We start from the raw sequence: 57,531 nt of genomic DNA on the forward strand, positions 1-57,531 counted from the left end.
GGTTGAAGCAGTGATCACCCGCCGTACCGCGGCGGCAGATCCCGCGATCTTTATTACCCCTACACCCTCCGAGGAGTTACGGGCAGCGGCGCGCGATCTGATGGCACGAGCACCCGAGGCAAACAGCCTGCCGCTTTGGGGTGTTCCATTCGCCGTAAAGGATAATATAGATGTTGCGGGCTTGCCAACTACGGCCGGATGTCCTGCCTATGCCTATGATCCGGTTGCAGATGCGACTGTTGTCGCCCGTCTCAGGGCAGCGGGCGCCATTGTTATCGGCAAGACAAATCTTGATCAGTTTGCCACTGGCCTTAACGGCACCCGCTCTCCACATGGTGCGCCGCGTTCTGTTTTTGATGCCGGCTATATTTCGGGCGGATCGAGCAGCGGATCTGCAGTCGCCGTTGCATCTGGTCTCGCCTGTTTCGCGCTTGGTACCGATACAGCGGGATCGGGGCGCGTTCCTGCCGCTTTCAACAATCTTGTCGGAATAAAACCGACGCCGGGGCTCTTGCCAAACACCGGCGTGGTTCCCGCCTGCAGAAGTGTCGATTGCGTTACCATTTTCGCGCCGACGGTTGGCGACGGGGTCGCCATTCGAAAAATCGCTGAGGGCTTTGATGCTGCTGACGCATTTTCGCGTCAGGCAAGCCATGCTTCGCTACCGCGCGTGGGGCTTCGTGTCGGAGTACTTCCTAAAGAGGAGCGGGAGTTCTTCGGCGATAAGGCGGTCGAGCGACAATACGAGGTGGCCATTGAGCGGGTGAGGGCACTTGGCGCAACTATAGTATTATTTGACTACGCTCCTTTTCGCGAAGTGGCCGCGTTGTTGTACGAGGGCCCATGGGTGGCCGAACGTCTCGCCGCTGTCGAGGATTTTCTTGCAACGAATGCGGCGGATTTTGAACCCACTGTGAGAACAATAATCGAAGGTGCAAAGGGCAAGACGGCCATCGATGCTTTCAATGGCCGTTACAGGCTTGAGGAGCTGCGCCGGAAAACAGACCTTGAATGGCAAAAAGCAGACGTTCTCCTTCTGCCAACCGCGCCCACAACCTATACAGTTGCCGCAATGAAGGCTGATCCGATTGTCCTCAACGGTCGCCTTGGGCGCTACACCAACTTTGTCAACTTACTCGATTGTGCAGCAATCGCGGTGCCGGCAGGATTTGACGGCGAAAGTCATCTACCGGTCGGTGTCACGCTTGTCGCGCCAGCCTTTACCGACGACGCACTGGCACCTTTAGCGGACGCACTGCACCGTGCTGCCGGATCTGGCATGGGGATCGACCTTGAAGCGTCGATACCCTTGGGGAGCGCTATGTTGCCAGTGGATGATGGTCTCGTACCAATCGTTGTGGTTGGGGCGCATCTTTCAGGAATGCCGCTTAATCATCAACTCACGACGGCGGGCGGGCGTCTGCTGAAGACCTGCCGGACGGCGGCAGATTACCGGCTGTTTGCGCTTTCCGGGACAGTGCCGCCTAAACCCGGTCTCATCCGCGAACGCGGTTTCAAGGGTTTGGGGTTAGAGGCTGAGGTCTGGCTCATGCCTCCCGATGCATTTGGCCATTTCGTACAACAGATTCCGGAACCGCTCGGTATTGGCAAAATTAAACTCGATGATGGATCCAGCGTCCCCGGCTTTCTCTGCGAGGCCTATGCGGTTAATGGGGCTGAAGATATTAGTCATCTCGGTAGCTGGCGCATGTATGTGAGCTCAAGGCAATGAGATATTTGCAGAGTAAAGGAGAAAGTATGTCGCTTGCCCGGATTATCGTCAGACTGCTCCTCGATGGGATAAAAGCTCGAGCTGAAGCAATAAATCTCCCCTCCCGGGATCGGCACGAAAGGCGCTCTCAGGAGAGGTAAAGGTGACCAGTCATAGGTGATCGCGTTCTAGCTGTGACGTCAGATGGAAGGTGGGATCTGGCCCTTCCGCGTTGACACAAACACCAAGCTGCAACCTCATTGGCTCGACCTACTGCCGTCAATGACACCAAGGTGCCGCAGCGAAACGGCAGCGAGAATAGCGAGGATGGTGACGCTTACCGCACTGAATATTGCTGCGCTGTTGAATCCTGCAGTAAACGCGACCTGGGCTTCTTCGATAAGGCCGGGAGGCAATTCTGACGCTATTGAAGATGCCGCCCACAAGCTATCGCCAACGGCCTCACGTGCTGCATGACCGAGACTTTCCGGTATATGGTCAAGCATCGCCTTGCGATACATGGCGGTCGCGAGGCTTCCAAGCACGGCGATKCCGAGCGATACGCCCAGGTCTTGCACCGTTTCTGACATAGCTGATGCCGAACCTGCTTTTTCGGGGGGCGCCGATCCAACCACGAGGTCCGTACCAAGAGCTGCAATCGTACCAAGTCCGAGATAGGCTAACGAGAAGCCGGTGACGACGACCATCACACCGGAAGCGCTGTTGTCCAATTGGGTCAACATAAGATAACCCACCACCGATAACCCCAGAGCACCAGCCACCACGAAGCCGGGGCGAACATGCTGAGCAATCAACGGCGCCGTGACGCCTGCCACGACCATGGCAAGCGCGGGTGGCCCCATCCAGAGACCCGCGACAAGCGGAGAAAAACCGGCCACGAGTTGCAGATATTGTGTGACCAGCAGCATTGTGCCGCCTACAGCGACGAGGCCAAAGAGAAGCAGTATCAACGCCACACTAAAAGCCCTGTTGGCAAATAATGACATATCAAGCAGCGGATCGGCGAGTTGCTGCTGTCGGCGCACAAACAACACCGCGAAGACAAGTCCCACTGCAATTGAACCAACCGGATGGAATCCAAAACTGTTCTTGGCGATCTGCTTGATGCCATAGACCATAGGCAGCATGGCGGCGAGCGAAAGACCAACGCTGGTGAAATCCAACGTGCTGTCTTGTGATGTGCGATGTTCCGGCAGCAAGACAGGTGCCAGAAGAAGCAGAAGCCCCACAACCGGCACGGCTATGAGAAAAGCCGCGCCCCACCAGAAGTGTTCCAGCAGCACGCCGCCCACAACCGGCCCCAGCGCCATACCAAGCGCGAACATGGTTGCCCATATTCCAAAGCCAAGTGCACGCTGCCTTGGATCAGCAAACATGTTCGTGATGAGCGCCAGCGTTGAAGGCATCAGGGTTGCACCGGCAATCCCAAGCAGTGCCCGGGCAGCAATCAGCATGATGGCGCTTGTGGAGAAGGCGGCGAACGCCGATGCGATGGCGAAAGCCGCCGCGCCAATCATCAGTAACTTCCGGCGACCGATACGATCACCGAGCGTACCCATGGTAATCAGGAACCCCGCAATCATGAAGCCGTACGCATCCATGATCCACAACGCTTGCGTGCTGGTCGGTTGCAAATCGGCGGCTAGCGCCGGAAGTGCCAGATGTAGAAGCGTTAGATCAAGGCCGAGCAAAACAGTGGGCAGCGCAAGGAGTGCCAGCCCCAGCCATTCGCGCGCTCCTGCCACCGCAACTGATGAAGGGGGTACATCAGCCGCCTTGCTGGAAAGTAAGTAATCAAATTTGTCCTGAGAGTTCATGGTGCCTCCTTGTTGAGAGAAGACTTTCAAGGCAGCTATATCCTGTTACAATATAAGAAATTATCCCATTACTAGAGGTAACAGTCTTGGCCGACCGCACTCTCGCGCGCACGCGAAAGGATCTCTCCGAGTTTCTAACGCGTCATAGGAGAAAACTTGCACCAGTCGATGCGGGTTTGCCTTCGTCCGGCCATCGCCGCACCCCTGGGCTCCGTCGAGAAGAAGTGGCCGCGCTCGCGAGTGTCGGCCTTACCTGGTACACATGGTTCGAGCAGGGTCGAGACATCCAGGTTTCGGAAAGCTTTCTGCTCAAAGTGGCGAAAGCGTTGAAGCTGGACGATGCCGAGTGCAGTCATCTTTTTCTTCTGGCACACAGACGACCACCGCCACCTGAGGCCTATCATTGGCCATCCGTTAGCCCGCTCATTCAGCAACTGCTGGACGATATCGTGACGCGGCCGGCATATGTTGTGAATTTACGTTGGGACGTTGTTGCATGGAATGTGGCCGCAAACGATTTATTCGGCTTCAAAAATCGGGAGCGACCGGACCGAAATATCATTCGCCTGATTTTCGCCAATCCAGAGTTCCGCCGCCGCATTCCCCAATGGCATGACGAAGCGCCAAAGTTGCTTACGCGATTTCGCTCCGATATGGCAACCGCTCCCAACGATCCGGCAATGCTTGCTCTGGTCGACGAACTGAAGAATCTGTCCCCGGATTTCCGTTTATGGTTCGAGAAACCAGGCGTGGAATGCCCCACTCGCGGCATCGGCAATATCCTTGATCCAGAAGGCAGACAACTCAGCTTCATACACGAAATGCTGACAGTTGATGAATACAAGCACCTCAAGTTGGTTGTGTATTTTCGACAGTAAAGTCGGCGTAACAATCCTATGCCGACCGGGGTCGTTGCCGCACGATCTTTCTGATCCTGTGGCAAGGCGGGCTGCGACCGAGCCTTGATCGAACGGCGGGTTTCGAAACCTTGCGGGGATTTCCCTGCGAGATCGAAACGAACCAGCTTTTTCCGATCCTGCCCAATGTGCTTATCAGTAAGCTTCAAGATAACTTCGATTTCTACATTTGGGAGCCCCATGAGGAGCCCTCGTCCATTATCCGTCTCGTCACATCATGGGCAACACAGGAAATGCAAGTTGATGCATTTGCAGCCACGATCGGGGAATACGCAGTCTGATGTTCATGGTGTACGGCCTAACTCCCATCAACCCGGATTATTTGTGGCCCCCTTACATGCGGACAGACATTCCGCCGTCGACTGTTAAAACATGTCCATTGACGAAAGACGCTGCATCACTGGCAAGGAACAATGCGGCACCTGCGATTTCTTCCGGCCGTCCCCAGCGTTGCAGGGGAACACGCTGGCGGGCGAAGGTAAGCATGTCTGGATTTTCGGCCAGCGCCGCGTTTGTTTCGGTTGCGAACATTCCAGGCGCAATGGCATTGCTCGTCAAACCGGAAGCGCCATATTCGACAGCCATGCTGCGCACAAGAGCGGTTAATCCTTGTTTGGCGATGGGGTAGATGGCATCGTTGGGAAGGACGATACTCCCGATGATCGAGGTCACAGCAATCAGCCTCCCATAGCCGTGATATTTCATGATTTCAGCGGCATCACGTGAGAGCGAGATTGCCGAAACAAGATCGGTTTGGATGAGACGAAGAATATCATCGTCACTGAACGCAGCGAGGGGTCTTCGGTCACGTGCGCCGACATTGTTGACAAGGATATCAAGCCGCCCAAAATCTCTGTTGATTTCGGCAATCGCAGCCCGGCTCGCGCCCGTATCCGCGACGTCAAAGACGGTAGCCTGCGCACTGCCTCCATTCTTGACGATGGCAGCTACTGCTCTTTCCAATGTTTCGCTGGTACGTCCGGTTATGATCACATGAGCGCCCGCGTCAGCAAAGGCGCACGCAATCTCGAAGCCAAGACCGCGGCCGCCTCCCGTGACAAGTGCTACACGATCCCGCAAGGAAAATTTCTCGAGAATATTCATGGTACGCCCCGCGGCTTAGCAGCGTCATCTCATATGCCAGTGGTCCTTCACCAATCTTGCCAAGCGATGTCTTTCAGAGTCCAGACAATTCTCTTGGTTATCTGTCCGGGAGCATTGCGAGCAACACTTCCGGCAAGGCCTGCGCGACGAAATGAACGAGAGAATTCGGGAAGGCCATGGTCTGGAGTTTTCCATCGATTGCCAAATGTGCAAATCCATGAACCGTGGACCATGCTCCCAACAACAGCGGTTGTAGGCGGCTTTCGTCGGCGGATAGGCCTGTAGTGAGATAATCCCGAATACTCGCTTCAAGCTCAGCCAGCGCCGCTTGCCCAGCAGCTTCAAGGCGCTCATCATTTTTAAGCAGCAGGTCGTGGCGGAACATTAGTTGAAACCGTCCCGGAGCGCCGATAGCAAAGCTGACGTAGCTCTCGCCCTGTGAGCGGAGCTGGCTTCCCGGGCTGGAACTGGCTGTGCGAGCTCGGCGCAGGGCTTCGGTAAGTTCGACGAACCCGTCGATTGCAACTTCCGTTAAAAGTCCGGCGACACTGCCAAAATGATGGGCAGGCGCGCCAGGAGAAACCCCAGCGCGGCGCGCAGCTTCGCGCAATGAGAAACCTTCAGGTCCGTTTTCGCGCAAAATATCAGTGGCTGCCTGCAGCAAAGCGTCGCGTAAAGCACCGTGATGGTAAGTATCACGGCCTTCGTCTTTTTCAGCCGGCAGATGTGATTTCGATGACATCGTGGTCATATCTATACAGTGATCAAATTATGTGCCATTCTGGAACTATACACTGTTTACATGCGGAGCAAAGCCCACAGTGCGCAATTATGCGGCAGTGCGGAAATGAGAGGTGCGCCATGGCTCTATGGACAGCCAACGACATACCTGATCAATCAGGACGAACTTTTTTGGTGACGGGAGCCAACAGTGGTCTCGGCTATATCACAAGCCTTGAATTGGCTCGCCGGGGCGCGCGTGTCCTAATGACAGTGCGCGATGAAACGAAGGGGCGGGCAGCCGTTGCGCGGATTCGGTCGATCGTTCCCCGCGCGCAACTGGAATTGCGTATCTTTAACATGGCGGATCTTGAACAGGTCAAACAGTTTGCACTTGGGCTCATCACCAACGAAACGGCCATCGATGTCCTGATCAACAATGCTGGCATCATGATGCCGCCACGAACACTGACACCACAGGGTTTTGAGTTGCAGTTTGGCGTCAACCATCTGGCTCATTTCGCGCTGACAGGATTGTTGATTGAACGATTGAGCAAGGGACAAGATCCGCGAGTGGTTACGGTCACCTCTGATCTTCACAAACGTGGAACTATTCATTTTGACGATCTGACAGGTGCGAAGACATATGGCCGGGTTGCATTCTACGCGCAGTCGAAATTCGCAAATGCTGTTTTTGGACTGGAATTGGATCGCCGCCTCCGGGCACATCAATCACCGGTCCGCAGTTTGCTTGCACATCCCGGATATTCTGCCACCAATCTGCAGTTGAGCGGACCGACGGGGTTTCTCAATCTCTTTATGCGGATAGGCAATCGGTTCATGGCACAAACTGCTGAGATGGGTGCCCTTAACCTGTTGTACGCCGCTTGCGCTGCAGACGTTGAGGGCGGCCAGTTCTTCGGGCCAGATGGGCGCAATGAGATGAAGGGTTATCCAACCTTGGTCGAAGCAGTTTCCTCTGCCAAAGATCCGGTGCTTGCCGACCGCCTTTGGCAATTGTCGGTTGAGTTAACCGGCGTACGTTCGTTCTAGGATATGGGCTCTTGACCAGGAGGAGGCAAAGCTACGCAGACCGCTGCGAGGGAATTCAAGGCGTTTCGATTTTCGTACGCTGATGGACATGGTGAAGTATTGTCAGGAGGCAGGATCCCTATGACACATAGAATTACAATGGCCGAGCCGTTGCCGACCACCGCTGTTGTTCGCGTCTCGCGCGCCAGTTTCGACCCCAGCCGGTTCGCCGAAGTTGACGCCGCAAGCAAGAAGACATCGGAGTTTATAATCCCGGCCATCAGACGGCTGCCGGGGCTCCTTCACTTTTATGCAGGCGTCTCGCCGAAGGGCTCGATCGTGCAAATTAGCATCTGGGATACGGACGAGCATGCGGCAGCATTAGATCGACTGAAGGAGATGGTCGTTGACGGTCGCAGGGAAATGGAGGCGGTCGGCGTGACGTTCACCCCGATTTTCAACTATCCGATCGACTGGACCTGGACGGTATAACCGGGGGTCCAAAGTCATAAATGTGGGAGACAGCGGTCGACAGGAGCCTGATTTTTGCGTCCGGCATGTGCGACAAGAAGGGGTCGGAACAAGAGCTGTTTCCCCCGAGTGTATAAGCAGACCTGGTGATTGCTCACACAGCGTGGTTCTGCGATATGCCATTGCCGGCGGCCTTGGCGGCTGCAGCAGTCCGTGAATCGACTTCGAGATAGCGCATGACCGCCGACACATGGATGCTCACAGTGAATGGAGAAATCTTAAGTGCGCGCGCAATCTCTTTGTTCGACATACCTTTTACCAGCAGGTCCAACACGTCTCGCTGACGCGGGGTCAAACCCCAGCGACCGTTTTCCTCTAAAACCAAAGCAGAGGAACCGACCTTTGTTTCAAGCAATATTTGTGTCAGCTCCGCATTCGAGACAAACTTGCTAACGTGACAATCAATTCCGCTTTCAAGTAGCGCATCTATGATCTTACGATCTTGCAGAGCAGCGAGCAAAATAATGAAGGCCGATGGAAACTCACCCCGCAACCATTTCGCCGTCGTAACGGGATCGTAGTCCGGGCAATAGAAATCGATAATGATCAGATCAGGATTAAACTCGCGGCTGCCTGTTAAAGTCTCAAAGCCAACCGCCTCCCTGATTTCTGCATCTGGAAATATCTGCTCAATAAACCGGTGCAAACCTTCTCTATAGAGATGTTGCCCGTCGGCAAGGAGTATTCTTTCTGGTGCTGAGTTCTCATTCTCCATGCGGATCTCCTTGGCCAAGCTTTTATACGTTCATTTTCCTCACGCTGTTTGCCGTACACGGTCTCAACCACGCAATCAAAACAATCCATTCGTGCTAGTGCATCTGCACTATACAGGACTCGGTGGGGTGCACTATCTGTCCGAAATATATCGTTGGGACGAACGGCGGCCTCTAAAAGATGCAAGGTCGACACCTAGATCGGCAAAAGGATAAAAGCTTGGCAATCAAGTATTCCTATACCATCAACTACGATGTTACTTATGGCTTTCTCAAGCTGATTGATATCAATAAAGTCCGCGCCGAGGTGCCGGAGGGCGGGTGAATCAGGCACTTGCTCGACACACGCGAGCAGACGAAGCTTATGGGTGCAATATTCCGTCGTGGTGATACGGCTCAGAGCTGACATGGCCAGCCAAGGCGGGCAGCCTGGCGTAGGCTTGCCTGCACTACTAGGCGATGAAACGGCGCGATTAGAAAAATATAAATACGCCCCAGGCGGTTGTGACAGTGAACAACGGAGGTGAAAACCAGACTTTGCTCATCTTGCGTTGCCGCTGGACTGGTGCAAAGAACAGATAGACGAAAGTCTAAATGTTTGTCGTCCTCTCCGAATACGATTTCAAGACTGCTTTTGCCATAGATCTTGAATATTCCAAGACGATTCGCCTGGTCGTGTTCGCCAATGGACTCGAGATGACGGGCTGTCTTGAGACCTAGTCCAGCAACGAGAGCATCTCGCATTTTCATAAGGCCGCCAATCCAGCGCGGTTGCTGGGAGAAGAGGAATCTTGCCAGCAACTCCGGGTCAGTAAGGGTGCCACTTGGAAGTTGAACCGAATAGGCGTCAGCCAAATGTACTAATTCGTAGGTGTGGCCCACCACTGCCTCTGCAGGTATGGGCACAGATGTGACAAGTGCGTATTTTGTTGGCATCACGTTTACCCTAAATTTTCTGCGCCCCTCCGCCAGTTGGTGTTGTCTCAGAAAACGGAAAGAATCGCACGCTAAGCTCTGCCCTGCGGCGCATGTCCCCCACATCTTACCCCGCCCAAACGTGGGTGAGCAATTGGTCACAATGACCGTTACTGACGCGGCACCATCCATCCCCTTACGGTATTTTTGGGGTGGCGATCCGCCATATCTGGGTCGGTGTATCGTCATCACCTTTATGGGATTCGAAATAAATCCAGCGACCATCCGGAGTCATAGCGGGAGCGCCGTCTTCCGTGTTGGGATTGTTGTTGACGCGTACGATGGTTGGGGTGTCATCGGTCGACACCAGAAAGATATTTTCTTCGGAAACGGTGCGCTGGACGCCATCATTCAAACCTTCGGCAGGATTGTTATGAACGGGACCGCGGACGATGACACACTGCGTCAGACTGGACAATCGGTCGGTGTCTTGCAGCTAACGCGTTTGAGTAACTGTTCGATGGCTAACGACTTTCGAGTTTTTTGCGAAGATCTTCGACACGGCATGGGTTGGTGTGACCTGCCAAGCTTAGAACTTGAGGGTACCACCCTCATTTTACCGTAATGACAACCTTGCCTTTCGCCCGACCTGTCTCGACATACGCCAGCGCTTCATTGGTCTGCTCGAACGGGAATACCCGATCCACTATCGGCCGTATCACTCCTGTCTCGATCAGTGAGGCAATCTGGCGGAGCTGTTCACCACTTTGTGCCATGAAAAGGAACGAATAGCTAACCTGACGGCGTTTTGCTTTCCTTCGGATGCGAAAGCTGAGCAGACGCATGGCCTGCTGAAGCAGCCAGCCAGAACCGTTCTCCTTGGCGAAAGCCGGATCAGGCGGTCCGGAGATCGATATAAGTTTGCCGCCCGGTTTCAGCACACGGAGCGATTTCTCCAGCGTATCTGTGCCGAGACTGTTCAGCACGACATCATAGCCGTGCAGGACCTTTTCGAAATCCTCTTTCTTGTAGTCGATGACGACATCTGCACCGAGATTTCGCACAAGGTCGACATTGGCTGTGCTCGTTGTCGTCGCCACGGTTGCTCCCAGATGCTTGGCAAGCTGGATTGCAATCATCCCGACGCCGCCGGAACCAGCATGGATGAGGACCTTCTGGCCACTCTTCAAGTTCGCACGCTCGACAAGCACCTGCCACGCCGTCAACGCGACGAGTGGAATTGACGCGGCCTCTTCCATTGTCAGGTTCTTCGGCTTCATAGCCACGTCGGCTTCATTCATCGCAATGAGCTCGGCGAACGTGCCGATGCGATCCTTGCTCGGGCGCGCATAGACCTCATCGCCCGGCTTGAAGCGGCTGACCTTGGACCCGACCCTGATCACTATACCCGCCGCATCATTGCCGAGGATCAGTGGCAGGCGGTATGGCAGGATGAGCTTGAACTCACCATCCCTGATCTTGGCATCAAGGGGGTTCACGCTGGTGGCGTGGATCTGGACCATCACATCGGTTTCCCGCAGCTCCGGATCAGGAACTTCGCCAAGCCGCAAAGCGCCACCTTTTGTATAGCGGTCGATCAGAAAAGCCTTCATGAGAGTTAACTTTCGTATCTGAGTAGGCGAACTGCCGAAAAACCGGCAGTAGACGCTTAGGCGGGAAGCCTGCTGAATTTGCGAAGGTTTTTGTCGACAAACGACTCCGGCAGGAAGCGGCGCATGAAGCGCACTTGCCCTGCTGCTTTTCCGGCTGTGTAGCGCCTCTTGGGTGAAACTGCATTTGCCGCCTTCACGACTATATCGGCGACCACCTCAGGTGCATCTCCTGCCTCGACAAGCTCACGCGTCAGCGTCTCCGCACCGGCACGAGCGGTATCATACAAAGGAATCGGCTGATCTGCTCTCGTAAGGTTCTCCTCGAAGGCAGTGCGGGTGACACCGGGCTCTACGAGCACAACACGGATGCCTTGCGTGCGCACTTCGTGGTCCAAGGATTCAGAATAGCCCTCGATTGCGTGTTTTGTCGACGCGTAGAGCGCGTTATAGGGTGCAGGGATCAGCCCGAGGATCGAGCTCATGTTGATAATCCTGCCCTTTCGCTGACGCCTCATGACCGGCAGGACGGCATTCGTCACCCGCAGAACTCCGAATACATTCACATCGAAGAGAGCCTTGGCCTGTTTAGCCGAGGATTCCTCCGCACCGCCAAGCAACCCAATCCCGGCATTGTTGACGAGAAGGTCAATCCGTCCAGTAAGGCGTATAACCTCGTCAACCGCTTTCTGTACGGATTGTTCATCGGTGACGTCGCAGATCAGCGATGTAATTCCATCCGAGGTATCAGTCATAGCCTTACGGCTGGTTCCGAACACCCGGTAGCCATCGCGTTGCAATGCCCGTGCGGTTGCCAGCCCTATGCCGGAGAACGCCCCCGTAACCAGGGCAATACCCTTGGATTTCTCATTCATTTCATTGTCTTTCTTTTGGTATGGATTATTGCCTGAAGATTAGATACTATCATTTCGATATTAAGTCACTATCAAAAAGATACTAACATGGAAAAACTTTCAGACCAGCCATGCCTCATCGCCCGCAGCCTTGCACTTGTAGGCGACGCATGGAGCATGCTCATCATGCGGGATGCCCATGCAGGGCTCACGCGCTTTGACGATTTCCGCAAGAGCCTTGGCATCGCACCGACGATCCTGACGCGCCGTCTGGCTGCCTTGACAGAAGATGGGTTGCTGGAGAAACGCCGCTACTTGGAGCGGCCCCCACGGGACGAGTACGTCCTGACGGCGGCTGGGCAGGACTTTTTGCCTGTACTGTTCGCAATAGGGGCGTGGGGGCGCAAGCACCGCGGCGGCGGAGCTGAGGTGACGAGGTTCTTCGACGCTGAAACCGGAACAGAGATCGATCCTGTCACTATCGATCGCGCGACCGGCGCTGAGATCGGAACACGCCCCATTCGCATTGCTGAGCCGGAATAAATCCTCTCACGAGCAAGTAAGTATGAGGGGAGTGGCGGATTCACGACCGCACCCGCTAGCCGGAACCGACCACCAGGGTCAAAATTGGATAGGCCTCCAGCATCAGTTCCTGGCATTACGTCGCAAGGCTCTGAAGCCTTCCGGCATGGAAGCAGTCATTGCGCAACAAGCCAAATATCCCAGCTTCGCGGTTACCGGCAGAAAAATTTGCTGCATATTGCTCTCAGTTTGAACCGCAACCTCCTTCTTGAATTCAATGGATTTGATAAGATTTTTCAAGTCATGAAGGGCAGGAATTGCCGTTTGTGACGGTTCAAGACCAGTAACTTACCGGCAAACTACCGCAAGCCTCAAAGGCAATCATCTTGGTTCTGCTTGAATGCGCAGACCAAGCGCTGATGCGTTTTGCCTGAACGCAGGAGATTTTACCATGTCATGGTCAGCAGCAGTGAATACTTCGAATGGCGTGCGGAAAATGGCGGCGCGCTTTTTGCCTGTCACCGGATTTGTGCTGGCAGTTTTGTTGACATCTGGATCGCCTGCGCACGCAGTTACTCCTGTCGATACCCTTGTGGAGGCATGGGCGTTAGATGAGTTGATTACGCTTGATCCGGCTGAGGCATTTGAGCTGACAAGTGGTGAAATCAACGGCAATACCTATGACAAGCTGGTGCGCCTTGATATTAACGACTCCTCCAGGATTACCGCCGATATTGCCGAAAGCTGGACGGTTTCCGATGATGGTCTGACCTATACGTTCAAGCTGAAGCAGGGCCTCAAATTCGCCTCCGGCAATCCGCTGACCGCTGAAGATGTGGCCTATTCCTTCGAGCGTGCCATCAAGATCGACAAGAGCCCGGCCTTCATTCTCACCCAGTTTGGCCTGAAGCCTGACAATGTGACCGAGAAGGCCAAGGCAACCAATCCGAACACGTTCGTGTTCACCGTCGATCAGCCCTATGCGCCAAGCTTCGTCTTGAACTGTTTAACATCAGGTGTCGTATCAGTTGTCGATAAGCAACTCATCTCCGAACACATCGTTGACAATGATTACGGCAATGTTTGGTTGAAGACTAACTATGCCGGGTCCGGTCCGATGAAAATCCGCGACTGGCGTGCCAATGAAATCCTCGTTCTGGAACGCAATGACAATTATTACGGCACCAAGGCGCTGCTCAACCGCGTGATCTATCGCCACGTCAAAGAAAGCGCCACGCAGCGCCTGCTACTGGAGAAGGGCGACATTGACGTTGCCCGCAATCTGGAACCGAACGATCTGGAACAGGTCGTTAAAAACAGCGACATCAAGACGACAAGTGCGCCAAAGGGCACAATCTATTATTTCAGTCTTAACCAGAAGAACCCGAATCTGGCCAAGCCCGAGGTGCGCGAAGCGCTGAAGTATCTCGTTGATTACGATGCCATCGGCGAAAAGCTGATCAAGGGTATCGGCGAGATCCACCAGACCTTCCTGCCCAAGGGCATTCTGGGTGAACTCAACGAGAATCCCTATTCGCTCGATGTTTCCAAAGCCAAGGAGCTTCTGGCCAAGGCGGGGCTTAAAGATGGTTTCACAGTCACCATAGACGTGCGCAACGGCCAGCCAATTACAGGTATCGCCGAATCTTTGCAGCAGACATTTGCGCAGGGTGGTGTGAAGCTGGAGATTATCCCCGGCGACGGCAAACAGACATTGACCAAATACAGGGCACGGGCGCATGACATTTTCATTGGTCCGTGGGGGACGGATTACTGGGATCCGAATTCCAATGCGGAAACCTTCACCAGCAATCCTGATAATGCCGATACGGGCACCAACAAGACGCTTGCATGGCGCAATGCCTGGGATGTGCCCGAGCTGACCAAGGCAACCAAGGCAGCGCTTGTCGAATTTAACACGGAAAAACGCACGCAGGATTACCGGGATTTGCAGAAGAAAGTACTGGCAACCAGCCCCTTCGTCATATTGTTTCAACAAATTGAGGCTGCCGGAGTTCGGACGAATACAAAAGGATATGCGCTTTCGTCCTTTGGCCCCAACAGGGTTTATACGGTTTACAAATGAGGTTTGTAACTTGATCTGCTTTGTTCATGACACAGCTTTATCGCAAACAGAGATTGCAGATATTGCTAAGTGCGCGCTTCAAAGCGCGGGTCGGGCGATACCCAGATGATCGCGTAATGTTGAACCCTCATATTCTGTGCGAAACAGGCCGCGCTGTTGCAGAATCGGAACTACGTGCTCGTTGAATTCTTCAAGCCCTGTCGGGAAAAAGGGCGGCATGATATTGAAGCCATCAGCAGCCCCATTTTCAAACCATTCCTGCATCCGATCGGCGATTTGTTCACCTGTTCCCATGACTATATGATGACCGCGCCCTGCGGCCACCCGCAAGGCAAGCTCACGGATCGTAAGATTTTCCCGTCGCGCAAGCTGGGTCAGAAGTTCGGCACGGCTGCGTAGCTGGTCGGAAATGGGCAGGCTCGGCAAAGGACCATCCAGATCATATGGAGCAAGGCTGTGCCCAATACGTTCCTCAAGGAGCGGCATTGCGCTGGCAATGTCGGTCCAGTGATCCAATTCCTTGAGCTTTTCGCTGGCTTCTTCGAATGTTTTGCCGATGACCGGCATGAAGCCCGGCATAACTGCCACGCTTGCAGGATCGCGCCCAAATGCAGCCACGCGTTCTTTCAGGCTTCTATAAAAAGTCTGGGCTTCAACAATGCTTTGCTGGGCAGTGAAAACAATGTCTGCTGTTCGGGCTGCGAGATCCTGCCCCGGTCCAGATGAACCCGCCTGAATGAGTACGGGATGACCTTGGGGAGGGCGTGGGATGTTTAATGGACCCTTCACCGAGAAATATTTGCCCTTGTGTTCAAGCACATGCACTTTCTCGGGATCGGCGTAAACACCACGTGCCTTATCCTTGGTGAATGCGTCGTCGGCCCAGCTGTCCCAGAGGCCGCACACGACATTCACAAACTCTTCGGCAACCGCATAGCGTTCGTCATGTTCAGGATGGCTTTTGGAAAAATTATTGGCCGTCCGGGCGTAAGATGTCGTTACAATGTTCCAGGCGGCACGCCCATGGCTCAAATGGTCGATTGAGGCGAAGGCGCGCGCCGTATGATAAGGTTCGCCGTAGGTGGTAGAAGAGGTGGCAGCAAGTCCCACCTTGCTTGTCACCATGGCGAGCGCCGAGAGCAGCGTCAGCGGTTCGAATCGGGCGATCATCGAAGGATGAGCATCGACAGCGCTGGTCAAGCCATCGGCAAGAAACACCATATCGAATTTTGCAACTTCCGCCATTTGCGTGACGCGGCGCAGAAGGTCAAAATTCTCGCTGCCTGCCTCCGCTTGCGGGTGCCGCCAACCGGATACATGGTGTCCAGCTCCCTGCAGGAAGAGGCCAAGGTGGATCTGCTTTTTATCGGTCATGTCGGCAAGCCTTTAGCGCGTTAACTCAGTTTGTGTTCTGATTGAGAAGGTGAGCAAGTGTCTGCAGGTCTTCGGAACTTGTCATCGTACGAACCAGCACTGGTATCCCGGCAAATTTCGGATTTCCGCCTGTCGCATCAGCGAATTTTTCCGATGGGTCGGAAATCCCGGGAAGACCTTCGACACGGTGGGAAATCCTTTGCCCATTGTTGAGTGTCACGTCGATAACCACGAACCTCGTGGTAGGGTCGGGTGATAGTCTGCGCGCCGTCGCATCATGACTGCGTGTTACCTTTGTTGCCAGTTCCAGGAGGTCGCTGCGCACCGGGCGCTCATCGAAATGACCGATGCTCAATTCACCATCAATCAGGGCTGCAGCAAAAACATATTCTGCGCTGAATCGTGCATCAATCCCGGTATTGGGTGATGTGCCCGCAACAAGCGCTGCGTCACCGCCCGGAGGGAAAGTTATATTGACAGCCTGAATTGATCCCGGCTCAAACTTTCTTGTTTCACGCAATTGCAGCGCGCCAACAGCGACTGGGTGGCTTGCAGTACAACATGGGAAAGCCTTGAGTGTCAGCCCCGGTGATACAATCTGCCAGGGTTTCCCCCAGTTCTCCAGCACGTGATGAGGTTGCTCATCACCAAAAGAAAAAGCTGAAAAAAAGCCGATCCGGTTATCAAGGAAATTCGGTGCTCCCTGAAAGCCCGCTTGTGCAAGCCGTGCTGCCATCAGGCCCGCACGCGAAGCAAGCCCCGCATGGAGAGGCTTTGCATCATATCCGAATTGCAAACGAAGTCCTGCCGACTGGGTAGCAGCCAAGCCGAGAGCGACAGCAGTTGTCTGTTCTGAGAACTTGAGCAAATAAGCGATTGCAGCTGCAGCACCGATTGTCCCGAGGGTCGCCGTTGCGTGGAAGCCATTTTCATAATGCTTGGTTCCAATTGCAAGCCCGATCCGGGCCATAGTTTCCAGTCCAACCACATAGGCGGCGATGAAGTCAGAAGCGTTTTTTTTATCCTGTACTGCGACTGACAAAAGTGCGGGAATGATCGCAATAGTCGGATGGCCACGTACGCTCGCGTGTACATCATCATAATCGAGAACATGGCCCGAATGACCATTGATGAGCGTTGCAGTGAAGAGGTCGAACCGCTTGGCGTGACCGATGACAATGGCTTCGCCGGAGCTCCCGCCAGCCAGCACTTCCATCAGGATCTTTGTACTCCGATCGTCGGCGCCACCAAATGCGCAGGCGAAAAAATCAATAAGGGCAGTACGTGCTGCTTTGATAGCTTCCGCATCATCAAGCGGCAGGGATGACAGTATGGCTTTTGAAAGAGCGAGGGTTATAGGGATTTGTGTCTCGTGCATGGAACGCCTCTCAAATTCCTTCGCCATCGTGCAGCGGGGTCGCGCGTCCGCCAAGGCCATTTACGAAGCTGTTGATGCGTGGATTGGTGGATTTGCTGAATATCTCATCTGGCGTTCCATGTTCGACAATCAGCCCGTTCTCGGTGAAAACCACAGTATCGCTGATCTCTTCTGCAAAACGCATCTCGTGGGTTACGAGAATGCTGGTCATACCCTCGCGGACAAGATCGCGAATGACAGCCAGCACTTCACCAACGGTTTCCGGGTCAAGCGCCGAAGTCACTTCGTCAAAGAGCACAAGTTCCGGACGCATGGCGAGCGCTCGGGCGATAGCAACCCGCTGTTGCTGACCGCCGGAAAGCTGCCCCGGATAGGCATTGGCCTTCTGCTCCAGACGAACCTTTTCCAGAAGGTCACGCGCATGTCGATTGGCTTCTGCCTCGGAGATGCCCAGGATTTTCCGCGGAGCAATGGTGATGTTTTCCAATACGGTCAGATGCGGGAAGAGATTGAATTGCTGGAATACAATGCCGATACGCTTTCGCAATGCTATTCGCTCGGTTTCGGTCTTCAGTTCGTCGACCCTTGTTCTACCAACTGTGATCTTTCCTGATTGCGGGATCAGCAGGCCGTTGATGCACCGCAGAATGGTTGATTTTCCAGACCCAGACGGTCCGATGATCGAGACGGCATCGCCCTTGTTTACCTTGAGGTCGATCCCTTTCAAAACCTCATTTGATCCGAAAGAGAGGTGAACATCCTGGAGTTCAACAAGAATTGCTGACGTTGGTACGGTTAAAGACATGGGAACTTCCGGGCTAACGCGAGGCAAGGCGCCGCTCAAGATATTGCGTGAAACGGGAAACCGGATAGCAAAACAGAAAGAATGCTATCAGGACGGTGAGATAAACCACAACCGTAAAGTCGGTGCGCTGTACGGCTGTGCTGGCGTCATTTGCCGAATGCAATAATTCATGCACACCCACGAGCGATGCAAGCGCTGTCCCCATGGTGATGGAGGCATAGAGGTTCATCCACGGTGGCAGCGAGCGCTTGATACATTGCGGTAGAATAATCCAGCGAAGCGATTGGCTGCGCGAAAAGCCGAGACCTTGTGCCGCGTCCCATTGAGCTGTCGGGATGGATTGAATAGCGCCCCTGGTGATCTCAGCGATGTGCGCGCTGGCGGGTATGGCAAGCCCAACCACAGCTTTTACCCAATCGGGGAAGGGAACATAATTGCCAAAAATCACCAGTTCGAACGGGAAGATATAGGTGGCAGCGAAAATCAGAACGAGATGTGGTGCGTTGCGGAAAATCTGTACATAAACCAGTGCCGGCGCGCGGACTACGGCGAAAGGCGCAAGCTCCATCACGCCAAGCGCAATACCGATGAGTGTGCCGATGGCGATTGCCAGAATGCTGATAAGTACATTCATGGTGAAACCCTTGGCAAGATAGGGCAACCACTCGAGGAGAACTTGGCCCAACGACTGGTTCAGAAACAACCATGCTATGACTGTCAGTCCCAGAACGGCTGCAAAGATCCCGCCGAAGGGTAATTGTTTGGCGCGCTCTTGCTTTAATACTATACTCATTGGCCAAACCCCGGCACTGCAAGGCGTTTTTCGAGCCAGTAGCCAATTCGGGCTACCACAAGGTTGATGAGACTGAAGAACAGAAGAATAACCAGCATCAGTTCGACCACATTGTCGCGCTGCGTCCAGATCATGATGGACGCGTAGGTAATTTCACCCACCGCAATTGCCGAACCGACGGTGGTCAGTTTTACAAGGTTCACGAGATTATTGATAATCGAGGGCAGGGCAGAGCGGACGGCTAACGGTAATTCCACATAGCGCAGGATTTGAAGAGAGTTAAAACCAATCGCCCGGGCCGCTTCGATCGTCGTTGATGGCACTGCTTCAATGCCGCCGCGCAAGGCTTCCGCGTGGAATGCCGCTACATGCAGGCCGGTGATGGCCACGACCCAGAAAAAAGGCGTGAGAGGATTATTCTGGGCACCGCCCAGTGCGTTTGAAATCAGCATATTCAGCACAAGGAAGCCGCACATCAGCTGCACGAGTGTCGGCGTATTTCTGGTCAGTTCGACGTAGGCCCGCACTGGTACTGCAAGCCATTTCTTGCCAGAAGTCAGGGCCGCTGCAAAAAGTACACCGAAAATCAGGCTGATTGGAATGGTGATGACCACGAGAACCAGCGTGGTCACCATTCCATCCAGCCACATCCGGACTTCGTAACCACTGGTAAGAAACTCGAAATTGAGCCCGACGGTTTTCATCAAATCGATGAAGTGTGTGGTGAAACCGTCCAGCATTCATATATCCATTCGATTCAGAGCTCTCCGGCGCATTTCGGCAAACTGCAGGGTTGTCCTTTGTCTGCAGAAATTTTCCAATTGCCGCGACGACACGATTTTACTGCGAGCCGTCCTTCAGCTTTTTCTGCTGCTCTTCCAGATAGGCAATGCTCGGTAGACGATTTGTTCTTGCGAATTCGATAAGCTTGCCTGAGACATGCAGCGACTTGACGATGTTGTCGAGAGCGGCCTGCGTATCGCCTTCACCCTTGCGCAACCAGATGACCGAGTCAGAAGGAATAAGATCGGATGGAATAATGATGGCGTAGTCTTTCCATTCGTCAGCGCGGTCTTCAAGCATCAGACTAACTGTTCCGCTGACATGCACTGCGACATCACAATTTCCGCCCTTGAGGGCGAGAAGAGATTCCGGCTGGCTTGGAAGCGCCTTTACTTGTGCGCCATATTCTTCAATCAAAGGCTGGGTGTAGTTTGAGCCCTGCGATACGCAGGCGGTCTTGCCCTTCAAATCGGTCCAATCCTTTATGCCGCTGTCCTTGCGCCCCACGGCAGCGCCACCAACGCGGTCATACGGGGTAGGCACGTAACCAAGCGTTTTGGCGCGCTCTTCGGTATATTGCATATTGGCAATGAGAATATCGACCTTGCCCTGCTGCAAGAACTGAACACGGTTGGGCGGCGTCACGGTCTGCGTTTCAAGTTCAACACCCAGACCGGCCGCCAGCGCCTTGGCCACATCGATGTTCAACCCCTTCTGTTCCTGAGTCTTCGGGTCGATGTAGCCGAACGGAGCACCTGACAGGATCACACCGACGGTCAGCTTGCCACGAGCTTTGATCCTGTCGAGCGTGGCATCCGCGTGCGCAGAACTGGCACCGATGAGAAATGCAGCAAGAATGCCAACATCCAGAAGTTTTTTCGCGACTTGTCCAGCATTTGGCAACATAGGCCTACCCTCATTGAATATGCGAGAAATCTACGAAAGGACGCACTCTTTTGCGAGAAATGTGTTTTCGTGAAACGGGCCTCTTGGAAACTTTAATTACACGAATGTGGAAATTACCAAATCATTTGTGCCAATTACCAAAAATATTAGAATGCCCTTCCATCAAGTTTCTGTCCAAACACTATTGTTTTTTGGGCTTTGTGGAGCAAATGAAGCCAGAATTCCCATATAGGGTTTGGCAAGGGGGGTGGCATAGGCACCGCGTTTGCTGGTCCGCAATCCTAGTGCAACAAGGCCCTCCGCAAGTTTGACGGCAGCACTGACCCCATCGACAACCGGCACGCCGTATTCATCCTGTAACTGACGGGCGAGATCAGCCATCCCGGCACAGCCAAGGACAATCGCTTCGGCCTGATCGTCCGTTAAAGCTCTTTCGATTTCGATGCGTAGTTTTGTCAATGCCCCGGATGATGGATCATCAAGGGACAAGACGGGAATATCCGCCGCACGCACCGTCGCGCGATCCAACATTCCATAACGGTGCATCAGACCTTTCACCGGCATAATGGAACGCTCGAGCGTAGTCACAACTGAAAAACGCTGGGCTACGGTTGCAGCAGTCGCAACGGCGGCCTCACAAATACCGAGCACCGGGATTGAGGCCATCGCGCGCGCGGCATCAAGACCGGTATCATCGAAACAGGCGATGATAGCGGCATCAGCTCCCGCCCGTTCACCCTCGGCGATTTCCATCAGCATGCCGGGAACCGCAAATACCTCATCGTAGTAACCTTCAATGGACACCGGGCCCATGCGAGATGTCTGTGCGCTGATAGTCGTTGCAGGACCAGCCACAGACTGCGCAGCACTCTCTATCAAAGTAGTCATGCTGGCGGTTGTATTGGGATTGACGAGAAGAATGCGCATATGCCGTTTATCCAATGCGTGCCCGACGTCGGCCGACGATGATGATCGCGGTCAAGGCAATAATGATGATCAGGAAGGAAAAGGCTGATGTAACGGTACCGAGTGCGTAGAGCACCGGAGTCGTCACATTCGTAGTCATTCCGTAAATCTCGAGTGGCAGGGTGTTGAATGTACCTGCCGCCATCAGGGTACGGGCAAATTCATCATAGGAAAGTGTAAAGCCAAAGAGCCCGACGCCTATCAGGCTCGGCGCAATCATCGGCAGCACCACATAACGAAAGGTTTGCCACGCATTGGCACCGAGATCCCGCGCCGCTTCTTCGTAAACAGGTGAAAAACGATTGAAGACGGCAAACATGATGAGCACACCAAATGGCAGCGTCCAAGTCAGATGTGCACCGAGGCCGGATGACCACCATGCGGGCCTTATGCCAAGAACCTGAAAAAACAGGCCGATGCCGAGGCTGATCAGGATGGAAGGCACGACGAGACTGGAAATTGCGAGATAGAAGAGAAATGTTGATCCCTTGAACCTGCGCCGAAACGCCAGACCGGCCAGCAGGGATACAACAACTGTGGTCGTAGTTGTCATCAACCCCAGGATCATGGATCGCCGGAACGATCCGCCAAAATCCCCGACGGCCTGTTGTTCGAAAAGGTTGCTGAACCAGTGCAGTGATGCTCCGTTCATCGGAAAGGTCAATCCACCGGATGGCCCCTGAAATGAAAGGATAAAGATCGTCGAGAGCGGCCCGTAGAGGAACAGCACGAACAACGTAAAGAAGAAAGCGAGGATGTAGAATTCGCGGGAGCGCTTTTCCGAATGCATCTCAAAGCTCCTTGCGAATATCAACGACGCGCAGGATTGCGGCTACAATCAGAAGAACGACAATCAGAAGAATGACTGCATTGGCGGCGGCGGCAGGATATTGCAGGAGTGAAATCTGGTTCGCCATCATCAGTCCCACCGAGGCGCTCTGCCCGCCTGACATGAAGCGTACAGTAATGAAATCGCCCATAACCAGCGTGACGACAAAAATCGAACCGATAGCAATGCCGGGTTTAGCCAAGGGTATAATCACATTCGTCAGTATCTGAAATCCGGAGGCTCCCGCATCGCGGGCCGCTTCAATCAGCGAACGGTCAATGCGCATCAGCGTATTGAAGATCGGAGTGACCATGAAGAGTGTGTAGAGATGCACCATGGCGAGAACAACGGCGAACTCTGAAAACAATAGAAATTCTAATGGCTTGGGTACTATGCCCAACTTGATCAGAGATGAATTAATCAGGCCGTTGCGCCCCAGAAACGGCACCCACGAAATCATCCGAATAATGTTGGATGTGAGAAACGGTACGGTGCAGACAAGGAACAGCACCATCTGCATGGTGACTGATCGGATATGAAAGGCAAGGAAATAAGCCACCCAGAAGCCGATGAATAAAGTGAGCAACCAGACGATCAGGGTGAACTTGAATGTATTCAGGTAGATCTTCCACGTCACCCATGAGCCAAGTGTCTCGGTATAATTGAATGTGACAAAATCCGGGTAAATGCGCACGGAGTCGTAGTCCCAGAAGCTAACCATACCGATCGTAAGGATCGGCAAGAGCAGGAACAGGCCAAGAATGAGTGCCAGCGGCATCGCCTGAAGATACGAAACCAGCGGGAGGTTTGACCAACGCCATATCTTGCGAGGCGGCCGCATGGGTTTGCTCACTTTGTTCAAGGCGGCACGGCCTGCTGTGGATGCTGTCATGGGATATTCCTCTGGAAAATATGACCGCCCTTTCCCGGGGAAAGGACGGTCAAAGCGGCGTATCAAGCAGCTATGAATTCATTCCATTTGCGGACCATATAGCGATCCTCGTCCATGACGGAATTCCAGCAGGCAACGGCACCCATGCGAGCCTCGAACGCTCCGCCGTCGCGCACTGCACCGGCCTTTTCCATAACTTTTCCATCGGGAGCAACGATGTCGCCTACGGCTGCCTTGCCTTCCATCCAGTAGCCCCATTCGTCTGCTGTCATGAATGTCTTGGCGGTTTCTGGCGCTGCGGAATAATAGCCTTGGCGGTTGAGATACGCGCCCACCCAGCCCGAGAGATACCAGTTGATATATTCATAAGCGGCGTCGAGCTCGATGCCGCTGAGGTGCTTGGCTAGACCAAGACCGCCACCCCACGCACGATAGCCTTCCTTCAGAGGCTGATATTTGCAGGCAATACCTTTGGAGCGGACGGCAGCAACGGCTGGTGACCACATGGACTGAATGACTACCTCGCMGGAAGCCATGAGATTGACGCTTTCATCAAAGGTTTTCCAGAACGAGCGGAACTGGCCGTCTGTTTTTGCCTTGATCAGGAAGGCCACGGTCTGGTCGATTTCGGCTTTCGTCATGTTACCCTTGTCACCATATTTGATGGTGCCCAAGGACTCGCAGATCATCGCTGCGTCCATGATCCCAATCGATGGAATGTTGATGATCGAAGCTTTGCCCTTGAAGGCCGGGTCCATAATGTCAGCCCAACTGGTGATGTCGCGACCCACCAGATCGGGCCGGATACCGAGTGTATCGGCATTGTAGATGGTCGGGATCAGTGTCATCCATTTGGTCGGCTCAGATGCGAATTTGGTTGCATCGGCGCTCTCCACAAAGCCGACCGTATGCGGTGCTGTACCCTGCGCAATCTTGCTCTCTGGCGTCAGCTTGCCTGTTATGAAGAGCGGAGCGATCTTGTCGAAGTATTTCATCTTGGACACATCCATGGGCTGCATCACACCAGCTGGGAAAACCTTCTTGGCGATCCAGTATTCAATGTCGGCAATATCATAACTGTCGGGCTGGGTAACAGCGCGCTGGGTAACTGCGTCGGAGTCCAGCGCCGTCATCTGCAGCGTAAAACCCAGATCTTCCTTCACCTTGTTGGCCACATCATTGAGATTGGATACGCCCGTTCCGAACTGGCGTAGCGTTACATTCTTGATGTTCTGCGCCCAGATGGTCGGAAAGCCGGTGATGGCACCTGAACCGGCGGCAAGGCCCGCTGCGGCAGCGCCCGTTTTCAGAAACGTGCGACGATTCAATCCTGTCTTGTTTTTAATTGCTTCTGTCATGTTCAGTTCCCCTTTTTTGTTGATTGTTTGGTTCAGGAGTCCAGACGGCCAAGAATGATGGCGTCATCGATGTCCCAGGCGAGCGGAATGGCTTCGCCCACGGAAACAGGATTTTCAAAGAAAGCCTGATCGCTAGTGATCACTGTAAAATCATCAATGCCGGCGCCAGTAACCGAGAGTTTTACCGATGCGCCGCGATATTCGATGTTGGAAACAATGCCAGTAAACCCGAAGCCAGCAGCTGGCTTGTCGCTGATGCGGACACGATCGGTGCGAATGCCAATATCAATCGGCGCTCCAATTTCCGCCTTACCTGCGGCACTCAAGGAAATTCCGCCGGGAATATCGAAACTCACCAAACCTTTCGCGCTTTTCACTACACGTCCGGCAATGACATTATGGTCGCCCATGAAGCGCGCGACAAACGCTGTCGCCGGGCGTTCGAAAACAGTTCGCGGATGCGCGGCTTGCTCGATCCTGCCATCGTTCATCACAACGATTAGATCAGCAAGCGCCATCGCTTCTTCCTGACTGTGCGTAACATGGACAAAGGTAATGCCAAGACTGGTCTGCAGCTTCTTCAGTTCCGCGCGCATGCGTATCTTTAAAAAGGGATCCAGCGCCGAAAGCGGTTCATCCAGCAGAAGTGCTTCAGGGTCGGTGATCAAGGCGCGAGCGAGAGCAACGCGTTGTTGTTGCCCACCCGAGAGCTGCGCTGGCCGACGGCTTGCATAACCGTCCATCTGCATCAACTTGAGCATTGCCAGTGCCTTGGCGCGGCGTTCGTCCTTGCCAACGCCCTTCATTTTCAGGCTGAAGCCAACATTGTCGATCAGATCGAGATGTGGAAACAGGGCATAGGACTGGAACATCATCGCCGTGCCGCGTTTGGCTGGCGGGAAATCTGTCACCACAATGTTGCCGAGGCGAATATCACCGCTGGAGATCGTTTCGTGGCCAGCAATCATTCGTAGCGTCGATGTCTTGCCGCAACCGGATGGGCCCAGTAGACAGCAATAGGTCCCCGCCGGGATTTTCAAGCTGATCGTATCGACAGCCGTTGTCGTACCGTAGATTTTGGAAACGGAGATGATATCAATTTCGGCGGCTTTGCTCATGCAGAGTTCCCTTTTGTGCCCTATGAGCTCTGCATGTACCGTGCCAATTCGGTGGCTTTCTTCTAAGTCTTTGGAATCTTTACCCCAATGTAGGGCTGTCAAATCTCGTTTCCTGCGCACTGATATTGCACTGCACAATTTATAGACATGTTTTCAATGGGCGATCAAATTGTATGCAATCTGAATTTCTATCGCATGCAATATTGAAGGCTGGCCTTAATCAGAAATCGCGCTAAAAAGAGTTTGGAAGGCAGGAAACGATGAAGCCAGCAACTGACGCATTCCCGGTACACGATGATGGGCAAGATGACCGTTCGCAACTTATTCGCGAGGCGCTTTACAATGCTATCGTTGAGCGAAGGCTTGCTCCGGGAACCAAGCTTGTCGAGACCGAAGTGGGCAAGTTGTTCGATGTTAGCCGCACGGTGGTGCGTGCTGCACTACAAATGCTCGCTTTTGAGGGGCTGGTAAAGATAGAGCGCAATCGTGGCGCATTTGTTGCATACCCTACACCGGATGAGGCTCGGCAAATCTTTGAATCCCGCCGTGTTATCGAGCCGGAGATTGCTGAACGTGCAGCCGAACGGATAACAAGCGCTGATATCAAATTGTTTCAAGCGCATCTGAAGGAAGAAGAACGTTTGCTCGTCGAACGCGGACCAAATGCACGCCGGGCCGCGATCAAGGCATCCGGTGATTATCATTTGATGTTGGCATCCGTTGCTGGGAATCTGATCCTTGAACGTTTTATGCGCGAATTGATCGCGCGTTCGTCCCTCGTGATCGCACTCTATGGACAGTCCGGCGCTTCAAGTTGCGCCCGATCTGAACATGCGGATATCCTCGATGCCCTCATGAGCCGTGATAGCAAGAAGGCAGCCGATGCCATCCGCCATCATATCGACCATATCGAGGAAGATCTCGACTACAAGGTTGTAAGTAACTCACCGTTGCGAGATGCCCTGCGTGTCTAAGTTGGTCCTGCAGAACCGGCTAGAATAAATCGTTAAGACTGCAAACTTACGCATTTGATAAGTCAATGCCGATGCCGAGTGTAGGATGCTGCCGTATTTGGCACCCATCAAAACGGCACATGAGCTATATTTACAAGAAAAGTAATCAGCCAGTCAGCCCGACCAGGTGCCAATCAACATGTTCAAAAATCGCTCAGCAGCGGGTGACAATGTTCCTGCGCGCCTTCTCACAATACCGATGGTTCGCGAAATCTCTGGGTTACGGATTGGCCGGGTTATGAGGAAAGGATGATCCTCCTGTGGCGTTGCCAATTTGGGCAATACGGAAATACCCAAACCTGCTTCGACCAGGCCAAGCGACGTCGATAGATGTGTCACCTCATAAAACCAGCGAAGTTTGAGGTTTGATTTTGCCAACGCTGCGTCCAAAAGGGTTCGATTACCACTGGATCGGTGAACGGTAATGAGCGGGTAAGGTGTTAGATCTTCCCAACCTAGTTCGATTTTTGCTGCGAGCGGATGATCCTTACGCACCGCAAGCACAAAGGGATCCTCAATCAGCCTGTCAAATGTGAGATCTGGGTCTGCTGCTCCCATAATGTTGATGCCGAATTCCACTTCGCCGCGCGCAACCGCTAAAAGCCCGTCGGTCGCAGGAAGATCAAGAATTCGGAAGCGGATATTGGGATACTCGGCATTGAACTGCTTGATAACTGTGGGCAAAAAATAGAAGGCAGCAGTAGGCAGGCAGGCAATTGTCACGAGACCGCTGCGCTGGGCTCCAATGTCCCGCACGGCAAAAAGCGAGCCGTCAAATTCCTCCAGCATGCGTTGAACGAGCGGAATGAGCTCACTTCCCACCGCCGTTGCCGATACGTGGCGCGTCGTCCTTTCCAGAAGTGGCGCACCGATTGTTGCCTCGAGCTTCTGTATGCGTCGGCTTAAGGCCGGTTGTGACAGATTCAATGCCTCTGCGGCCCGGTGAAAGCTTTCGAGCTCCACCACCGAGAGAAATGCACGCAGGTCCAAGATCTCACAATTAATGCTCATTACACATCAATCCTCGCAAAATTTGCATTTCACATATCAATCATTTTTCTGCAAAGTGCAAGAAACCAATAGATTGTTCTATTACACGCATGAATTGAAGAGCAATGCGCCATGAATGACCTCATTCGCATACCCTGTGTCCTCATGAGGGGCGGTACGTCCAAAGGGCCGTTTTTTCTTGCATCGGACATTCCTTCCGATCCGCATCAACGCGATCAGATTCTGCTGTCCGTGATGGGTTCGGGCCATCCCCTGCAAATCGATGGCATTGGCGGCGGCAACCCTGTCACGAGCAAGGTTGCCATAGTCGGCCCGGCAACGGTACCCGGTGCAGACGTAGATTATCTTTTCGCCCAAGTCCGCATCGACCAGCAAATGGTCGACACGTCCCCCAATTGCGGCAACATGCTTGCGGCTGTCGGCCCCTTTGCCATCGAAGCCGGTCTCGTCAGGGCGACCGGACCGGTAACACGTGTGCGGATACACAATGTCAATACCGGTAAGCTCATTGAGGCGGAGGTACCGACTCCAGACGGATGTGTGGCCTATCTGGGTGACGCATCCATTGACGGGGTGCCTGGATACGCAGCGCCAATTGCACTGACATTCATGGACGCTGCCGGAGCACGGACAGGCAGATTGTTTCCAACAGGCCATCCTCGCGAGATCATCGATGGTATCGACGTCACCTGTATCGATTGTGCCATGCCCATGATGATACTCGAGGCGGCGGCTATCGGGGCGACCGGGTATGAGACAGCAGCAGAACTCAATGCCAACCGCGCCCTGCTGGAGCGGCTGGAAAATTTGCGGCTCCAGGCGGGCCAGCGCATGGGGATGGGTGATGTGCAAACACAGGTCACGCCCAAACCGGTCCTGATCTCGAAGCCCAAAGCGGGCGGTGATCTGCATGTGCGCTATTTCATGCCGCACCAGTGTCATCCCTCACTGGCAACAACGGGGGCCGTCGGCATTGCTACAGCCTGCATCAGCGACGGCACTGTGGCATCACGTCTGATCGGTGGGCGCAAACTTCCGATCAATCTGGTTCTTGAACATCCAAGCGGCACTCTGGAAGTAAAGCTGGAATCCCGGAATGGGAAAACGGCTGCCGGTATTCTGCGGACCGCGCGCCGCCTGTTCGAGGGCCAGGTCTTTGCCAAACCTGTAGCGCAAATGGTTTGCGCAGCATAATTGAACGCGGTTGCCGGGAGGGCATCGCACATCTGGGAGGAAATACCATGCGTAAACTTATACTCGCTCTGGCGGCGACTGTTGCATTTACAGGGTCAGTGTTTGCCGAGCCTGTCCGCATCAGCGTCGGCTCTTATAATCTCAACAATCTGCCATTTCCGGTAGCATCCGGCTTGGGCCTTTACGAAAAGGAGGGGCTTGAAGTCACCGTCGAGAATTTTGCCTCAGGCGGCTCCAAAACGCTGCAGGCGCTTGTGGCCGGCTCCACAGATATAGCCGTCGGCTTCTACGATCATACGATCCAGATGCAGGCACAAAAGAAAGACGTCGTTGGTATTGTGCTGCTGGCGCGCAATTCGGGTCTGGTGCTTGCAGGCGGCAAGAATTCAACATTCGACCCGGCAAAACCTGAAACCATCAAGGGTGCAAAGATCGGCATCACTGCGCCTGGCTCCTCGTCGGATTTCTTCGTTCGGTATTATCTGCAGCGCCACAAGCTTTCGGCCAACGACGTCTCGCTCATTGGCGTCGGTTCCGGCTCGGCTGCCGTTGCCGCCCTTGAACAGGGAAAGGTTGACCTGCTGGTGAATTATGATCCCGCAGCCACCTTCATTGAAGCCAAAGGTGTTGGCAAAATCCTGATCGACGCGCGTAGCGACGACGGTGCCAAGGAGATTTACGGTGGCATCTATCCAACCTCCGTTCTCTATGCCACGCAGTCCTATATCGACAAGCATCCCGAAACGATCCAGAAGGTTGTCAATGCGACCGTCAAGGCACTGGAATGGATGAACAAAAGCGCACCCGAAGAAATCGTTCAAAAGCTGCCTGAAGCGTTCATTTCCGGTGATAAGGAAACCTACATAAAAGCCGTGGCGAACGCCAAGCCGATCTTCTCAATTGATGGGCGCTTCAACGATGCCGAAGTCGAAACTCCGTTGGCGGTTCTCAAGAGCTTCAATGACAAGGTCGCGGCAACGGAGATCGACCTGAAGAAGACTTACACCAACAATTTTGTCGACAAAGCGCCCCGCGATGGCACGAACTAAGGGAGAGAACGATGGCCTTGGCAATGTTAAAGCCGGATGTGCGTGTAACTATTCCGCAACCACGAAAAGCGATGGTATCCATTGATTCCCTGACGATGTCATTTGGTACATTCGTTGCGGTAGAGAACGTCAATCTAACAATAGCCGATGGGGAGTTCCTCGCCATCGTTGGGCCTACGGGGTGTGGCAAAAGCACGATACTGAATGCGATTGCCGGACTGCTCAAGCCATCCAACGGCCGTGTTTCGATCGATGACAATCAAGTATCGGGCATTCAAAACGATATCGGATACTTGTTTCAACAGGATGCACTGTTGCCGTGGAAAACCGCCATCGAGAATGTTGAACTCGGACTTTTGTTCAAACGGGTTGCGACAGCAGAGCGTCGCGAACGATCTTTGATGTGGCTTGCCAAAGTTGGCTTGAAGGGCTTCGAACATCGATACCCGCATCAACTTTCGGGCGGCCAAAGAAAGCGCGTGCAGATGGCGCAGGCTTTGATCAGCGGCCCAAAGGTCATTCTGATGGACGAGCCATTTTCGGCGCTTGATATCCATACCCGGCATTTGATGCAGAACGAGCTCTTGCGCCTGTGGCAGGAGGAGCGCCGCGCTGTGGTGATGATCACGCATGATCTGGAAGAAGCAATAGCACTCGGTGACCGGGTGGCAGTGCTTGCTGCCGGGCCACGCAGCCGCGTCATCAACAGTTTCGACGTCGATCTCGAACGACCTCGCGACGTTGCCGAAATCAAATTGGATCCACGCTTCATGGATCTCTACCGTAACATCTGGGCGTCGCTGCGCGGCGAAGTGGAGAAGAGCTATGAACGTCACGACTGAACGCTTTATTCAACTGGGCTTGCTTGTTGCGATTCTCGGCGGCTGGCAGATCGGAGTATCGACCGGCGTCATCGACGTCTTCTTTTTCCCGGCACCCATAGACATTTTCAACCAAATCATCAGTTGGGTCATTGATCCCAATTTTTATCGTCACGTGACAATCACATTAACCGAAACCGTACTGGGTTATGTTATCGGAACAGGTCTGGGCGTCGCCGCAGGTGTATGGCTTGGCCTAAGCCGTAGTGCCGCACGTATTCTGGATCCCTTCATCAAAGGCCTCAATGCTATCCCTCGCGTTGTGCTTGCACCGATCTTCGTTCTTTGGCTGGGGCTCGGCCTTTGGTCAAAGGTTGCGCTTGCCGTAACGCTTGTCTTCTTCATCACATTCTTCAATGCGATGCAGGGAGTGCGTGAAGTCAACCCCGTGGTATTGGCCAATGCACGTATTCTCGGTGCGAAACGCTCCGAACTTCTGCGCCACGTTTATTTCCCAGCTGCAGCAAGTTGGATTCTGTCCTCTTTGCGCACCTCTGTCGGTTTTGCAGTCGTCGGTGCCATTATTGGTGAATATCTCGGTGCATCTGCAGGCCTCGGTTATCTTATTGCCCAGGCCGAAGGCAATTTCGATGCCGTCGGTGTCTTTGCCGGCATCATAATTCTGGCCATCTTCGTCCTCGTAATCGATCGCGTCCTTGACGTGGTGGAAAACCGGCTGATCAAGTGGCGTCCCAATACCTCTGAAGAACGGGCAACATGATATGAACGAAGATTAAGTAGGCGGATATGCCTGTGTCTGGATCTGGTCGTAGGGCCAATAACGCATGTGCACTATCCGCTACTCATTTGGGCCTTCGGATTACTGAGCTAGTGACACCGAATGTCCGAGATCGGGCCCGAAGCGGTCATTGATTGAAGCACATGAATCCATTTGCCTATCGCTCGGCTCGGAATTCGACGGTCGCGCCTAAAGCTTCAAGTTGGTCGCTCAACCGGCGCAATTGCAGTCTCACACCGCTTCCGGCTTCGAATTGAGGTGCTTCGGTGAGTGCCAGCGCATCTTTCAACGACAGTCCGCGACATTTGCTGACTATCTGGACAACTTTGAGCTTCTGGGAGCCTACGTCGGTCACGATCAAGTCGCCTCTCTCGAAATCGGCCGGGCTATAGTCACCGACATCAGATGGCACATCCTCGGACCTTGCGGCCTGCTGATATTCGTCGAGAACCTTTCGCCAATATCTATTCGGAGGGCCGATCTCGGTCACGACGATGCGCTCGAATTGGAGGATATCCTTCTTCACCTCCGCCAATACCTCCAGCAGGCGGCCAAAAGCCGCGAGGCTCGGCGCTATTCGCATCGCGTCCCACCGTTCGGCACCATGGACCGCGGTATAGACTGGATAACCGTCTTCACCCTCTGCCTTGTCAATAAAAACGGGATCATCCAATCCAGTCATTGCGATAACATACCATCCAGGCCTCCACTCACCGTCAATTTCAGAAACAAGGTTTTCGCCAGTATGGCCATGCCTGCGGAAGCCAACCTGAAAATCATGGAGGCGTTCAAATTCGGCATAGTGCGTGGGTAAAGCCAGATTGCCAACGACAATGCCGTTGGCAAGGAAGTCTCGAATGCTCTCGTCGAACGGGTCCATACGTTGGTAGATTCTCATACAGGGTCTCGTGGGTCATATTAACGGCCGCACCATTGATCTTGCAATGTCCGCTCAATTTGGCGCAAAGCAGTCGTCGAACAAAACGTCGACCTTCTGTTATCCTCTTGTGCCAGTTCTTCCTCAGTCGCGCACGAGCGATATCTCACCGAAGAGAGTCGGCTGCATGGTCAGGCTGTAATATCGCGCCATGTTGCGATTAGGATCACAACGCGTGAGATGAGATGATTTTAAGCCCATTAGACACGATCCGAAGAATTTGGAAGCCGATCGTCCAATGAATTGGCCGGAATATCATCCCCAAGCTATGCAGAAAACCTGAGCGGAGAGGTTTGTATTTGTCAAAATGGGGCAAGGGTGCCATCAAAATACATATGTCGAATTACATTAATAAAATCTTTGTAACGCTAATTCAATAGACGTTTTCTTTTGTATTAATTATTCTATTTTGAATTTTTCATTAGAAATTACTAAGCAAAAAGATATTAGTAATTTTATAGATATATATAGTATGTGTAATATTATTTATTCCTTACAGTCAGAGGAAAGCCATCGCTTTTTCAGAAAATTGTGCGATCTCTTATCCATATTGTAGCGCTTTTGTCACAAAATATTATTATCTATCATTATTAATGCGAACATTAATTATTAGATCACATGCATGTTGACTTATTTTTATAGCGCGTCATTCAATATTTTTGCGTTGAGATATCAGTTTTATTTGATATTTCTCCGTTAATAATTAGGCCTGATCTCAGCTTACTTTAAGCCTGATCAAATTCTCTGCTGGGGGGCGAGATGGGGAATGTGGGGGAAATGTCAGCTTTTGGTGGCCGGATCAGTCGTGTTCCGGACAACCTCCTTGCGATCTGTATGGGCTTTTTCCTGTTTATCGGCGCGAGCTTGTTGTTTTCAAATCCGGCCTCGGCGCAAAATTGCGGTCCCTATAACATTTCGGTCGTTCACGGAGGCTCTACACAGCTCACAGTGACCTGTGATCCGTTCGGCCTGAATAGCCCCTCGGTCACGACACAACCGCAACACGGAACAATCACAGTTCTGAATATAAACTCGGGTCTTATTGAGTATTCGCACAATGGCGGATCTGATGTCGCTACGACTGACAGTTTTGTGCTTGCTGGCGCTTCTGCGCAATCGATTCTCGTCAACGTCACGATCGGCCCGGCCTCGACGATGACCATTTCGCCCGGCGCACTTGGTTCCATGCGGGTTGGGGTGCCGTTCAGCCAGAGTCTGTCTGCCAGTGGCGGGGTTGCGCCCTATACGTTCTCGCTTGTGTCAGGCGGCGTGCCGGGAATAAACCTCAGTGGCAGCACTCTGTCGGGTACACCAACGGAGCGAGGGGCGCATACACTGGTCGTTCAGGCCACCGATAATGTGGGCGCAACGGCTCAGAAATCCTACGGCGCTACGGTCGCCAATCCGATTTTGACAACGTCACCTCTGACACACACGCTGGCTGTCGGTCAGCCTAGTACGGCTTCGCTTACAACCAATGGCGGCATTGCGCCTTATATTTACACCGTCAATAGCGGTACTTTGCCTCCCGGCATAAGCCTTGCTTCGAATGGCAGCCTCACCGGGACACCAAGTGCAACTGGAACCTATACGTTCGATATCGTGGCGACGGAGAGCAGCACCAGTTCAGATTGTAACTGCCCGTTCTGGAAAATAGACACTGTCACGGTCACCGTGACCAATGTGGCGCCGCCGGTTGCCAATGCGGTCTCGGCTGTTGTCGCTTATAATTCGAGCGCCAATCCGATCACCCTCAATCTTACAGGTGGCGCCGCCACTTCGGTTGCCGTTGGGAGTCAGGCGACGCATGGTACAGCCACCGCTTCGGGAACGTCGATAAGCTACACCCCGACAGCCGGATATGCCGGACCTGATAGCTTTACCTATACGGCGACAAATGCAGGCGGCACCTCGACGCCTGCCACGGTGTCGATCACGATCAGTCCGCCTGCACTGGCGATGTCCCCGGCGTCTGGCGCCTTGCCCGCTGCAACTGTTGGCACTGCCTATACACAGACGTTCACACCATCTGGCGGCAAGATTCCCTATAGCTATGCCGTCACGGCTGGCGCCTTGCCTGCGGGTCTCAATCTGAATCTGTCAAACGGTACGCTCAGCGGCACGCCATCGACAGCTGGTCCGTTTAGTTTCTCAATCACGGCAACCGACAGCTCAACGGGAACTGGGCCATTCACAGTCACTCGAAACTATTCCCTGGCTGTCAATCCGCCAGCGCCGATTGCAAACCCAGTCTCGGCAACGGTCGCTTATAATTCGTCTGCCAATCCGATCACGCTGAACATCACAGGCGGCGTTGCAACCTCGGTCGCCGTTGGCACCCAAGGCACAAATGGTACCGCTACCGCATCGGGGACATCCATAACCTATACGCCGATAGCTGGACGCGCCGGACCTGACAGTTTCACCTACACAGCGACGAATGCTACCGGCACGTCGGCGCCGGCTACGGTTACGATTACCATCAGCCCGCCCACATTGGCTTTGGCTCCGGCGTCAGGTGCGTTGCCTGATGCAACGGTCGGTGCAGCTTATAGCCAGACATTCACCGCATCTGGGGGCACAGCCGCCTATAGCTATGCCGTCACTGCCGGCGCCTTGCCAGCCGGTCTTATCCTGTCAGGCGGTGTCCTCAGTGGTACGCCGACGACAGCTGGTCCGTTCAGTTTCTCTGTCACGGTCACCGACAGCTCGACCGGAAGTGGTCCGTTCAGCGTTACGCAAAACTATTCACTGACCGTTCATCCAGATGCGCTTATCTTGCCTGCCACCACTCTCGCAAACGGTCAAGTCGGTGTGGTCTATTCCGCCTCTATCAACCCTGCGACCGGCGGCACTGCGCCTTATACATATGCACTGACAGCCGGGGCACCGCCGGCTGGTGTCTCTGTCTCATCAAGCGGCGGCATCTCGGGAACACCGACGGCAGCCGGTACGTTCAACTTCACGCTCACGGCCACCGACAGCGCTTCTATGACGGCCGGCCGAAGCTATTCGTTGACTATCGCTGCGCCTACGCTCTCAATGACACCGCCAGCGGGAACGCTTGTACTGTCTTATGGCCAGGCTTACTCGCAAGCATTTGTCACATCCGGAGGAACGGCAACCTACAGCTATAGCCTTTCGTCGGGTGCTCTACCGGTGGGGATAAGCTTAAACTCAGCTGGCACGTTGTCGGGTACGCCGACGCAACCCGGATTATATGCTGTCAGCATTCGCGCAACCGATAGTTCGACAGGCACAGGTGCGCCCTTCGCTCGAACCCAGAACTACGTATTGTCGGTATCTGCATCCACGATTACAGTGGCGCCCGCAACGCTGCCCAATGGCACTGCTGGCACGTCCTATGCTGCCACTCTCTCTGCCTCCGGAGGCGTTGGCCCCTATAGCTTCGCATTGGCCAGCGGCAGTTTACCAGTCGGAGTTTCGTTCAACTCGGCCGGTGAATTCTCTGGAACGCCAACCGTATCGGGAACGTTTTCAACGACAATCATTGTGACCGACGCCAACGGACAGACCGGCACACGGGCCTATACCTGGGACATTGCAGCACCAACAATTGCCATAACACCCGCGACACTGCCCAATGGCACAGCCGGTACGCCCTATGCTGCCACTGTGTCAGCCACGGGTGGTGCAGCGCCCTATAGCTTCTCCTTGACATCAGGCAGTTTGCCGATCGGCGTTTCGTTTAACTCAGCCGGTCAGTTCTCTGGAACACCAACAGCATCCGGATCATTTTCGACCACCATCAGGGCGACCGATGCCAACGGCTTTACTGCCGTGCAGGTCTATAACTGGGTTATCAATGCACCGACGATCATCGTGGCGCCTGCTGCACTCCCCAATGGTGCAACTGGTACCCCCTACGCTGCCGCTGTGTCAGCCACAGGTGGAGCGGCGCCTTATAGCTTCTCTTTGACCGCGGGCAGTTTACCGATCGGGATTTCATTTAATTCGGCCGGTCAGTTCTCTGGAACACCAACATCATCGGGGACATTTTCAACCACTATTACTGCGACTGATGCCAACGGCTTTACCGGTAGCCAAGCTTATACCTGGGCCATCAATACAGGGACTGTCATTGTCAGTCCCGAAACATTGGCTGCGGGAACGGTGGCCGTTCCTTATTCGCAAACAGTCAGCGCGAGTGCAGGCATTGCTCCCTATACGTTCGCAATTACCGCTGGCAACCTGCCAGCAGGTATTACGCTGAACCCGGGAACAGGTGTTCTCAGCGGAACGCCAACGGCACAGATCAATGCCAACTTCACCGTTACAGCGACCGATAGCAGTACAGGCAGTGGACCCGCGACGGGTAGCCGGTCGTATACGCTCATCATCAACGCACCAACCATCACCTTGCCGCCGACGACGCTTGCGGGCGGTGTTGTTGGCACAGCCTATTCGGCTACGCTCAATGGGGCGAGTGGCGGTACGGCTCCCTTTAGCTATGCCGTCACAACCGGCACCTTGCCGGCTGGTCTTAGCCTGTCGGCGGCGGGAGTCATAAGTGGAACACCGACGGCGATTGGCAACGTTAATTTCACTGTCACAGCAACGGATAGCAGCGGTGCCCCGGGGCCGTATACTGCAAGCCAGACGTATTCATTGGCAGTTGTCGTGGCACCCCCAGTTGCAAACGCAGTCTCCGCGACGGTTGCCTATAATTCGAGCGCCAATCCGATCACGCTCAACATTACCGGCGGCGCGGCGGCTTCGGTTGCAGTGGCCAGTTCACCGACGTTTGGCACCGCGACCGCTTCGGGGGCGGCGATCACCTACACCCCGACAGCCGGACATGCCGGAACTGACAGTTTCACCTATACGGCGACGAATGCGTCAGGCACCTCGGCACCAGCCACGGTTACGATAATGATTGGTGCGCCAACGCTCACTTTGACACCGGCTGCAGGTGCTTTGCCAGGCGCGACTGTCGGTACGGCCTATAGTCAAACGTTTGCGGCATCGGGTGGTACGGCCGCCTATACCTATGCTGTCTCGACCGGTGCCTTGCCAACGGGTCTGTCTCTGTCGACGGGCGGCGTCGTGAGTGGAACACCTACCGCGACGGGCAATACCAACTTTGCCATTACCGCAACCGACAGTTCGACGGGAACTGGGCCATTCACGCTCACGCAAAACTATTCGGTGACCGTTGTTGACGCCATACCCGTGGCAAATCCTGTTGCTGCGACAGTACCTTTCAACAGCGGTGCCAATCCGATCACGCTCAACATCACAGGTAATGCCACATCAGTGGCCATTGCAACGACACCGTCTTCCGGCACAGCCGTGGCCAGCGGCGCTGCAATAACGTATCAACCGGCCACGGGCTTCTCCGGCACGACTTCATTCAGCTATACCGCAACCAATGCGACCGGCACGTCAGCGCCGGCTCTTGTGACCATAACGGTCAATGTGGCACCGCCGGTGGCTCAGCCACAAACCGTCGCTGTCGCTTTCAATCAGGCAAAAGCCTTTACGGTCACGGCGACGGGTGCAGGTCCGTTGACCTATTCTCTCGTAACAGCACCGTCCAATGGTACGGCTGTGGTGGGCGAGAGCGGAAGCGCCACCTATACACCTAACAGCACGTTCAGCGGGACCGATAGTCTGGTCTTTGCGGCAACCGGTCCGGGCGGTGCAAACAATGCAACAGTGACATTCAACGTGGCTGCGCCCGTGGCGATCGCGGATCTTTCGGCTCTATCGCCAAGTTCGGGGACGCTGCAGCCCGGGTTCTCATCCTCGGTCACCAGCTATACGGTCGAAGTGCCCAATACCACCGAGACCATGTCGCTGACACCAACGGCGACCGCACCCAGTGCGACCATCACCGTTCAGGGCCAAACTGTCGGTTCCGGTTCATCCAGTGCCGCGATACAGCTGCCTGTCGGACAGACTCGCATCGCAGTTATCGTCACGGCACAGGACAACACAACGACGAAGACCTATGAGGTCACGGTGCGCCGTCTGCCGCCAGCGCCAGTGGCAGCATCGCGTACGGTGGAAGTGCTGGCGGGACAGACAGTCCATGTTGACCTGACGCAGGGATCGACGGGCGGGCCCTTCTCAAATGCGCGCATCGTCGGCATTTCCAGCAGTTCAGCTGGTCCGGTGAGCATTGCCGCAAGCCAGCCGGCCTTTGACATGGTTTATGCATCTGATCCCAACTATGCCGGTAATCTGCTGGTGCAGTACACGCTGTCGAACCCCTATGGCACGTCGAGCCCAGCGACGATCACCTTTATTGTCACAGCTCGCCCGGACCCATCGAAGGACCCAGAGGTCATCGGTTTGCTGACGGCACAGGCGGACAGTGCCAAACGCTTTGCTGCCAACCAGATCCAGAACTTCAATTCGCGCCTTGAGCAATTGCATGATGAAGGTGACCGGCGCAATAACAGCATGGCCATAAGGCTCGGCTATGCGCAGGAGAACGAGCCGGACGAAATGGACGAACCGTTCCGCAAGCTGATGGAATCAAATTCCACTCCGGGACTGTCGAATGGTGCGCCTGATTTCTCCATGCATTCGTTCGCCGAAGAGAACCGTAAGAAGCAGCAGAAACAGAACCAGCGGGCCCCGGACTTGAACCTTGGCCGACTGGCAGTGTGGACGGGCGGCTTCGTGAATTTCGGTGATCGCAATGATCGGGATCTGGATTTCGATTATACGACGATCGGTGTGAGTGCCGGTATGGACTACAGGTTCTCCAAAAAGTTCGTCGCCGGTTTTGGTTTCGGTTATGGCCGCGATGCATCCGATATTGGTGACAACGGTACGGAAAGCCGCGCTCATGCCTATAGTGCCGCAATCTATGGCAGCTACTCCCCGGTTAAATCGGTCTTCATCGACGGTTTGATCGGCGGAAGCTGGCTGGATTTCAGCAGTCAGCGCTATATCACGTCCACCGGCGATTTTGCCTCCGGTGAACGTGACGGCCAGCAGATATTTGGATCGCTTACCGCAAGTTACGAGCACCGCAAGGATGGCTGGCTGGTGTCGCCTTACGGCCGGTTTGATTTCTCCCGGTCGTGGCTGAATGGCTTCACCGAAAAAAGCGGTGGTGCATATGCGCTGAAATATGGCGACCAGACTGTCGATACACTGTCGGGTATTCTCGGCCTGCGCATGGAATACACCATTCCGATGGAGTGGGGTGCGTTGAAGCCGGGTGCCCGTGCCGAGTATACGCACGACTTCGAGGGATCAAGCCAGATCAGGCTCGGTTATGCCGATACGGCAGGACTTCCCTACGACCTGAATACCGAGAGCAGCGGCAGTGACTATGTCACGCTCGGTCTTTCGCTCGATGCACAACTTGATACCGACTGGAACGCGAATTTTGACTACCGAACAACCGTCGGCGCAGACAATCAGAACCATGCATTCGGCCTGCGTGTCGGTAAGAAGTTCTAACGGATGATGAGGCGTGGAAGATCTCGGGGGAGGAGCTGTTTGCTTCTCCCCAATTTCTCAATAGCGTTCGGTTCAAACGCAGAGAATGAAATGCTGCAATAAAGGTTCGCGCAAGCAATTGGGGTTGGGATGGAGATTATAACGCTGGATTATTTCGCCCGCTGTGTCGGCGAAGGGTTTGAAATCGATATGGGGAACGGCTCTCTTGTTTTCACGCTGACCGAGGCGCGGCCTTTGCCTGAACGCGGCTTTACCGGAATGAGACGATCACCGTTTTCTCTGTTGTTCCGCAGCGAGTCAAAGGTTCTGCTGCCGCAAAAGATCTACAGGTTGAAGAACGCTGCGCTTGGAATTCTCGATATCTTTCTGGTACCCGTCGCCCGTGACAAGGACGGCATCATCTATCAGGCCATCTTCAATTGACGGCTGACGATACATCCGTTGGTTCTGACGGATGTTGAGGCGAAAGCCATTCCATCCGTATGTGGGTATCGCTGGTATCGGCGGCCTTGAATCCCAAAGCCTCATAAAGGCCGAGCGCGCGTCTGTTGTTTTGATCGACATGCAGGACAATACCACCGGCGTTCCCGGCGATTGCCGCATCCTGGATGCTGGACAACATGGCAGATCCCATCCCCCGATTGCGCCATTCGGGTAAGAACCCGATATCGATGATATGCCAATTGTGCGCAGCCATCTGGATATAGAGGCGGCCGATCGGGGTGCCGTCCTTCTCGATGATCAGGAAATCCGTTTGCGGAAATGCGGCAATGTAATAGCGGTGCTGCAGATCAAATTGCTGGTTCAGAAATGCGTCCTTGTGTTCCTGTGGCCATGGTATGTGAGCCAGCTCATCCTTGCGGAACGAATGATAAAGCCGACGTAGAAATGGCAGGTCATTAAACGCCGCAGGGCGCAGGACACACGCCGGAATAGCGAGCCTGTCATTCCACAGTCGAACCGGAAATTCCGGCAGCTGGCCTGTCCCTGCTTCTGTCATCAGCCGAAGGATGGAAATATGCCAGCCAGTGCGATGCTAAAGTTGATTGCCAGATAAGGCTGACGGTTTTCATGCGGTTGACTGCTGCCCGCTACGCCGATGACATTTTGTGCGAACTGCGTGTTCGGTTGCGCATTAGGCAGAAACGGACTGCTCGAATTCGGCACGCTCAAACCGTTGCCCGAACTGGGCGATGGCGCGCGCTTGCTGGGTTCGCTTTGATTATAGATCGTCAGAGAATGTGCGTGTGCCGGCATCTCCGCTTGCGTCAGCGCTATATTATTACTGCCGAAGGTTTCGCCAATGGTTCGCCGGGTCAGACCTGCGCCTTGGCCCTGGTTGCAGCCCGCGCGATTGGTAAAATTGGGCAGCTGAAATGTGGTTGTGCCATTGCCGCCATACTGGACGCCGAGCAGAGCGAACAATGCGCTGTTCTGCTGGATACTGAGCGTCGCGCCATTGCAGCTTGCCCAGCCCCGGGGAGCAAAGTTGAAACCGAACAGTTGGATCTCACCGATGAAAGGTTCTGTCATAGCAGTGTCCTTGATGTGTGTGGCACGGGTCAGTTCTGTGAGGGAAAGATGCCTGCATAGGCGATGCAATATTGCACCGTCAGGGTCGGCATCGTATTGTCATGCATGACGGTCGATCCGCTCATCTGGGTTGACGCTGGTGATGTTCGGATTCCGGTGGCCCCGCTCAGATCGGTAGCATACATCGTGTCACCGACGATTGCGCCGAGCTCGACTGTTGGTCCAAGTGAGGCAGTGTTGGCGAGGCCGGTGGTGGCAAGGTAGGGATGCGTGTGCGTCGGCATTTGTGTGGGCAAAAGTGTGACATTCTCGCTGCCGGCGGACTGGCCGATCACATATGTCGACAGGCTCGGGCCGGTACCTTGATGGATCGGCACGCGTCCGCAAAGATTGGGCATGGCAAACGTCGTCTGTCCATCGCCGCCATAGGTCGTGCCAATCAGAACGAACAACGTCTCGTATTCCGAGATGGGCTGCAATGAGTTATTGCAGGGCAGCCACCCGTTGGGCACTCGGGAAAAGCCAAAAAGCCGGATTTCTCCGACATAGGGAGTGCTCATCGTTGGTCCTCCGTACGATGGTGAGAGATCGTTAATTGCGGGACGGATAAATTCCCGATAGTGCAATGCAATAGTTGATAACGTCATAGGGCTGTATGTTGGCATGTGGCTGGCCATTACCGGCGGGGGTAACAGTCTGGCTTGACAGCACAACCTGGGCTCCGTTGGACGGGCTGTAGATATTGGCACTGTTGGTGCCATAGAGCGCATTGCTGGGATTGCGCAATGTGCCGCTGCTGGTCGTCCCGGTTGCCAAGTGAGTATGTGCGGGCAATTGCTGCTGAAGCAGGGTCACGTTTTCGGCGCCGCCAGTTTCGCCAATCTGATAGGGCGAGGGCTGCCACGAGGAATCAACTGATGATCCAAATCCGACTGGTGTGCGGCTTTGCATATTTGGCAAAGCAAAGGTCGTCGTCCCATTGCCACCATAGTAGGTGCCCAAAAGAGAGAACAACGCCTGATTCTGACTAATGGCCAACAGTTGCCCGTTGCTCAAAGCAAAACCCTTTGGAGCAAACTGAAACCCTGCAAGCATAATCTGGCCTAGAAAGACTTCGGACATACCACACCCCTCAAATATTCTAATATTTATTGATATCATCGCTCTAACAGCACATAAAATGCAAGAACAATTTCTTTGAGAACATGTATAGAAATTCAAAGATATTTTTATATTTACGACAGAGGACTATTCCTATTTGCGAAACAGGATTTTTCAAAGGTATTAGTTCTCTCGAACTATGGTCGTCTTTGACGAAAGTCACATTTATCGCTGCGATCGCGCCCGCGATCTTGGAAACGCTGCTATCGGAGAAAGGGTTGTCTGTATCAGACGGCGGGCAATGTGGATTGTCGGGTCCCGCGAATTTGCTTGCCAAGAGCTGTCCGAAACACCGCCATTAATTGAAGTTCCGGTGGAGACGAAGTCTTGCCATGCATCGCTCATTGGAACGTTCAAATGCTTTTGTTAAATTCATAAACTTGACAGTTAGGGGTGGCACTCTTCTTTGTTTCTGTGGTTCTTGGCCAGTTGTTGAGCGCAGCCATCATTGATCAATTTGGTGGATTCGGCATCACGATAAGTAATGTTACTTGGCTTCGTGTAGCAGGCATTGTTCTGGTTTTTTTTGGAGAGGCACTCACTCAAATCAGCTCTTGGCGTTAGCTGTGCCTTCGAATGATATATGTCCGGAATCATTCTACCGCTCTCTATTTATTCAACTTAATCACGTTGAAATAAGAACGCCTTGTTAATGATGGCCTCTGAACATTCAAGGGGTGCAGAGGCCATTAATGCGATGCTCGGCGTCAAAGCAATGACACTGACATAGATGCTAAATCCTATTTGAGCATCATTAGAGTTGGTTGCGTTACTTCGTTGTGTATCCGCCGTTGACCAGAATGGTTTGACCAGTCATCCACCATCCCTCCGAAACCATAAACCGTATGTAGGGAACGATATCCTGAATATCGGTCAGACCCGTTTTTGTGAACTTTGACAATGCCGCGGCTGACTTATGGTAGGCGACGGCGTCCGCGCCCTCCGCAGGATAGAAGAATGGTGTGTCCATCGGGCCGGGTCCGATTGCCGTCACTGAAATCCCCCGCTCCCCGAACTCCTTGGACGCAGCGCGGGTAAAGTGTTCTACGGGTGCCTTTGTCCCCGCATAAGCGGCATAAAACGGTGTAAACGCACCCAGGAGTGACGTTACGAGTGTACAGATCTTACCATTGTCATTGACGTGTTTTCCTGCCTCTTTGAGAAAAAAGAAGGCCGCTTTTGCATTCACCGCGCTCGATTGATCATATTCTGCTTCTGATATCTCGATGAGTGGCTTTTTCAGGACCTTGCCAACGGTGTTGATGGCAATATCCGGACGGCCAATAGCAGCCACTATATCGCCAAAGAGCTTTTCCACGGCATCTGCAGTGGTCAGATCTGCCTGAAATGCAACGGCTTCAGCACCGGCTGCCTTCACTGCCGCCAATGTTTCTTCGGCATCAGCTTTCGTCGCTGCACTGTTGTAATGAATGGCTATTGCCTTTGCGCCGTGCTTGGCAAGGTCACGTGCGATAAGCCCACCGAGATTCTTTGCTCCTCCGGCGATGATTACGGTTTTACCTTTAATACTGTGATCGGCCATGGATAAAGCTCCTTGTTTTGCAGCGCCTACATTATGCAGCCGCTTCCCGCAGACAACGATATCGCTTAGATTGATGGGATAAAGTCGACAAATCTGACATCACTTGTCAGTGTAGGCATACAATCAGAGGTGTTTATCAATTGGATCGCATTGATTTGTTCCGTATCTTTTGCAGGGTCGTCGAGTGTTCGAGCTTCACCCGCGCTTCTGATACACTCAATATGCCACGCTCTTCTGTTTCGGCTGCCGTGTTGGAACTCGAAGGGCGCGTCGACGCCAGACTTCTCTATCGAACGACTCGCAAGGTTTCGCCCACTCAAGAAGGGCTGGCCTTCTATGCACGTTGCCAACAGTTGATTGCCGACATGGATGCGACGGAGAATCTCTTTCGACACGCCTCCACCCAACCGACCGGTAGACTTAGGATCGATGTTCCAGGGCGGATTGGCCGATTGATTATCGCTCCTGCGCTCCCACGGTTTCTCGATCAATATCCGCAGATTGACATTGATCTTGGCGTCAGCGATCGCACTGTTGATCTTATAGGAGACAACGTCGATTGTGTTCTACGGGTTGGATTTCTGCCTGACTCAAACTTCATTGCTCGCACCTTCGGAGAATTACCACTCATGAATGTTGCGAGCCCCGAATATCTGGCACGCTATGGTGTCCCAGCTTCACCTGACGAACTCAGCACTCATTGGGCCGTAAACTACGCTTCCCCTTCGACAGGCCGTACATCAGAGTGGGAATGGGAAGATGAAGGAAAGCTGCACACCTTATCCATGCGCAGCCGCGTTACCGTCAATAACGCTGAAGCTTACATTGCGTGTTGCCTGGCCGGTTCCGGATTGATCCAAATACCGGCCTTCGATGTAAAGGCTCATATTGATGCAGGCGAGCTTGTTGAGGTCATGCCAATATATCGCGCCCGGTCCATGCCAATGACCCTACTTTATCCACATCGCCATTTTCTGACGCGTCGCCTCGAAGTGTTTGCTGATTGGCTCGAGACACTTCTTGGGACCAATTAAATAAGCGAATAGGTTATGTCGCCGGGCCTCTGCGCTAAGTCGATCACCTAACCAAGCGATGGAGGGATATGATCGGTTTGATCAGCTATTTTCCAGAGAGCTGTTGTTAGGTTTTCGCCACCAAACCCGAAGGCACATGACGCACCGAGGTGGCTTGCCACAACCAACAATGTGATCAGAACGACCACGGCAATGCAAATTGTGATGATAGTGAGAAGAGGAAAGGGGGGACCTCATTCTACCCTAAAGTTTTCTGACTTTGTCGCCCAGTAATTTGCGCGCCTGCTCGTAGCGGTCGCGCGCTGCCTTGATGTCATTGTCCAGCCGGTCGAGAGCATTCTCCTGGGCCAGCATCTTTTGCGAATACAGGCGCGAGAGATCAGATCCCTGCGGTGCCGACGCCAGATTTTCGCGCAGGCGAGTCTGGTCGTTGATAATGGTGTCGCGCCGCTCTTCAAGCTGGGACATTTCAGTCATTGCCTCATCGCTGGCTTTGGCGGCTTCCGCCAGAGTGGTCAGGCGGGCTTTGGTTTCGGCATCGAGTTCGGGCGCGATCATAAGGGCCTGGATGCGGGCGCCGGTAACTTCTCCAATATCGACGGCTTCGACTTCAGGGCGTTCCAGTACGACCTTGTACTGTTTAGATTTCCCGGCTTCAACATCAAAGCGAATGCGGTAAGCCTGACCGGCAATGGTCGCATCCTCCGGTTTGGGTTCGACCAGCTTCCAATCAGCCATGCGAGGGTGCTCAATCACCATATGGCGCAAATCAGTCGAACCGTTTTTGAGCCGGTAAGTGGTCGTTTGCCGCATGCGGCTTTCGATCTGAAGAGTACCATCGACAGATTTGATTTTGGTAATCGTCGATTCAGACCCAGCCTCGGTATCGACTAGAACTTTCTGGTCTGTACCGAAGCCAATCAACCGGAAATCACCCATTGGAAGGAGGGGAAACTGAGCTTCACCTGAAAACATGGGCCCCGCCTCAGTTGCATCGTAGATCGTGGCAGATCCCGCAGGCAGGGATACGGCGCCGTTATTCTTCAAAGTCAACGCCCGCCATGGATTGCGTGTTCTACCCTGATACCAGGCAACCGATTGCGACGGTATATTAAGATCAACAAATGGGGTCGTGAGGCTTTCGCCAGCGCCAACGCTAACCAGCGAGGAAAGCGTAAAGCTCGCGCCAGCGGGATTTTCTTCCGCAGTACTGCCGGATTCCTGCGGGCCGGTCAGCGTATCGCCGCCGCCATTGTAGTCTTTCCCCGGAATTGGTTCGATCGCAGCCTGTTCAGCTACGGCTTGCGCTGGTGAGGGAGCAGCTCGATACTTCGCGTTACCGTCGGGCGCCTGCTGCTTAGTGTCCGCAAAAATCTGTCCTTGGTCCGCGCGCGGCAGAGCGGAGCGGCTCACCGGCGGAGCAACCAGCTGGCGTGTTACATAGTAGGGATCATAAAGCGCCTGTCTGAAAGTCACCGGTGCAGCAGAGGACAATGTTACTTCCACATCCTTCCAGGCATTGCCGGTCATGTTCTCCAGAACAACCCAGCCTTGCAGTCGGGCTTGATCCTCGCCCGGCTTCGGCAATGTCAGCCGATAGGCTGCTTTCCACACTGGTGTTTCGGCTACATAGCCGATGCGCACCGTACGTTTCGCTCCTGCAGCAAGCTTGATAGCGATATCGCGTCCTGTGCGGTCTTGAGCAGTTCTCAGTGCCACAAGCGCCGTACTGACCTGTTCCCCAAGCCGGGCGTCCTTGAATTCCAGCCCTTCGGCTTCTTCAAGAATGAACTGTTCAATCGATGCGCCCGAGAAAACCGAAACACGCGTGCGCGTTGCCACCCCACCATCCTTGCCACTGACCGTCTCACTCTGCACGCTGGCTATGCGCCCCTCGATTTGCCGAGGGCCTGCCAGTTTGATTTCCGCCCCTTTGAGCGCGGAGAACAGTGCCGGCATTGTATCAAGGTCAGACTTGGCGAAAGGCAGCGAGGCAAAGGCATCGTCGATGCGAGCCTTGCCGGGGAGTGTAGCAGAGCCGGGACCGGCGGGGTCCAGAATTAGTATGCTCTTGAGGATATCATCGACCTGATCAAGGCGCGCACGCAACAGGAGAGGTTCATTGCCATCCACCTCGGCAGTATATTCAAAATAGCCAACACCGCCTGTACCAAGCACGGCGCGTTTCAGTACGAGTTCGGCAGCCTGAGCGGCGCTGGTCATCATTGTTGTGACCATCAAAAGGGCAAGAATGGGGGAGCGCATGTGGAACCTTTGTGAGGAAAATAGGGCAAAGTGTTATGCAGCTTTAGCCAATTCATGCCTGTTGTCTACTGGCACACAGCAGGTGGCGCCTCATGTCGTTTGGCAATTAGCAAGTATTCACTAAAGGGGAGTTGAGATGCGACAGCAGCTCATCGCGACCAACGTCTGAGTTTGCGGCAAAACCCATGTAACGGTTACATTCTCTGGTGTTACGTGGCTCATCATTGCGACTCCAGCTAGATATGGAAATGGCCAGACGATAGCCTCGGGTGCAGGCGATCTGTAACCCAAGGATGAGTGACGTGGGATGGTATTGTAATGCCGTCGCCAATTCTCGATGACGATCTGGTTCTGCGGGCAATTGATCCACCGGATCGATTGCTTTTCTGCCACAACCTTCAATGTAGAAGATTTCTCCGTTGAGCAGTTCGTCCGGGAGCTTAATGTCTTTTATCGGCTCAAAAGCCATACTTCATAAAGGATCACTTACAATGGGCAGACCAATTTCGCTCCCTCCCGCAAACTACCCCGCCATTGGGTAAAGGCGATCTATAGATGGCAGACACTGCGCACCCTTGCGGTTGAGGAAGTCCTGAAATGCCCGCATGGCTGGCGACGACGTCCTGTCCGTGCGCATCACGGAGAACCACTGACGGCGGATAGGCATGCCTATCACATCAAGTATCACCAGCTTACCGACTTCAAGCTCCAGCGCGATCGTGTGTGCCGAGATGAACGCAATGCCAAGTCCGGCCATAACGGCCTGTTTGATCGTCTCATTGGAAGACATTTCCGTGCCGAGGTCATCTATACGTCCGGGCAACTCGCTGAGGAAAATCTCCAGAGATATACGGGTGCCGGAACCTGGCTCACGGATAAGAAAATGTTCCAGTGCAATACGTTCTTTCGTTATATCCCGGCAATCGGCGAGCGGGTGATCCGGCGCGGCAATCATGACCAGTGGATGATCGCCAAAAACTGCAGATCGCAGCGGAATCTCCTTGGGTGGTCGGCCCATCAGAGCAAGATCCACAGCATGACTTTTCAAACTGTTGATGATCTCCGCACGGTTTCCGATCATCAGCTTGATCGCAATATCAGGATGTTCCTTACCAAAAGTCGCCATGAGCTGAGGAGCAAAATATTTGGCCGTCGATACAACTCCAAGAGATAATGTGCCGACCCTCAGACCTTTGATTGCGTCAATCTCGTCATAGAGAAGGCGCAGCCTTTCCTCGATCATCTGGGCTGCATCCAAAAATGCAAGTCCGGCAGCGGTTGGACGTAGACCCACATTGGTGCGATCAAAGAGGACAATATCGGCTTCCTCCTCAACAAGCTTGAGCTGAATTGTTACCGCAGGAGGTGTCAGCCCTAATGTATTGGCTGCAGCGACAATGGTTCCATGCTGCTTGATCGCCTGTATTGCCCGTAACTGTTTGAGATTCAAATTGCGCATCACCCACACTTAATGAATTTTATCTATAAGGTAAATATAATAAATTTTACTTAGTACACCGTTGATGGTCCCATGGTCCTGAAGTCTGGCGCGAAAGACGACCAGGTACGGGAGGACGACCATGACCACGGCGACGCTAGACGCCTTTCTTGGATCCTATGCGGAACATAGTAACCCTTTGCGCACGTCGGTTGCGGCGGTGCTGCGCCAACTGGCTTTGACTGCAGTCAAGATTCGCAGTGTTATTAATCAGGGGGCACTCGGAAAAGCTTTTTCCGGCGGCACTGGTGGCAAGAATGCTGACGGTGATCCGCAGAAGGCGCTCGACGTCTTCGCAGACGACATGTTTCTTGAAGCAATGCGGCAGGCGCCGGTCGCTTTATACGGCTCTGAAGAGTTGATGCATCCGGCGCTGTTGAATCCTCTTGCTCCATTGGCGTTGGCTATCGATCCCCTCGATGGGTCATCCAATATCGACACCAATGTATCAATAGGGACTATTTTCTCCATCCTCCCAGTGGCTGGTGATCCGAGCAGCGAGCCAGTCGCCTCGTTCTTTCAGAAGGGCGATCGCCAGCTCGCAGCAGGGTTCTTCATTTACGGTCCGCAACTGGCTCTTGTTCTAACACTTGGCAACGGGACGCATGCCTTTGTCTTCTCGAGTCGACTTGGCACATTTGTACAAGCCTATGACAGCATTGTCATTGCCAGCCAGGCGCATGAGTTTGCCGTCAACGCGGCTAATTACCGGCATTGGGACGAGGCGGTTCAGCTCTATATGGATGACTGTCTGAAAGGCAGCGAAGGACCACGCGAACGCGATTTCAACATGCGTTGGATCGCATCACTGGTTGCCGAGGCCTATCGCATTCTTATGCGAGGGGGTGTGTTTCTCTATCCGGGCGATAAGCGCAAAGGCTATGGCGATGGTCGTATCCGTCTCATCTATGAGGCGAACCCCATAGCGTTTCTCATCGAACAGGCTGGTGGGGGAGCGACAGATACTTCGGCCCGTATTCTCGATCTCACGCCCAAGGCCATGCATCAGCGGGTTCCCTTCGTCTTCGGCTCGGTGCGGGAAGTAGCCCGGATCAGTCGCTACCATAGCGAACCCAGCAATATTGGTGAGCGTGCACCACTGTTCAGTAATCGTGGCCTGTTCAGGGCTTGAGGGAGGGAGATCGATCATGTCGGCAAAACATCCAATTATCTCCATCACAGGCTCATCTGGCGCTGGAACAACGTCGGTCAAGCGGATCTTCGAACAGATTTTTCGTCGGGAGAATATTGAAGCAGCTTTTATCGAAGGGGATGCATTCCACAAATATGATCGCAACACCATGAAGGCAAAAGTTGCGGAAGAGGAAAAGAAGGGAAATCCCAATTTCACGCATTTTCATGTCGATGCGAATGAACTCTCCAAGCTTGACGAAGTCTTTGAACAGTATGGCCGCAAAGGAACCGGCCAAACCCGGACCTATATTCATGATGATGATGAAGCTCAGCAATATGGTGCGCCCGCTGGTACATTCACCGAATGGCGCGACTTTCCGCCGAGCACACTGCTGTTCTATGAAGGGCTGCATGGCTGTGCTGTAGCAGATGGCATCAATCTTGCCCGTCACGCGGACCTCAAGATTGGCGTCGTGCCAGTCATCAATCTCGAATGGATTCAGAAGATCCATCGCGACCGCTCAACGCGTGGATATTCCACTGAAGCGGTTATGGATGTCATCCTGCGCCGAATGCCGGACTATGTGCGTTATATCACGCCGCAATTCACGTTGACGGATATCAACTTCCAGCGTGTGCCGATCGTCGACACGTCCAACCCGTTCATTGCCCGTTGGATACCAACACCGGATGAATCGATGCTGGTTATCCGGTTTGCGCGACCGCGCGGGATCGACTTCCCGTACCTGCTTTCAATGATTCACGACTCCTTCATGTCGCGAGCCAATTCGATCGTTGTGCCGGGCAACAAACTCGACCTGGCAATGCAACTCATCCTGACACCGCTGATCATGCAGTTGATTGAGCGCAAAAACCGAGCCTCGTGAGGAGAAGACGATGAACACTCAAGTTTTGCTTCAGGAAGCCCCGGATGCCGAAGTTGTCTCAGATCGGGATATGGCGAACGCAATCCGGGCCCTGGTCATGGATAGTGTCCAGAAGGCCAATTCGGGCCACCCTGGCATGCCTATGGGGATGGCCGATGTTGCCACAGTTCTTTTCAAGCGGTTTATCAAGCTTGATCCGTTACATCCGCAATGGCCGGATCGTGACCGATTTGTCCTTTCCGCCGGTCATGGCTCCATACTGCAATACGCGCTGCATTACCTGATCGGTTACCCTGATATGCCCGTTGAAGAGCTGCAGCGTTTCCGTCAGATCGGGGCAAAGACGGCGGGCCATCCGGAATACGGTCACGCGCAGGGCATTGAAATGACGACAGGGCCGCTCGGACAGGGCATAGCCACAGCTGTCGGCATGGCACTGGCCGAACGCATGCTGGCGGCCCGATTTGGGCCGGATATTGTTGATCACTACACCTATGTCATCGCTGGAGACGGCTGTCTGCAAGAAGGCCTCAGCCACGAGGCTATCGACCTTGCAGGGCATTTAAAGCTTTCGAAGCTGATTGTGTTCTGGGACAACAATTCGATCTCTATTGACGGGCCGACATCGCTTTCAACCTCCACAGATCAATTGGCCCGTTTTACGGCAGCCGGCTTCGATGTGCAGGATATTGACGGCCATGATTACGATGAGATTGCAAAGGCAATCGCCCATGCCAGGGAATCGAATTCTCCATCGTTGATTTCATGCCGTACGATTATCGGCAAAGGAGCGCCCAATCTGCAGGGAACTGAAAAGACACACGGCGCTCCACTTGGTGCGTCGGAGATTGCCGCTGCACGGCTCACAATAGATTGGCCATATGAACCCTTCGTCGTTCCGCAAGATATTCTTGAGACGTGGCGCGATGTTGCACGTCGAGGCGCTGACGAGCGGCGTGAATGGTGCGTGCGGATAGCAGCATCATCAAAGGGCGAGGACCTCAAGCAAGCTGTGCAGAAACAGATACCAGCAGCGGTATTTGAGGAACTCGCAGCTTTTCGCCGCGAGCATGTGGAGAAGGCGACAAAGGTTGCGACACGCAAAGCCTCGGAAATGGTGCTTGGCGTCATCAATACCGCCACCAATCTCACAATTGGCGGGTCCGCTGATCTGACACACTCGAACCTGACCGTCACGCCTGGGATGCTCGACGTTACGCCTGGTGATTTCTCCGGCCGTTACATTCACTACGGCATTCGCGAGCATGGCATGGCTGCCGCGATGAACGGTCTGGCGCTGCATGGCGGCTTTATCCCCTACGGAGGAACATTCTTGGCATTTGCAGACTACGCGCGGGGCGCCATGCGTCTTTCAGCGTTGATGGGACAGCAGGTGATCTATGTCATGACTCATGACTCAATTGGCCTCGGAGAAGATGGGCCGACCCACCAGCCGATCGAACATCTGGCCATGCTGCGGGCCACACCCGGTATGAATGTGTTCCGTCCGGCGGACATCATCGAGACAGCTGAATGCTGGGAACTTGCACTCAAAAATACGGACAGGCCGAGCGTCATCGTTCTCTCGCGTCAGAATCTGTCAATGCTGCGTCATGCTCATATCGAGGAGAACCGTTCGGCGCGCGGTGCTTATGTGCTGCGGGAAACAGCTGAACCCCGTGCTGTGACATTGCTGGCCACAGGTTCTGAAGTCGAGATTGCCTGTACTGCCGCTGATATTCTGCGAGGTCAGCACAAGATTGCCGCGGCCGTTGTTTCCATGCCGTCGTGGGAACTGTTCGAGGCGCAAACTCCAGCCTATCGCCGGTCTGTGCTGGCGGCTGCACCGCGTATCGGTATTGAGGCGGCGGCCCGTCTGGGTTGGGATCGCTGGGTCGGTGAGAAGGGTGCTTTCATCGGCATGCAGGGGTTTGGTGCCAGCGCGCCTGCGCCGGATCTATACCGCCATTTCGGCATTACCCCCGAAAACATTGTTGCCACTGCGCGCAAACTCATCAGCGAAAAGGACTATTGATCATGGCCAGAATTACACTGCGGCAATTGCTCGATCATGCAGCCGAGTACGGTTACGGCGTTCCGGCCTTCAACATCAATAATATGGAGCAGGGTCTTGCTGTGATGGAAGCGGCTGCGGCTTGCGAGGCGCCTGTTATCCTCCAGGCATCACGGGGCGCGCGGTCCTATGCCAAGGATATCATGCTGGCGCGAATGATTGATGCGCTGGTGGAGATGTACCCGACCATTCCCGTGTGCATGCATCAGGACCATGGCAATGACGAGGCCACCTGCATGACTGCCGTTCGGCATGGCTTTACTTCGGTGATGATGGATGGGTCGCTCGAAGCGGATGCGGCGACACCGGCTTCCTACGAGTACAATGTCGGGATTACCAAGCGGGTGACCTCGATAGCACACTGGCTTGGTGTCTCGGTTGAGGGCGAGCTTGGTGTCCTTGGCTCGCTGGAAAGCGGCGAGGCGGAAGCCGAAGACGGGCATGGCGCGACCGGTATGCTAAGCCATGACCAGTTGCTGACTGACCCGGATCAGGCGGTTGATTTTGTGCTGCGCACCAAAGTTGATGCACTCGCTATTGCCTGCGGGACGTCTCACGGCGCTTACAAATTTACCCGGGCACCCGACGGCGACATTCTGGCGATGGGCGTGATCGAGGAAATTCATCGCAAACTGCCGAACACGCATCTGGTTATGCATGGTTCGTCATCGGTACCGCAACCCTTGCAGGATATCATTAACCGGTTTGGCGGGGAGATGCCGCAAACCTATGGGGTGCCCGTCGAAGAGATAGAGCGCGGTATCCGCCATGGGGTCCGCAAAGTGAATATCGACACCGATTGCCGCATGGCGATGAGCGGCCAGTTCCGCAAGATCGCCATCGAAAATCCGGCCGAATTCGATCCACGCAAATTCCTGAAACCGGCAATGGATGCCATGCGCGACCTTTGCCGGGATCGCTTCGAGCGTTTCGGTACGGCAGGCCATGCCGTGAAGATCAAGGTCATTGGTCTCGATGACATGGCCAAGCGCTATGCCGCTGGCAAGCTCGATCCACAAATCGCCGCAGCCCAGGCTGCTTAAGCCTAGAACAAAACGGAAAGGACCTATCATGTCGAACAAGTCAGAAACGGTCACAGGGAAGGACCGCTACAGATCCGGTGTCATGGAATACAAGAAGATGGGCTATTGGGAGCCTGACTATGAGCCGAAGGACACCGATATCATCGCGCTTTTCCGTATCACGCCGCAGGACGGTGTTGACCCGATCGAAGCAGCGGCGGCCGTTGCCGGTGAATCATCGACGGCAACCTGGACCGTGGTCTGGACCGACCGGCTGACCGCGACCGAGAAGTACCGTGCAAAGGCCTATCGCGTTGATCCGGTTCCTAATGGTGAAGGGCAGTATTTTGCCTATATTGCCTATGATCTTGATCTGTTTGAGCCGGGCTCGATCTCAAACCTGACCGCGTCGATTATTGGCAACGTCTTCGGCTTCAAGCCGCTAAAGGCATTGCGCCTTGAGGACATGCGTTTGCCGGTTGCATATGTGAAAACCTTTCAAGGTCCACCAACGGGTATTGTCGTTGAACGCGAACGCCTCGACAAGTTCGGGCGACCGCTGCTCGGCGCAACCGTGAAGCCTAAACTCGGGTTATCGGGCCGCAACTATGGACGCGTTGTCTACGAAGCGCTGAAGGGTGGTTTGGACTTCACCAAGGACGACGAAAACATCAATTCGCAGCCCTTCATGCATTGGCGCGAACGATTTCTCTACTGCATGGAGGCCGTCAACAAGGCACAGGCTGCAACAGGCGAGATCAAAGGTAGTTATCTCAACGTGACTGCGGCGACAATGGAGGACATGTACGAACGCGCAGACTTCGCTAAGGAGCTGGGCTCGAACATTGTCATGATCGATCTTGTCATTGGTTATACGGCGATCCAGTCGATGGCCAAGTGGGCGCGTCGCAACGATATGATCCTGCATCTGCATCGTGCTGGCCATTCTACCTATACGCGGCAGAAGTCCCATGGTGTTTCATTTCGCGTTATTGCCAAATGGATGCGGCTTGCAGGTGTGGATCACATTCACGCCGGGACGGTTGTCGGCAAGCTCGAAGGCGATCCGGCAACCACCCGCGGTTACTACGATATCTGCCGTGAGGACTTTAACCCGACGCGACTCGAAAACGGTGTGTTCTTCGATCAGCATTGGGCCTCTCTCAACAAAATGATGCCAGTGGCATCAGGTGGTATCCACGCTGGCCAGATGCACCAGCTTCTCGATCTTCTGGGCGAGGATGTTGTTCTGCAGTTTGGTGGTGGCACGATCGGTCATCCGCTCGGGATCGCTGCCGGTGCCACGGCTAACCGCGTTGCGCTTGAATGCATGGTGCTCGCACGCAATGAAGGTCGCGACATCTTGCGTGAAGGCCCTGAAATTCTGCGAATGGCAGCACGTAACTGTCAGCCGCTGCAGCAGGCACTCGAAATCTGGAAAGACGTTTCCTTCAACTACACCTCAACCGATTCACCGGATTTTGTTCCGACCGCAACAGCAGCCGAATAGGAGAAACGACATGCGTATTACTCAGGGAGCATTCTCGTTCCTGCCCGATCTGACAGACGAACAGATTTCCCGGCAAGTGCAGTATTGCATCGATAAGGGCTGGGCTGTCAGTCTGGAGTTCACCGATGACCCGCACCCGCGCAACACCTATTGGGATATGTGGGGGCATCCGATGTTTGACAATCCGGATGCGGCCGCATTGATGATGGAATTGAAAGAATGCCGCAAGGCTTATGGCGACAGCTATATCCGTTTGGTTGCCTTTGACAATTCCCATGGATGGGAGTCGGTGAAGCTGTCCTTCCTCGTCAATCGCCCGCAGGAGGAACCGGGTTTCCATCTTGCGCGTCAGGAAGGGGAAGGCCGTGTGGTCCGTTACACGACGAGGTCCTATGCGACGGACAAACCGGCGGGTCAACGTTATGGCTGACATCGTAAACATGGAGCTTCCGGATACTGACAGGGAAATTCTTGCGGCGGTTGATCTGCGTGCTGAATATGTGGAATCGGGTGTCAAGGATGTGCTGGATGAGCTTGATCGCGATTTGATTGGCCTAAAGCCGGTTAAGCAACGGATCAAGGAAACAGCCGCCTTGCTGCTGGTGGAGCGGGCGCGGCGACGCATGGGTCTCGCCCACGAGACGCCAACCCTGCATATGAGCTTCAGTGGCAATCCCGGCACTGGTAAAACCACTGTGGCGCTGCGTATGGCAGATCTCCTGCATCGCCTCGGCTATATTCGCAAAGGCCATCTCGTCTCGGTTACGCGCGACGATCTCGTGGGCCAATATATTGGTCATACGGCGCCTAAGACCAAGGAGATATTGAAGAGAGCCATGGGCGGCGTGCTGTTCATTGACGAAGCCTATTATCTGCACCGGCAGGAGAATGAGCGGGATTACGGTCAGGAAGCTATTGAGATACTGCTTCAGGTGATGGAGAACCAGCGCGATGATCTTGTGGTCATTCTTGCAGGCTATGCTGATCGGATGGACAAGTTCTTCGAAAGCAATCCGGGTTTTCGTTCGCGCATCGCGCATCATATAGATTTTCCGGACTATAGCTCCGATGAGCTTCTGAGCATTGCCGAAACCATGCTGGCCAAACAGAACTACAATTTCGACGAGGAAGGCCGCACCATCATGGCCGATTATATAAAACGGCGCCGGCAGCAGCCGCATTTTGCCAATGCCCGCTCCATCCGCAATGCCTTGGACCGGGCTCGGCTGCGTCATGCCAACCGGCTATTCGAAGCATCCCGTGGACCAACCGATGCCATGACACTCTCAACGATCACGGCTGCGGATATCAGGAGTAGCCGCGTATTTGCAAAGGCTGCTGCGGAGGATCAAACACCATGAACCGCAAGACACTCATAGCACCATCCGTTCTCTCCGCCGATTTTTCCCGGCTCGGAGAAGAAGTGGAAGACATCGTGGGGGCCGGAGCGGACTGGGTACATCTCGATGTAATGGATGGGCATTTCGTTCCGAACATCACTTTTGGTCCGCAGGTCATAAAGTCGATCCGCAATCGAACCGAAGCCATATTCGATTGTCATCTCATGATCGCACCCGCAGATGATTATCTTGGTGCTTTTGCTGACGCTGGCTGTGACTTCATCACAGTTCATGCGGAAGCTGGGGCCCATCTGGATCGCTCTCTGCAGACCATTCGCAATCTTGGCAAAAAGGCAGGTGTCTCTCTCAATCCCTCCACAGCCGAAACTGTCATCGAATATGTATTGGATCGGCTTGATCTCGTACTCCTGATGACCGTCAATCCGGGGTTTGGTGGGCAGGCATTCATTCCATCGGTCGTTGAGAAAACACGGCGTTTGAAAGCTCT

52 protein-coding genes and 1 pseudogene (1 of these 53 only partly in view) are annotated in these 57,531 nt (G+C 54.0%); 23 read left to right on the forward strand and 30 right to left on the reverse strand.

The window, feature by feature from the left end; all coding sequences use genetic code 11:
- Positions 1-1,732: allophanate hydrolase (gene atzF, locus AB4Y96_RS21415; protein ID WP_441919738.1), on the forward strand; the 1,732-nt coding region annotated here is incomplete at its 5' end.
- A 236-nt stretch (positions 1,733-1,968) separates the two neighbouring features.
- Here the strand turns inward: atzF and AB4Y96_RS21420 are convergent.
- The gene (locus tag AB4Y96_RS21420) at positions 1,969-3,549 is read right to left on the reverse strand and encodes an MFS transporter (protein WP_441919740.1); all 1,581 of its coding nucleotides are present in this window, start codon (positions 3,547-3,549) and stop codon (positions 1,969-1,971) included.
- 86 nt (positions 3,550-3,635) lie between these two features.
- Here AB4Y96_RS21420 and AB4Y96_RS21425 point away from each other — a divergent pair, with 86 nt between their 5' ends.
- Complete coding sequence (locus tag AB4Y96_RS21425; RefSeq protein ID WP_441919742.1) at positions 3,636-4,427, forward strand: helix-turn-helix transcriptional regulator; 792 nt, start codon at positions 3,636-3,638, stop codon at positions 4,425-4,427.
- A gap of 372 nt (positions 4,428-4,799) precedes the next feature.
- Here the strand turns inward: AB4Y96_RS21425 and AB4Y96_RS21430 are convergent, their stop codons facing one another.
- The gene (locus AB4Y96_RS21430; protein ID WP_441919744.1) at positions 4,800-5,570 is read right to left on the reverse strand and encodes an SDR family oxidoreductase; all 771 of its coding nucleotides are present in this window, start codon (positions 5,568-5,570) and stop codon (positions 4,800-4,802) included.
- Positions 5,571-5,667: 97 nt separating this feature from the next.
- Positions 5,668-6,321, reverse strand: coding sequence for a TetR/AcrR family transcriptional regulator (locus AB4Y96_RS21435; protein WP_441919745.1), 654 nt, complete (start codon positions 6,319-6,321; stop codon positions 5,668-5,670).
- On the opposite strand from AB4Y96_RS21435, the gene AB4Y96_RS21440 reads away from it, so the two are divergent.
- Together AB4Y96_RS21440 and AB4Y96_RS21445 are read left to right on the forward strand one after the other, a co-directional pair.
- Positions 6,306-7,343, forward strand: coding sequence for an oxidoreductase (locus AB4Y96_RS21440; protein WP_441919747.1), 1,038 nt, complete (start codon positions 6,306-6,308; stop codon positions 7,341-7,343). The two genes, AB4Y96_RS21435 and AB4Y96_RS21440, sit on opposite strands and share 16 nt — an antisense overlap.
- 138 nt (positions 7,344-7,481) lie before the next feature.
- Positions 7,482-7,814 carry a hypothetical protein gene (locus AB4Y96_RS21445; RefSeq protein WP_244518380.1) on the forward strand — a complete coding sequence of 111 codons (333 nt, stop codon included), beginning with the start codon at positions 7,482-7,484 and terminating at the stop codon, positions 7,812-7,814.
- A 133-nt stretch (positions 7,815-7,947) separates the two neighbouring features.
- On the opposite strand, the gene AB4Y96_RS21450 is transcribed toward AB4Y96_RS21445, so the two are convergent.
- The 5 genes from AB4Y96_RS21450 to AB4Y96_RS21470 form a co-directional block, all read right to left on the reverse strand.
- Complete coding sequence (locus tag AB4Y96_RS21450) at positions 7,948-8,568, reverse strand: LuxR C-terminal-related transcriptional regulator (RefSeq protein WP_441919748.1); 621 nt, start codon at positions 8,566-8,568, stop codon at positions 7,948-7,950.
- Positions 8,569-8,962: 394 nt separating this feature from the next.
- Positions 8,963-9,502 (reverse strand): DUF2867 domain-containing protein, encoded by a 540-nt coding sequence (locus AB4Y96_RS21455; RefSeq protein ID WP_441919750.1) that lies wholly within the window; start codon positions 9,500-9,502, stop codon positions 8,963-8,965.
- A 175-nt stretch (positions 9,503-9,677) separates the two neighbouring features.
- A complete protein-coding gene (locus tag AB4Y96_RS21460) occupies positions 9,678-9,959 on the reverse strand; it encodes a hypothetical protein (RefSeq protein ID WP_441919752.1) in 282 nt (93 codons plus the stop codon).
- Positions 9,960-10,092: 133 nt separating this feature from the next.
- Positions 10,093-11,094 (reverse strand): NADP-dependent oxidoreductase, encoded by a 1,002-nt coding sequence (locus tag AB4Y96_RS21465; protein ID WP_441919754.1) that lies wholly within the window; start codon positions 11,092-11,094, stop codon positions 10,093-10,095.
- A gap of 56 nt (positions 11,095-11,150) precedes the next feature.
- Positions 11,151-11,966: an oxidoreductase gene (locus tag AB4Y96_RS21470; protein ID WP_441919755.1), complete on the reverse strand. Its 816-nt coding sequence runs from the start codon at positions 11,964-11,966 to the stop codon at positions 11,151-11,153.
- Positions 11,967-12,053: 87 nt separating this feature from the next.
- Here AB4Y96_RS21470 and AB4Y96_RS21475 point away from each other — a divergent pair, with 87 nt between their 5' ends.
- Together AB4Y96_RS21475 and AB4Y96_RS21480 are read left to right on the forward strand one after the other, a co-directional pair.
- Complete coding sequence (locus AB4Y96_RS21475) at positions 12,054-12,488, forward strand: winged helix-turn-helix transcriptional regulator (protein WP_091881857.1); 435 nt, start codon at positions 12,054-12,056, stop codon at positions 12,486-12,488.
- 430 nt (positions 12,489-12,918) lie between these two features.
- The gene (locus AB4Y96_RS21480; RefSeq protein ID WP_441919756.1) at positions 12,919-14,553 is read left to right on the forward strand and encodes an ABC transporter substrate-binding protein; all 1,635 of its coding nucleotides are present in this window, start codon (positions 12,919-12,921) and stop codon (positions 14,551-14,553) included.
- Positions 14,554-14,631: 78 nt separating this feature from the next.
- On the opposite strand, the gene AB4Y96_RS21485 is transcribed toward AB4Y96_RS21480, so the two are convergent.
- From AB4Y96_RS21485 to AB4Y96_RS21535, 11 genes are all read right to left on the reverse strand, one after another.
- Entirely contained in the window at positions 14,632-15,927 is a 1,296-nt protein-coding gene (locus AB4Y96_RS21485) for an LLM class flavin-dependent oxidoreductase (RefSeq protein ID WP_441919758.1), read from the reverse strand.
- A 25-nt stretch (positions 15,928-15,952) separates the two neighbouring features.
- Complete coding sequence (locus tag AB4Y96_RS21490; protein ID WP_441919759.1) at positions 15,953-17,305, reverse strand: MmgE/PrpD family protein; 1,353 nt, start codon at positions 17,303-17,305, stop codon at positions 15,953-15,955.
- Positions 17,306-17,315: 10 nt separating this feature from the next.
- Positions 17,316-18,110 carry an amino acid ABC transporter ATP-binding protein gene (locus tag AB4Y96_RS21495; protein ID WP_441919761.1) on the reverse strand — a complete coding sequence of 265 codons (795 nt, stop codon included), beginning with the start codon at positions 18,108-18,110 and terminating at the stop codon, positions 17,316-17,318.
- A gap of 13 nt (positions 18,111-18,123) precedes the next feature.
- The gene (locus AB4Y96_RS21500; protein WP_441919763.1) at positions 18,124-18,903 is read right to left on the reverse strand and encodes an amino acid ABC transporter permease; all 780 of its coding nucleotides are present in this window, start codon (positions 18,901-18,903) and stop codon (positions 18,124-18,126) included.
- Positions 18,900-19,643, reverse strand: a complete 744-nt coding sequence (locus tag AB4Y96_RS21505) for an amino acid ABC transporter permease (protein ID WP_441919765.1) — start codon at positions 19,641-19,643, stop codon at positions 18,900-18,902. Before AB4Y96_RS21505 ends, AB4Y96_RS21500 begins: the two co-directional genes overlap by 4 nt.
- A gap of 100 nt (positions 19,644-19,743) precedes the next feature.
- Positions 19,744-20,592 (reverse strand): transporter substrate-binding domain-containing protein, encoded by an 849-nt coding sequence (locus AB4Y96_RS21510; protein ID WP_441919767.1) that lies wholly within the window; start codon positions 20,590-20,592, stop codon positions 19,744-19,746.
- Positions 20,593-20,754: 162 nt separating this feature from the next.
- Positions 20,755-21,519, reverse strand: a complete 765-nt coding sequence (locus AB4Y96_RS21515; protein ID WP_441919769.1) for an aspartate/glutamate racemase family protein — start codon at positions 21,517-21,519, stop codon at positions 20,755-20,757.
- A gap of 7 nt (positions 21,520-21,526) precedes the next feature.
- Entirely contained in the window at positions 21,527-22,348 is an 822-nt protein-coding gene (locus AB4Y96_RS21520) for an ABC transporter permease (protein ID WP_441919770.1), read from the reverse strand.
- Between the two features lies 1 nt (position 22,349).
- Entirely contained in the window at positions 22,350-23,228 is an 879-nt protein-coding gene (locus AB4Y96_RS21525) for an ABC transporter permease (RefSeq protein ID WP_441919819.1), read from the reverse strand.
- A gap of 113 nt (positions 23,229-23,341) precedes the next feature.
- The gene (locus AB4Y96_RS21530; RefSeq protein ID WP_441919772.1) at positions 23,342-24,637 is read right to left on the reverse strand and encodes an ABC transporter substrate-binding protein; all 1,296 of its coding nucleotides are present in this window, start codon (positions 24,635-24,637) and stop codon (positions 23,342-23,344) included.
- Between the two features lie 32 nt (positions 24,638-24,669).
- Positions 24,670-25,755 (reverse strand): ABC transporter ATP-binding protein, encoded by a 1,086-nt coding sequence (locus AB4Y96_RS21535; RefSeq protein WP_441919774.1) that lies wholly within the window; start codon positions 25,753-25,755, stop codon positions 24,670-24,672.
- Positions 25,756-26,015: 260 nt separating this feature from the next.
- Here AB4Y96_RS21535 and AB4Y96_RS21540 point away from each other — a divergent pair, with 260 nt between their 5' ends.
- Complete coding sequence (locus AB4Y96_RS21540) at positions 26,016-26,729, forward strand: GntR family transcriptional regulator (RefSeq protein ID WP_441919776.1); 714 nt, start codon at positions 26,016-26,018, stop codon at positions 26,727-26,729.
- Between the two features lie 153 nt (positions 26,730-26,882).
- Here the strand turns inward: AB4Y96_RS21540 and AB4Y96_RS21545 are convergent, their stop codons facing one another.
- Complete coding sequence (locus AB4Y96_RS21545) at positions 26,883-27,779, reverse strand: LysR substrate-binding domain-containing protein (RefSeq protein WP_441919778.1); 897 nt, start codon at positions 27,777-27,779, stop codon at positions 26,883-26,885.
- A gap of 111 nt (positions 27,780-27,890) precedes the next feature.
- Between AB4Y96_RS21545 and AB4Y96_RS21550 the strand changes: the two genes are divergently transcribed.
- Genes AB4Y96_RS21550 through AB4Y96_RS21565 form a run of 4 tightly spaced genes read left to right on the forward strand, consistent with a single transcriptional unit; the run spans position 27,891 to position 31,624 of the window.
- Positions 27,891-28,973, forward strand: coding sequence for a 4-oxalomesaconate tautomerase (locus AB4Y96_RS21550; RefSeq protein ID WP_091881819.1), 1,083 nt, complete (start codon positions 27,891-27,893; stop codon positions 28,971-28,973).
- Positions 28,974-29,020: 47 nt separating this feature from the next.
- Positions 29,021-30,022, forward strand: coding sequence for an ABC transporter substrate-binding protein (locus tag AB4Y96_RS21555; protein WP_441919780.1), 1,002 nt, complete (start codon positions 29,021-29,023; stop codon positions 30,020-30,022).
- 11 nt (positions 30,023-30,033) lie between these two features.
- Entirely contained in the window at positions 30,034-30,864 is an 831-nt protein-coding gene (locus AB4Y96_RS21560; RefSeq protein WP_441919782.1) for an ABC transporter ATP-binding protein, read from the forward strand.
- On the forward strand, positions 30,848-31,624 hold the full coding sequence (locus AB4Y96_RS21565) for an ABC transporter permease (protein ID WP_441919783.1): 777 nt from the start codon (positions 30,848-30,850) through the stop codon (positions 31,622-31,624). The genes AB4Y96_RS21560 and AB4Y96_RS21565 overlap by 17 nt, the downstream gene beginning before the upstream one ends.
- 175 nt (positions 31,625-31,799) lie before the next feature.
- Here AB4Y96_RS21565 and AB4Y96_RS21570 read toward each other — a convergent pair whose 3' ends face one another.
- Complete coding sequence (locus tag AB4Y96_RS21570; RefSeq protein WP_441919785.1) at positions 31,800-32,540, reverse strand: ribosomal protein L7/L12; 741 nt, start codon at positions 32,538-32,540, stop codon at positions 31,800-31,802.
- A 123-nt stretch (positions 32,541-32,663) separates the two neighbouring features.
- Positions 32,664-32,780, reverse strand: a complete 117-nt coding sequence (locus AB4Y96_RS21575) for a WGR domain-containing protein (protein ID WP_348271763.1) — start codon at positions 32,778-32,780, stop codon at positions 32,664-32,666.
- A gap of 576 nt (positions 32,781-33,356) precedes the next feature.
- Here AB4Y96_RS21575 and AB4Y96_RS21580 point away from each other — a divergent pair.
- Complete coding sequence (locus tag AB4Y96_RS21580) at positions 33,357-40,022, forward strand: putative Ig domain-containing protein (protein ID WP_441919787.1); 6,666 nt, start codon at positions 33,357-33,359, stop codon at positions 40,020-40,022.
- A gap of 129 nt (positions 40,023-40,151) precedes the next feature.
- On the forward strand, positions 40,152-40,445 hold the full coding sequence (locus tag AB4Y96_RS21585) for a DUF6916 family protein (RefSeq protein WP_441919788.1): 294 nt from the start codon (positions 40,152-40,154) through the stop codon (positions 40,443-40,445).
- On the opposite strand, the gene AB4Y96_RS21590 is transcribed toward AB4Y96_RS21585, so the two are convergent.
- Genes AB4Y96_RS21590 through AB4Y96_RS21605 form a run of 4 tightly spaced genes read right to left on the reverse strand, consistent with a single transcriptional unit; the run spans position 40,438 to position 42,677 of the window.
- Positions 40,438-41,022, reverse strand: a complete 585-nt coding sequence (locus AB4Y96_RS21590) for a GNAT family N-acetyltransferase (protein ID WP_441919790.1) — start codon at positions 41,020-41,022, stop codon at positions 40,438-40,440. The two genes, AB4Y96_RS21585 and AB4Y96_RS21590, sit on opposite strands and share 8 nt — an antisense overlap.
- A complete protein-coding gene (locus AB4Y96_RS21595) occupies positions 41,022-41,555 on the reverse strand; it encodes a phage tail protein (RefSeq protein ID WP_441919792.1) in 534 nt (177 codons plus the stop codon). Before AB4Y96_RS21595 ends, AB4Y96_RS21590 begins: the two co-directional genes overlap by 1 nt.
- A gap of 29 nt (positions 41,556-41,584) precedes the next feature.
- A complete protein-coding gene (locus tag AB4Y96_RS21600) occupies positions 41,585-42,115 on the reverse strand; it encodes a phage tail protein (RefSeq protein WP_441919794.1) in 531 nt (176 codons plus the stop codon).
- 31 nt (positions 42,116-42,146) lie between these two features.
- Entirely contained in the window at positions 42,147-42,677 is a 531-nt protein-coding gene (locus AB4Y96_RS21605) for a phage tail protein (protein ID WP_091881789.1), read from the reverse strand.
- A 432-nt stretch (positions 42,678-43,109) separates the two neighbouring features.
- On the opposite strand from AB4Y96_RS21605, the gene AB4Y96_RS21610 reads away from it, so the two are divergent.
- Positions 43,110-43,280 (forward strand): DMT family transporter, encoded by a 171-nt coding sequence (locus tag AB4Y96_RS21610; RefSeq protein WP_441919796.1) that lies wholly within the window; start codon positions 43,110-43,112, stop codon positions 43,278-43,280.
- Positions 43,281-43,485: 205 nt separating this feature from the next.
- Here AB4Y96_RS21610 and AB4Y96_RS21615 read toward each other — a convergent pair whose 3' ends face one another.
- Positions 43,486-44,259 (reverse strand): SDR family oxidoreductase, encoded by a 774-nt coding sequence (locus tag AB4Y96_RS21615; protein WP_441919797.1) that lies wholly within the window; start codon positions 44,257-44,259, stop codon positions 43,486-43,488.
- A 140-nt stretch (positions 44,260-44,399) separates the two neighbouring features.
- Between AB4Y96_RS21615 and AB4Y96_RS21620 the strand changes: the two genes are divergently transcribed.
- The gene (locus AB4Y96_RS21620) at positions 44,400-45,293 is read left to right on the forward strand and encodes a LysR family transcriptional regulator (protein WP_441919798.1); all 894 of its coding nucleotides are present in this window, start codon (positions 44,400-44,402) and stop codon (positions 45,291-45,293) included.
- A gap of 243 nt (positions 45,294-45,536) precedes the next feature.
- Here AB4Y96_RS21620 and AB4Y96_RS21625 read toward each other — a convergent pair whose 3' ends face one another.
- The 3 genes and pseudogenes from AB4Y96_RS21625 to AB4Y96_RS21635 all read right to left on the reverse strand — a co-directional run bounded on the left by AB4Y96_RS21625 (position 45,537) and on the right by AB4Y96_RS21635 (position 49,017).
- Complete coding sequence (locus AB4Y96_RS21625) at positions 45,537-47,519, reverse strand: DUF4139 domain-containing protein (RefSeq protein ID WP_441919800.1); 1,983 nt, start codon at positions 47,517-47,519, stop codon at positions 45,537-45,539.
- 294 nt (positions 47,520-47,813) lie between these two features.
- Positions 47,814-48,000 (reverse strand): annotated as a pseudogene (locus tag AB4Y96_RS21630) (integrase core domain-containing protein); the annotation flags it as partial.
- 81 nt (positions 48,001-48,081) lie between these two features.
- The gene (locus tag AB4Y96_RS21635; RefSeq protein ID WP_441919803.1) at positions 48,082-49,017 is read right to left on the reverse strand and encodes a LysR substrate-binding domain-containing protein; all 936 of its coding nucleotides are present in this window, start codon (positions 49,015-49,017) and stop codon (positions 48,082-48,084) included.
- A gap of 121 nt (positions 49,018-49,138) precedes the next feature.
- Here AB4Y96_RS21635 and AB4Y96_RS21640 point away from each other — a divergent pair, with 121 nt between their 5' ends.
- The 8 genes in view from AB4Y96_RS21640 to rpe are tightly spaced (at most 28 nt apart) and all read left to right on the forward strand, a layout consistent with a single transcriptional unit that may run on beyond the window.
- Positions 49,139-50,188, forward strand: coding sequence for a class 1 fructose-bisphosphatase (locus tag AB4Y96_RS21640; protein WP_091881774.1), 1,050 nt, complete (start codon positions 49,139-49,141; stop codon positions 50,186-50,188).
- 16 nt (positions 50,189-50,204) lie between these two features.
- Positions 50,205-51,077, forward strand: a complete 873-nt coding sequence (locus AB4Y96_RS21645) for a phosphoribulokinase (protein WP_091881771.1) — start codon at positions 50,205-50,207, stop codon at positions 51,075-51,077.
- A gap of 10 nt (positions 51,078-51,087) precedes the next feature.
- Positions 51,088-53,112 carry a transketolase gene (gene tkt, locus AB4Y96_RS21650; protein ID WP_441919805.1) on the forward strand — a complete coding sequence of 675 codons (2,025 nt, stop codon included), beginning with the start codon at positions 51,088-51,090 and terminating at the stop codon, positions 53,110-53,112.
- 2 nt (positions 53,113-53,114) lie between these two features.
- Positions 53,115-54,194: a class II fructose-bisphosphate aldolase gene (gene fba / locus AB4Y96_RS21655; RefSeq protein WP_441919806.1), complete on the forward strand. Its 1,080-nt coding sequence runs from the start codon at positions 53,115-53,117 to the stop codon at positions 54,192-54,194.
- Positions 54,195-54,222: 28 nt separating this feature from the next.
- Positions 54,223-55,683, forward strand: coding sequence for a form I ribulose bisphosphate carboxylase large subunit (locus AB4Y96_RS21660; RefSeq protein WP_091881764.1), 1,461 nt, complete (start codon positions 54,223-54,225; stop codon positions 55,681-55,683).
- A 10-nt stretch (positions 55,684-55,693) separates the two neighbouring features.
- Entirely contained in the window at positions 55,694-56,113 is a 420-nt protein-coding gene (locus AB4Y96_RS21665) for a ribulose bisphosphate carboxylase small subunit (RefSeq protein ID WP_441919807.1), read from the forward strand.
- A complete protein-coding gene (gene cbbX / locus AB4Y96_RS21670) occupies positions 56,106-57,044 on the forward strand; it encodes a CbbX protein (RefSeq protein WP_244518378.1) in 939 nt (312 codons plus the stop codon). Before AB4Y96_RS21665 ends, cbbX begins: the two co-directional genes overlap by 8 nt.
- Positions 57,041-57,531: the 5' portion of a ribulose-phosphate 3-epimerase gene (gene rpe, locus AB4Y96_RS21675; RefSeq protein ID WP_441919808.1), read on the forward strand. 199 nt of this gene lie beyond the right edge of the window; the window shows 491 of its 690 coding nt (coding positions 1-491); it begins with the start codon at positions 57,041-57,043; its stop codon lies beyond the right edge, outside the window. The genes cbbX and rpe overlap by 4 nt, the downstream gene beginning before the upstream one ends.

The sequence above is a fragment of the Phyllobacterium sp. TAF24 genome, assembly GCF_052113785.1.
Taxonomy (GTDB): domain Bacteria; phylum Pseudomonadota; class Alphaproteobacteria; order Rhizobiales; family Rhizobiaceae; genus Phyllobacterium.

Excerpts from the sequence above, each read along its gene's own strand:
- AB4Y96_RS21430 (WP_441919744.1), bottom strand. The coding sequence starts at position 5,570 with ATGAATATTCTCGAGAAATTTTCCTTGCGGGATCGTGTAGCACTTGTC.
- AB4Y96_RS21440 (WP_441919747.1), top strand. The coding sequence starts at position 6,306 with ATGACATCGTGGTCATATCTATACAGTGATCAAATTATGTGCCATTCT.
- AB4Y96_RS21435 (WP_441919745.1), bottom strand. The coding sequence starts at position 6,321 with ATGACCACGATGTCATCGAAATCACATCTGCCGGCTGAAAAAGACGAA.
- AB4Y96_RS21445 (WP_244518380.1), top strand. The coding sequence starts at position 7,482 with ATGGCCGAGCCGTTGCCGACCACCGCTGTTGTTCGCGTCTCGCGCGCC.
- AB4Y96_RS21450 (WP_441919748.1), bottom strand. The coding sequence starts at position 8,568 with ATGGAGAATGAGAACTCAGCACCAGAAAGAATACTCCTTGCCGACGGG.
- AB4Y96_RS21455 (WP_441919750.1), bottom strand. The coding sequence starts at position 9,502 with ATGCCAACAAAATACGCACTTGTCACATCTGTGCCCATACCTGCAGAG.
- AB4Y96_RS21465 (WP_441919754.1), bottom strand. The coding sequence starts at position 11,094 with ATGAAGGCTTTTCTGATCGACCGCTATACAAAAGGTGGCGCTTTGCGG.
- AB4Y96_RS21470 (WP_441919755.1), bottom strand. The coding sequence starts at position 11,966 with ATGAATGAGAAATCCAAGGGTATTGCCCTGGTTACGGGGGCGTTCTCC.
- AB4Y96_RS21475 (WP_091881857.1), top strand. The coding sequence starts at position 12,054 with ATGGAAAAACTTTCAGACCAGCCATGCCTCATCGCCCGCAGCCTTGCA.
- AB4Y96_RS21480 (WP_441919756.1), top strand. The coding sequence starts at position 12,919 with ATGTCATGGTCAGCAGCAGTGAATACTTCGAATGGCGTGCGGAAAATG.
- AB4Y96_RS21485 (WP_441919758.1), bottom strand. The coding sequence starts at position 15,927 with ATGACCGATAAAAAGCAGATCCACCTTGGCCTCTTCCTGCAGGGAGCT.
- AB4Y96_RS21490 (WP_441919759.1), bottom strand. The coding sequence starts at position 17,305 with ATGCACGAGACACAAATCCCTATAACCCTCGCTCTTTCAAAAGCCATA.
- AB4Y96_RS21495 (WP_441919761.1), bottom strand. The coding sequence starts at position 18,110 with ATGTCTTTAACCGTACCAACGTCAGCAATTCTTGTTGAACTCCAGGAT.
- AB4Y96_RS21500 (WP_441919763.1), bottom strand. The coding sequence starts at position 18,903 with ATGAGTATAGTATTAAAGCAAGAGCGCGCCAAACAATTACCCTTCGGC.
- AB4Y96_RS21505 (WP_441919765.1), bottom strand. The coding sequence starts at position 19,643 with ATGCTGGACGGTTTCACCACACACTTCATCGATTTGATGAAAACCGTC.
- AB4Y96_RS21510 (WP_441919767.1), bottom strand. The coding sequence starts at position 20,592 with ATGTTGCCAAATGCTGGACAAGTCGCGAAAAAACTTCTGGATGTTGGC.
- AB4Y96_RS21515 (WP_441919769.1), bottom strand. The coding sequence starts at position 21,519 with ATGCGCATTCTTCTCGTCAATCCCAATACAACCGCCAGCATGACTACT.
- AB4Y96_RS21520 (WP_441919770.1), bottom strand. The coding sequence starts at position 22,348 with ATGCATTCGGAAAAGCGCTCCCGCGAATTCTACATCCTCGCTTTCTTC.
- AB4Y96_RS21525 (WP_441919819.1), bottom strand. The coding sequence starts at position 23,228 with ATGCGGCCGCCTCGCAAGATATGGCGTTGGTCAAACCTCCCGCTGGTT.
- AB4Y96_RS21535 (WP_441919774.1), bottom strand. The coding sequence starts at position 25,755 with ATGAGCAAAGCCGCCGAAATTGATATCATCTCCGTTTCCAAAATCTAC.
- AB4Y96_RS21540 (WP_441919776.1), top strand. The coding sequence starts at position 26,016 with ATGAAGCCAGCAACTGACGCATTCCCGGTACACGATGATGGGCAAGAT.
- AB4Y96_RS21545 (WP_441919778.1), bottom strand. The coding sequence starts at position 27,779 with ATGAGCATTAATTGTGAGATCTTGGACCTGCGTGCATTTCTCTCGGTG.
- AB4Y96_RS21550 (WP_091881819.1), top strand. The coding sequence starts at position 27,891 with ATGAATGACCTCATTCGCATACCCTGTGTCCTCATGAGGGGCGGTACG.
- AB4Y96_RS21555 (WP_441919780.1), top strand. The coding sequence starts at position 29,021 with ATGCGTAAACTTATACTCGCTCTGGCGGCGACTGTTGCATTTACAGGG.
- AB4Y96_RS21560 (WP_441919782.1), top strand. The coding sequence starts at position 30,034 with ATGGCCTTGGCAATGTTAAAGCCGGATGTGCGTGTAACTATTCCGCAA.
- AB4Y96_RS21565 (WP_441919783.1), top strand. The coding sequence starts at position 30,848 with ATGAACGTCACGACTGAACGCTTTATTCAACTGGGCTTGCTTGTTGCG.
- AB4Y96_RS21570 (WP_441919785.1), bottom strand. The coding sequence starts at position 32,540 with ATGAGAATCTACCAACGTATGGACCCGTTCGACGAGAGCATTCGAGAC.
- AB4Y96_RS21575 (WP_348271763.1), bottom strand. The coding sequence starts at position 32,780 with ATGGGCTTAAAATCATCTCATCTCACGCGTTGTGATCCTAATCGCAAC.
- AB4Y96_RS21580 (WP_441919787.1), top strand. The coding sequence starts at position 33,357 with ATGTCAGCTTTTGGTGGCCGGATCAGTCGTGTTCCGGACAACCTCCTT.
- AB4Y96_RS21585 (WP_441919788.1), top strand. The coding sequence starts at position 40,152 with ATGGAGATTATAACGCTGGATTATTTCGCCCGCTGTGTCGGCGAAGGG.
- AB4Y96_RS21590 (WP_441919790.1), bottom strand. The coding sequence starts at position 41,022 with ATGACAGAAGCAGGGACAGGCCAGCTGCCGGAATTTCCGGTTCGACTG.
- AB4Y96_RS21595 (WP_441919792.1), bottom strand. The coding sequence starts at position 41,555 with ATGACAGAACCTTTCATCGGTGAGATCCAACTGTTCGGTTTCAACTTT.
- AB4Y96_RS21600 (WP_441919794.1), bottom strand. The coding sequence starts at position 42,115 with ATGAGCACTCCCTATGTCGGAGAAATCCGGCTTTTTGGCTTTTCCCGA.
- AB4Y96_RS21605 (WP_091881789.1), bottom strand. The coding sequence starts at position 42,677 with ATGTCCGAAGTCTTTCTAGGCCAGATTATGCTTGCAGGGTTTCAGTTT.
- AB4Y96_RS21615 (WP_441919797.1), bottom strand. The coding sequence starts at position 44,259 with ATGGCCGATCACAGTATTAAAGGTAAAACCGTAATCATCGCCGGAGGA.
- AB4Y96_RS21625 (WP_441919800.1), bottom strand. The coding sequence starts at position 47,519 with ATGATGACCAGCGCCGCTCAGGCTGCCGAACTCGTACTGAAACGCGCC.
- AB4Y96_RS21635 (WP_441919803.1), bottom strand. The coding sequence starts at position 49,017 with ATGCGCAATTTGAATCTCAAACAGTTACGGGCAATACAGGCGATCAAG.
- AB4Y96_RS21640 (WP_091881774.1), top strand. The coding sequence starts at position 49,139 with ATGACCACGGCGACGCTAGACGCCTTTCTTGGATCCTATGCGGAACAT.
- AB4Y96_RS21645 (WP_091881771.1), top strand. The coding sequence starts at position 50,205 with ATGTCGGCAAAACATCCAATTATCTCCATCACAGGCTCATCTGGCGCT.
- tkt (WP_441919805.1), top strand. The coding sequence starts at position 51,088 with ATGAACACTCAAGTTTTGCTTCAGGAAGCCCCGGATGCCGAAGTTGTC.
- fba (WP_441919806.1), top strand. The coding sequence starts at position 53,115 with ATGGCCAGAATTACACTGCGGCAATTGCTCGATCATGCAGCCGAGTAC.
- AB4Y96_RS21660 (WP_091881764.1), top strand. The coding sequence starts at position 54,223 with ATGTCGAACAAGTCAGAAACGGTCACAGGGAAGGACCGCTACAGATCC.
- AB4Y96_RS21665 (WP_441919807.1), top strand. The coding sequence starts at position 55,694 with ATGCGTATTACTCAGGGAGCATTCTCGTTCCTGCCCGATCTGACAGAC.
- cbbX (WP_244518378.1), top strand. The coding sequence starts at position 56,106 with ATGGCTGACATCGTAAACATGGAGCTTCCGGATACTGACAGGGAAATT.